The following is a 56,201-nucleotide window of genomic DNA, read 5'->3' as shown; positions in this document are numbered from 1 at the left end:
GGTTGAAGTGCACCGGGAGAAAAATCGGCTCGGGGCAGGTAGAAACCCGGCGGGTGGCTCGTTTCCAGCACGCGGAACGATGACGCCGTGTCGACGAGGACCTGACCGTTGAACCGCACGACGACACGGTCACCGCAGGGTTCTACCCGCGGTGGCCGCGGGTAGTCCCAGACCGATTCCCTCATAGGCCTCACACTATCGGGTCAGTAAGAGAAATCGATTCCGCAGTCAATCGAATCAGTAGTCAATCGAATCAGTAGTCAATCGAATCAGTAGTCGAAATCGTCGAATTGGGCGGATGCCGATTCCTCGCGGGTCCACGAGGCCGGAATCATGGCACCGGTCTGCGCCTTGCGGCGCAGGAAATCCGTGGTCTCGGGCTCGACGAGCTCGGGAGCGAATGACTCGGAGGTTACGCTGACCAGTTGGCTGGCGGAACCGATCAGGAATTGGGCCCGGAGTAGTTCGCCGGAGTCACCTACGACAGGAATGTCGACGACATCGACCTGTCGACGATTGCTGAGCGCCTCTGCGTAGAGAAGCACTGCATCCGCCAGATCACTCCCGGTGACGACCGAACCACCTGGATGAAATATTCGTTTCATGGTCTCCCTCGGAAGGGTCTCCCCTCGAAGCTCACGTCTACTTGTGCGCTACCAGGGTCCGGGGCGGCACGGGCCAGTCTACGCCGCTGCCCGGAATCGCGCGACGCCTCGAAGTGAGTTTTCGTCGGCATCAGCGCCAGCCGGTTGTCCGAGCTAAATCTTGAGCGCGCGATTGACGATCTGCTCGGCGACTTCGGCCAACGGGATGCCGTTTCTTCGAGCGTAATCACGAATCAGCGAGAAGGCATCGCCCATATGAACGTCGTTGACGTAGGCGACGACGCCCTTGGCCTGCTCGATCATGACGCGACTGTTGAGAGCATGCTGCAACTGCTGGCGTACCACGTCGCTCTCGCGAATGGCCCGTTCCTGCAGGATTCCAATCGTCGCAACGTCGGCCAGGGCCTGCACGGCGAGGGTATCGACGTCGCTCAGGCCGCCGACTCGGTCCCAAAACAGGTTCAGAGACCCGATCGTGGTGTCTCGCAGCCGAAGGGGCACGGCGTGCATTGAGGAGAAACCCTGCTCGAGGGCGCCGCTCTGAAAACGCGGCCATTTGTCGCCGAGCACGGCGATGTCGGGTATCGACACGGCATGGCCGGTGGTGAAGCTTTCCACGCAAGGGCCGCTTCCGGCGTGCAATTGGAGGATCTCGACGAGTCGGCTGCGCTCATTGGTCGACGCGACGACCTCGAGCTCGCCGTCGCCCGCGGACAGGATGATTCCCGCGGCGGACGCCTCCAGGAGCGCGGCACATTTCTCCACGAGCGTGTGGAGCAGGTCAACTATGTCGTAGTCCGCGACGAGCGTGTCGGCAAGGGTCACGAAGGTCTCGACAAGCTGACCCTCCCGAGTTTTGGTCACCATGTCTGCAATCCTACGACGGGACCACTCAGGACTCGTCCAGCGTGGAAAAATCCAATCGGCGCGCCACCACATCGGCTGCGATCTCACGCACGGATCGTCCGCTCGAGAAGGCATGGCCGTGGATCATCAACAGGGCGTCAGCGGCGCTGGAATTCATCTGCGCCAGGACCATGCCGGTCGCCTGGTGTACGGCGCGGCGCGAGAAGCCCGAGGCGTCGTCTGCCGCAACATCAAGCTTGCGTGCGTCCAAGGCCCGGCGAAGCACATGCCGCGCTGCAAGGCCGGCAAGGATCTGGGCGTCGACGATCTGCACATCGTCGAGGCGACCGGGCACCCGGGTGTGCAGGTCGACCGCGCCGACGGTGAGCGCACCCACCATGAGGGGAAAAGCGTAGACAGCCGCGACGTCGAGCGTGGTGACGGCTTCGCGCAGGGTCGGCCACTGAAGTTCTCGGCCCGGGCTCGGTTCGCTGCGAACAGGCCCCGCGTGGATGCCGCCGCCCTGACCGTCCCCACCCTGACCGTCCCCACCCAAGATGTCCCACACCAGCACCGGACGACGGGTCCTCACCGCACACCAGCACGGGCCCTCCCCCAGGTCGAGTTGGATTTCATCGAAGCGAGCCGCCGTGGCATCCGTCGCGAACAGGGTTTCCCGGGCGAAGGGCGGGCCCAGCGTCGAAATGGCCGCCCGGTCGATGGGGAGGGCCGAGAGAAAAGGCTCGCAGAGGCTCGTTCCCCGTTCGGGTGCCAGAGACAGCGCGTGAACGGCCGTTTCAAAGGCGACGCGATCAGACACAGCCGCCCCCACCTCGATCCGCGAGCGAAGGACAGACAGCCGTGAAGCCGAAAACCCCGGTGCGGGTACGAATAGCGTAGCGGGCCAGGCTGAGGCGTGCGCCCAACTGCCTGAGGAGGTGCTCGTCGTGTGCTGCTACAGGGTGATGTCGCGGTTGATCACACTGCGCGCGGTGTCGTGCATGGCCTCATTGTTGGAGCGGGCATACGCACGCAGTCGGCTGAAGGCCTCATCCATGTCTACGCTGCTGCGCTGCGCGATGACTCCCTTGGCCTGCTCGATCAGGATGCGGCTGGTGAGAGCCCGCTGGAGCTGCTCGTTCACCATTGTGTTCTCACGAAAAGTGCGTTCCTGCAGGATGCTGATGGTTGCGACGTCGGCCAGCGCCTGCCCGATCGAGGCATCGTCGGCCGTCATCTCGCCCTTCTCCATGCGGAAGAGATTCAGCGCCCCGATGGTGCGCGGGCGCACCCGCATCGGGATCGCGTGCACGGACTGGAATCCCTGGGAGAGGGCGGCGGCCTGAAAGTCAGGGTACCGGTCACCGTCGGCTTGGATGTCCGCGAGCGTGACGACCTTGCCGGTCTTGTAGGAATCGACGCACGGGCCTACCCCGGCCTGGCTCTGCAACACCTCGACAAGCTGGCTCGCCTCGCTCGTGGATGCCAGCACCTGCAGGTGCCCGCTCGGATCGGCGAGCAGGAGCCCGGCGGCGGTGGCATCGAGGAGTTCGACGGACTGTTCCACCAGGGTGTGCAGCACGTCGAGGACGTCGAATTGGCCCACCAACGCATCGGTGAGCTTGACGAAGGCCTCGCTGACGCGTGAGGCCCGAGAGAGGATGACCACGCCTCCAGTGTACGACCAATACTGAGGTTGACTCAAGAAAATCAGGCCGCGAACACCGGTCAGGCAGCGAAGACGAGTCGGCGTTCGACGATGTCAGAGGCCACGTCTCGCAGCGAGCGGTCGTGCGAGAAGGCGTGGGCCCGCATGACGAGCAGGGCCTCGGTGGCGTTGGATTCCAGCTGCACGAGGACCATCCCGGTGGCCTGGTGGATCTCACGCCGCGAGAGCGGTGCATTGTCGCGGGGTTCGGTGGTGCGAGCTGCCTCCTGCATGCTGAGGAGGTGGTCGAGCAGCGTCCAGGCCGTCTCAGACGCCAGGGCGCGGGCGATCGCGTGGTCTTGGGCGCTCAGTGGTCCCGGCGTCAGGCTGTACAGCTCGACGACCCCGACATCGAGGGCCGCGACGGACAGCGGGTAGACAAAAAGCGACTCGACGCCGGTGCGCTTCAACGCGGCACCGAACATCGGCCAGTTTTCGTGCGCGGACTGCTGGACGTAGGCCTCGTGAACGGGAAGACGCGACCGGACCGATTCCCAGCGAGGCCCCTCGCCCAGATCGAACTGGATTTCATCGAGCCGGGCGGCCAACGGGTCACTCGCACAGATCGACGTTTCCGGAACCATCCCGCCAAAAACGGACACGGCGGCGCCAGTCACGGGCAAAGCCTCGACAAACCGGACGCACAGCCGCGAATTCTCAGGGCGGATGACGCTGTCACTCTCGGCAAAGTCCGAGGATGCCATGGTGGATCGGCCTCCTGCCCTCGCACCGACGTGGTGATGACCACACTACGACGTGGGGGCGGCCCGAGGCCAGAGACAACTCCGAGATGGGCGACAGAAAAGCTCTGAAAATACGGTGGTGGGCCCTACCGGGCTCGAACCGATGACATCCACGGTGTAAACGTGGCGCTCTACCAACTGAGCTAAAGGCCCCCGCGGCCGCATTGCAGCCCGGGGTGAACCTTTACTATAGCCGTTTCTGGAGTCGGGTCTGACGACGTTGTGAGCTCAGCCGGGCAACACCGGCTGCAGCATGTCGAGCGCCGCGCGATAGTCGCTGATCGAGCGGGCTTCCCCCGGCGCCGTGATGAAACTCGCACGGATGATGCCGCTCCGGTCGATCACGAAGGTTGCCCGGTTCGCGAACCCCTTCTCGTCCAGGAAAACGCCGTACTCCTTGGCGACCCCGCCGTGCGGCCAGAAGTCGGCGAGCAGGCTGAAACCGTACTTCTCCTGCTCTCCGAACGCGCGCAGAGCATGACGGGAATCGACGGAGATCCCGAGGAGTTCCACTCCGCTGTCGGCGAACAGGGCGATGTTGTCCCGCAGCGCGCACAGCTCACCGCTGCAAATCCCGGAGAATGCCAGCGGAAAGAAAACGAGGGCGACGGCCTTCTCGCCCCGAAACTGGCTGAGCTGGATCCGTTCCCCGAACTGGTTGAGCAGTTCGAAATCGGGTGCTTGGGTATCGTTTTCCAAAGCCATGGTGCACGTCTCTCCCCCGACCGCCATAGGCGCGGCTGAGCCGGTGCCACAGCTTAACCCGCGCGCGGCACCGCGCGCGAACGGGATGCGGAATCGGTAGGCTGGCGTGGTGCCTACGGTCCTCACCGACCCGCTATCTGCTGGCACGACACTTCGACACGACCCACCCACCGCGCCCTGCCGCCGGCGACCTGCCGGCAACGACGTGCTGGGCGGAGACTGCCCCAGAGAGAGGTCAACTGTGACTGTCAACGACCAGGACCCGTACTCCGTCACCAAATTGGATGCCGACCCGGCCGAGACCGCAGAGTGGAATGAGTCGCTCGATTCCCTCGTGGCCACGCACGGCCACCAGCGCGCTCGCGAGATCATGCTGAGCCTGCTGAAGCGCTCCAAGGAACTCCACCTCGGCGTGCCGATGGTGCCCACCACGGACTACATCAACACGATCGCGCCCGAGAACGAGCCCGAATTTCCCGGCGACGAGGACATCGAACGTCGCTACCGCGCCTGGATTCGCTGGAACGCTGCCGTTCTGGTGCACCGCGCCCAGCGCCCCGGCATCGCCGTGGGCGGGCACATCTCCACCTACGCGTCATCCGCCGCCCTCTACGAGGTCGGCTTCAACCACTTCTTCCGCGGCCAGGACCACCCGGGCGGCGGCGACCAGATCTTCATCCAGGGCCACGCCTCCCCCGGCACCTACGCCCGCGCGTTCCTCGAAGGCCGCTTGACCGAGAACCAGCTCGACGGCTTCCGCCAGGAGAAGTCCCACGCCGGCGGCGGGGTCTCCTCGTACCCGCACCCGCGCTTGATGCCGGAGTTCTGGCAGTTTCCGACCGTCTCGATGGGGCTCGGCCCGATCAACGCGATCTACCAGGCGCAGCTCAACCGGTACCTGACCAACCGTGGCATCAAGGACGCCAGCGACCAGCAGGTGTGGGCGTTCCTCGGCGACGGCGAAATGGACGAGGTTGAAAGCCGCGGCCAGCTGCAGGTCGCGGCCAACGAAGGCCTCGACAACCTGAACTTCGTGATCAACTGCAACCTGCAGCGCCTCGACGGCCCGGTTCGCGGCAACGGCAAGATCATCCAGGAGCTCGAAAGCTTTTTCCGCGGTGCCGGCTGGAACGTCATCAAGGTCGTCTGGGGCCGCGAGTGGGACGACCTGCTGAAGCGCGACACCGACGGCGCCCTGCTCAACCTGATGAACGTCACTCCTGACGGTGACTACCAGACCTACAAGGCCGAGAGCGGCGCCTACGTGCGCGAGAACTTCTTCGGCCGCGACCCCCGGGCCCTCAAGCTCATCGAGGGGTACAGCGACGACGACGTCTGGAACCTCAAGCGCGGCGGCCACGACTACCGCAAGGTCTACGCGGCGTTCAAGGCCGCATCCGAGCACACCGGCCAGCCGACCGTCATTCTCGCGAAGACCGTCAAGGGCTACGGCCTCGGCCCGAGCTTCGAGGGTCGCAACGCGACCCACCAGATGAAGAAGATGACCCTCGACAACCTCAAGACCTTCCGCGACAGCATGCACGTGCCGATCACGGATGCACAGCTCGAGGAAAACCCGTACCTGCCGCCCTACTACACCCCCGGCGACAAGGACGAGGCCATCGAGTATATGCACGAACGCCGTCGCGCGCTCGGCGGGTACCTGCCCGAGCGTCGCACGAAGCACACGGCGCTGAACCTGCCCGGAGACTCGACCTACGCGATCACCAAGAAGGGTTCGGGCACCCAGGAGATCGCCACCACGATGGCCTTCGTGCGCCTGCTCAAGGAACTCGTGCGCGCCAAGGACTTCGGCAACCGCATCGTGCCGATCATCCCCGACGAGGCCCGCACCTTCGGAATCGATGCATTCTTCCCGAATGCGAAGATCTACAACCCCAACGGCCAGCACTACACCTCGGTGGACCACGCCCAGCTGCTCGCCTACAAGGAGAGCGCCCAGGGCCAGATCCTGCACGTGGGAATCAACGAGGCCGGCGCTGCCGCGGCCTTCACCAACGTGGGCACCTCCTATGCGACACAGGGCGAGCCGCTCATCCCGGTCTACGTCTTCTACTCGATGTTCGGCTTCCAGCGCACGGGCGACGCCCTTTGGGCCGCCGGCGACCAGATGGCCCGTGGTTTCATGATCGGCGCCACCGCCGGCCGCACCACTCTCACGGGCGAGGGCCTGCAGCACGCCGACGGACACTCGCCGCTGCTCGCGTCGACGAACCCGGCCGTCGTGTCGTATGACCCGGCCTACGGCTACGAGATCGGCCACATCGTGCGCGCCGGACTCGACCGCATGTATGGCGGATCGCACACCGACCCGAACGTCATGTACTACATCACGGTCTACAACGAGCCGCAGGTTCAGCCGGTCGAACCGGCCGATGTCGACGTTGACGGCATCCTGCGCGGCCTGCACCGGGTCAGTGCATCCGCGACGGCCGGGCCCAAGGCCCAGTTGCTGGCCTCGGGCGTCTCGGTGCCGTGGGCCCTGGAGGCGCAGAAACTGCTCGCCGACGACTGGGGAGTCTCGGCCGATGTCTGGTCGGTCACGTCCTGGGCTGAACTGCGCCGCGACGGCCTCGCCGCCGAGGAATACAATTTCCTGAACCCGGATGCCGCCCCGAAGACGCCGTACGTGACCAGCAAGCTTGCCGACGCGGCCGGACCCTTCGTGGCCGTGACCGACTTCATGCACGCCGTGCCGGACCAGATCCGACAGTTCGTTCCCGGCGACTTTGCCACCCTCGGCGCCGACGGTTTCGGCTTCTCCGACACGCGCCCCGCCGCCCGCCGGTTCTTCAAAATCGACGGTCCCTCGATGGTCGTGCGTACCCTGCAGCTGCTCGCCCGCCGGGGCGAGATCGACCCGGGCTTCGCCGGTCAGGCGATTGAACGCTACCGGCTGCACGACGTCAGCGCTGGAACCACGGGATCGGCCGGGGGCGAGAGCTAAAACACGTGGCATCGGCGCCCCGAACGAAAGAGCAGACCCTCAACTGGCTGCGCACGATTTCCGGCGAGCTGTGCACGACGACCCTGAAACGTCTCGAGGACACGCTGCCCTGGTACGGCGATATGCCGCCGGGGCGGCGGTCGGCGGTCGGTCTCGTCGCGCAGGCCGGCATCACCTCCTTCATCTCCTGGTTCGACGACCCGAAGTCCACCCCGTGGATCGCGGCCGACGTGTTCGGAGCGGCTCCCCGGGAACTGCTGCGCTCGGTCAGCCTGCAGCAGACCCTGCAGCTGATTCGGGTGACCGTGGAGGTTGTCGAGGAGCGCGTGAAGGACGGCAGCGAATCCCTGCGTGAGGCGATCCTGCTCTACTCCCGCGAGATCGCATTCGGGGCCGCGGATGTCTATGCCCGAGCCGCCGAGGCACGCGGGCTCTGGGACGCGCGGCTGGAGGCCCTCGTCGTCGACTCGATCCTGAGCGGCGAATACGACGACGACCTGCCGAGCCGCATCGCCGCACTCGGCTGGCACGGACACGGCGAGGTGTGCGTGCTCGTGGGCACGACGCCCAGCATGCTCGATGTCGACCAGCTGCGGCGCTCGGCCCGCCACATGGCCGCGGATGTGCTGATCGGGGTGCAGGGCAATCGCCTCGTCCTGGTCATCGGTCGTGCCCGCCCCGCCTCCCCCGAGCCGACGGCAGATGCCGCTACACCGGCCACCGGCACGGCCACCGGCACGCTCGCCACGGCCGCTGCGGCCGGTTCCGGGGCTGCGGCCGCGGGAAACGGGCACGGCACGGGAACCGAGCCCACGCTCAGCTTCATGGACATCGCCGTGCAGCTGGAACCCATTTTCGGCCCCGGGCACCTCGTGCTCGGCCACGAGGTGCCGAATCTGGTGGATGCGTCCAAGAGCGCCAAGGCGGCCCTCGCTGGTTTTGCCGTCGCCCGGTCCTGGCGCAACGCCCCGCGCCCGGTGCAGGCCGACGACCTGTTGCCCGAACGTGCCCTGGCCGGCGACCCGCTCGCCCGCGCGACGCTCATCCATCGCATCTACCGCCCCCTGCAGGCCCACTCGACGGAGTTGCTCACCACCCTCTGGTGCTACCTGGACAACGGCCGGTCCCTCGAGGCCACCGCCCGGGAACTGTTCGTGCACCCCAATACCGTGCGGTACCGCCTGAAGCGGGTCTCCGAGGTCATTGGCTATGACGCCACCGGGGCCCGCGAAGCGCTCATCCTGCAGGCCGCGCTGATTCTCGGCTCCATCAGTGATCACGACGGTTCGACCCGGCGGCGGTAGCTCTGAGTGCGGCCGGTGGGGCAGCATCCGCCCTGATTTGCGGATTCACACAAACCTTCTTCGAATACTTAGGCGTTCTCTCACACTCGCGGCCGAAATCAGATTGGGAAACTAGATAAGTGATCGTCGTCGTATGCCCCGGACAGGGCTCCCAAACTCCTGGATTTCTCGAACCGTGGCTGCCGTACCTGGGTGATGAACTGAGCGAACTCAGCGAAGCAGCCGGATTCGATCTCGTCGAAGCCGGAACCGTGAGTGATGCCGACACCATTCGGGACACCGCCATCGCGCAGCCGCTGCTGGTTGCCGCCGGAATCCTGACCCTGGACCTGCTGCTCGCTGACGGCCGACGCGAGAAGGTCGCCGGTATCGCCGGCCACTCCGTCGGCGAGATCACGGCGGCCGCCGGTGCGGGCATCCTGCCAACTCACGAGGCGATCCGTTTCGTGCGTGAGCGCGGCCTTGCCATGCAGGCCGCTGCGGCCCTCGAACCGACCGGCATGAGCGCCGTACTCGGCGGCGATGAGGCCGAACTGCTCGCGCTGCTGCAGCAACTGGGACTCGAGCCGGCCAACTTCAACGGCGGCGGTCAGATCGTCGTCGCCGGCGCCATGGATGCCCTTGCTTCTCTCGCGGCGAATCCGCCGGCGAAGTCGCGCATCATTCCGCTGTCGGTCGCCGGCGCCTTCCACACCCGATATATGCGTCCCGCCCTCGACCGCCTCAGCGCCGTGGCATCGACCCTGACCGCGGCGGATCCGACCCTTCCGATCTGGACCAACAACGACGGCAGCGTGGTGTCGGACGGCAACCGATTCGTCGAGCTACTCGTCGGTCAGGTCTCATCCTCGGTACGGTGGGACAGGTGCATGCAGTCCTTCAGCGCTGCGGACGTGACCGGAATCATTGAGGTCGCACCCGCCGGAGCCCTCACCGGCCTCGCGAAACGTGCCCTCAGGGGCATTCCGAGCGTGGCCATCAAGACTCCGGACGACCTGCCCGCGGCCTTCGCCATGCTCGACCAGCAGGCCTGAGCTCGGCAGCACTGAATTCCGCAGCACGGCACGATACAGCACGACCCCGATCGAGAGAGACGTATGACCAAGCCCACACTTCAGCAGTCGCACGGTCCGCAGTACACCCGAATCCTGTCGGTCGGCGCCGCGCGCGGCGACCTCGTCGTTCCCAACTCGGAACTGGTCGGCCCGATCGATTCCTCCGACGAGTGGATCCAGCAGCGCACGGGAATCATCACCCGCACCCGCGCCAGCCAGGACATCGACGCCGTGGACCTGGCGACGGATGCCGCCCGCGAAGCGATCGAACGCAGCGGCATCGATCCCGCGCTCATCGATGCGGTCATCGTCGCGACCATCAGCAACTCCCGGCAGACGCCGTCCATCGCGGCCGTCGTCGCCGACCGGGTGGGCACCAACCCCGCCGCGGCCTACGACATCAATGCCGCGTGCGCGGGTTATGCCTACGCCGTGGCCCAGGCGGATGCGCTCATCCGCACCGGCGCCGCCCACTACGCCCTCGTCATCGGCGCCGAAAAGCTCTCCGAGCTCGTCGATCCCGCGGATCGCAGCATTTCCTTCCTGCTCGGCGACGGCGCCGGAGCGGTCGTCATCGGCCCGAGCGAGTATCCGGGCATCGCGACCACGGTCTGGGGATCCGACGGCTCCAAGGCCGGAACGATCCAGATGAACAGCACGCTGCAGGAATACCGCCGCGGCGAAGCCGAGTGGCCCACCCTGCGCCAGGAAGGTCCCGCCGTTTTCCGCTGGGCCGTCTGGGACATGGCGAAGGTGGCCAAGAAGGCTCTCGAAGTCGCTGGAATCGAAAGCGCCGACCTGGCCGCGTTCATCCCGCACCAGGCCAACATGCGCATCATCGACGAGTTCGCCAAGCAGCTGAAGCTGCCGGAATCCGTCGTCATCGCTCGGGATGTGGCCACGACCGGCAACACGTCGTCGGCGTCCATCCCGCTCGCCACCCACCGTCTTCTCGAGGAACACCCCGAGCTCAGCGGCGGCCTCGCACTGCAGATCGGCTTCGGCGCCGGTCTTGTTTTCGGCGCGCAGGTCGTTGTACTGCCCTAACCACCCCACCCCGTAAACTAAATCTCGGTTAAACGAGAAATTCACAAGGAGAAAACACCATGGCATTGTCCACCGAAGAAGTTCTTGCCGGCCTCGCCGAGCTCATCAACGACGAGACGGGCATCGCGACCGACACGGTTGAGCTGGACAAGTCGTTCACCGACGACCTGGACATCGATTCCATCTCGATGATGACCATCGTCGTCAACGCAGAAGAGAAGTTCGATGTGAAGATCCCCGACGAAGAGGTCAAAAACCTCAAGTCCGTCGGCGACGCGGTCTCGTTCATCGTCAAGGCTCAGGTCTAGACCTCAGCACTGAGCGGGCCGGTCGGCTTTCGAGCTGACCGGCCTGTTTTGTGGGCCTGATTTCAGGTCTTACCTCCCGTTTCCACGTCTCACGGCGTTTTCACGCCCCACGGAGAGTTCGTTATGACCAAAAAGATCGCCAAAAAGATCGTTATTACCGGGATCGGGGCGACGTCGCCCCTCGGCGGCACCGCCACAGACACCTGGACCAACCTGCTCGCCGGCCAGTCCGGCACGAGCACCCTCAATCACCCCTGGGTCGCCGAAACCCAGATCCCCGTAACGTTCGCCGCTCAGGCACGCGTGCTGTCCGCCGATGTCCTCGAGCGCTTCGAAGTCAAACGCCTCGATCCCTCGAGCCAGTTCGCCCTCATCGCCGGCCGGGAGGCCTGGGCGGATGCCGGCTCCCCCGACGTCGAGCCCGAACGTGTCGCCGTCGACTGGGCCACCGGAATCGGTGGAGTCTGGACCCTGCTCGACGCGTGGGACACCCTGCGTGAGCGCGGACCGCGCCGTGTGCTGCCGATGACGGTTCCGATGCTCATGCCCAACGGGCCGGGAGCGGCCCTCGGCATGGACCTGCACGCTCGTGCCGGCATCCGCACCGTCGTGTCGGCCTGCGCGTCGAGCACCGAAGCCCTGGTCAACGCCTACGACCGCCTGCAGGCGGGACTGGCCGATATCGTGATCGCCGGCGGCTCCGAGGCGGCCATCCACCCGCTGCCGATCGCCGCTTTCGCCGCGATGCACGCCCTCTCCACGCGCAACGACGACCCGGCGACGGCCAGCCGCCCCTATGACATCAAGCGGGACGGCTTCGTGCTGGGCGAGGGCGCGGCTGCCCTGGTCGTGGAGACCGAGGAGCACGCCAAGGCGCGCGGCGCACGCATCTACGCCGAACTGCTCGGCGGCGTCGTGAACAGCGACGCGTACCACATCACCGCTCCCGACCCGGAAGGCTCCGCCGCCGCCCGGGCCATGATCGGCACGATCCAGAACGCGGGCCTCGAGCTCAAGGACGTGTCCCACATCAACGCGCACGCCACGAGCACGCCGGTCGGCGACATCGCCGAGTACAACGCCCTGCGCCGCGTCTTCGGAGACCTGCTCGAGGGCATCCCGGTTTCGGCCACGAAGGCATCCACCGGGCACCTGCTCGGAGGCGCCGGGGCGATCGAAGCCGTCTTCACCGTGAAGGCACTCGCTGAGCGGATGGCTCCGCCGACGATCAACCTGACCGAGCAGGACCCGGCCATCCCGCTCGACGTGGTCACCTCGCCGCGCGTGCTGCCCGCCGGCGACCTGCTCGCGATCAGCAACTCGTTCGGCTTCGGCGGCCACAACGCGGTCATCGCGTTCAGGTCCGTCTAGCACCGCACTACCTGCACCTGCACCTGCACCTGCACCGGATCCGCGAGAGCGGGTGAATCGTCGTTCTGGCCTGGCCAGCTCGACGATTCACCCGCTCTCGCGGTTGTTTAACCCTGTTCAGCCGACCGCGTGCAGCCAGACCACGGCGTTGAAGTCGCTCGCGTGCCGGAACGGCTCCAGCTCGTCGTCCCAGGCCTGGCCGAGGGCCAGCCGCAGCTCACGATGCAGTTCGAGCGCATTAGCGCCGGCCACCTCCATGGCGTAGCGCAGGCGGTCTTCGGGAATGACGACGTTTCCGACGGTGTCGGTCTGGGCATAGAAGATGCCGAGGTCGGGCGTGTGCAGCCAGCGGCCGCCGTCGGTGCCGAGGCCGGCATCTTCGGTGACCTCGAAGCGGAGGTGTTCCCAGCCACGCAGGGCGGAGGCGAGGGCGGCCCCGGTGCCGGGGGGGCCTTGCCAGTAGAATTCGGCGCGTTGGGACCCTCGGAGCACGGGCTGGTCGGCCCACGCGAAGTTCACGGCCTCGCCGAGGGTGCGGCCAGCGGCCCACTCGACGTGGGGGCACAGTGCCCGCGGCGACGAGTGCACGTAGAGAACGCCTCGCGCGAGGGCGCGGCTTTCTTCAACGGCACGCTGATCTGCAACGGCACGGTCATGTAAGGCAGCCATCGTTTCTCCTTCCGTTTCATGTAGGCGCGTCTTCCCCAACGACCTGCAACGGAAATACCTCACGATATCTGCGGTGATGCTCTTCACTTGTCTCTGCAGTATGGCCCATCCACCCGGGAATTGACAACCTGTTTCGGTATACTGGGTATAGTTTTGCGATCAAACGCTTTTCGCTCGTGTACCTGTTTTCGCTCGTGTACTTGGAGGAACCGTGTCCGTGCGCACCAGCCTGCTCGCCATTTTGACCATCGGCCCGGCCTACGGATTCCAACTCCATGGTGAGCTCACCGCACGAACCGCCGGTCGACGTCGCGTCAACGTGGGCCAGATCTACGGCACCCTCGAACGCCTCGTCGTGCAGGCCGCCATCGAATCCGCCGGCACGACGGATGATGGTCTGCCGCTGTACCGCCTGACCCCCGGCGGGCGGGCCGAAGCCGTCGAGTGGCTGCACGGGACCGACAGTTCCGCGGGTGACGAATGGGACGATCTCGTCGACCGGGTCTTGATCGCCTCGTCGCTCCCGGGTGCGCGCCGTGCCGGCGTCGTGCGGTCGGTCATCGCGGCGAACCGTGCGCGGTGGATCATGCGCCGGGACAATGCCCCCAACGGCTCAGTCGTGACGGCGCAGGACCGGCTCGCGGCGGTCGCGGCATCCGCTCTCGCCGATGCAGCCCTGCTCTGGCTCGACGCGGCGGAACGGCAGCTGCACGCGACACCGTCCTCTGACGTCGAACGTGGGCTCAGCGAGGAGCGGCCGCGTCGTGGCCGACGACCAAGCGCCGCCATAGAACATTCATCCAGCCAGTAGAACTGTGTTCTAACGGGTCACTTGGCGTCGGCATAGTTCGCCACGGTGGCTACGGTGAGGGGAAAGTCCACCGGGAAATCGCCGAACAGCAGTTTTCCGGCCGAGGTCGCAGCTCGGCCGACCAGGGTGGTGACCTGCTCGGCGAGGGCGATCGGGGTGTGCACGATGATCTCGTCGTGCAGAAAGAAGACGAGGTGGGGAGCGCTCGCAAAGATGCCGGGGCCGAGCCCCGCGGCCGGGGCCGTGTTGTCGAGCAGCCAGAGTTGCTGGCGGATCTCCGCCATCCAGCACAGCGCCCACTCCGCAGCGCTTCCCTGCACGACGAAGTTGCGGGTGAACCTGCCCCAGTCCCGAGCCTGGCTTCGTGCCCGCCGCTCGTCGGCACCGCTCGCCGACGCGGCATAGGCCTGAGCCTGGCCCGCAAGCCACGCGTCGGGTGGACGCGGTGAGGACCGGCCCAGACGGGTCGTGACGATGTCGCCGCGTTCGCCGGTGCGGGCCGCGGCTTCGGTGAGGGCGAGCGCACGCGGATAGGCGCGGGCCAGGCGCGGCAGCAGCCGACCGCTCTCCCCCGTCGTGGCGCCGTACATTGCACCCAGCATGGCCACCTTGGCGTGTGCCCGGGTTTCAACGACCCCGCTCGCGACGATTCCCGCATAGAGATCGGTGTCGTGCCCGGCACGAGCCATCGCCAGGTCTGCCGACAGGGCCGCGAGGATGCGCGGTTCGAGCTGGGCGGCATCCGCCACCACGAAGGTCCAGCCGGGGTCGGCGATCACCGCTCCGCGCACCTGCTTGGGCAGCTGCAGCGCCCCACCGCCACGCGCCGCCCACCGCCCGGTGACCACGCCGCCGGGCAGGTATTCCGCGTGGAACCGACCGTCGACGATCCAGGCGTCCAGCCAGGACCAGCCGTTGGCCGTCAGCAGCCGGGACAGCTTGCGATAGTGCAGGAGCGGTTCGATGACCGGGTGGTCGACCTCTTTCAGGTGCCACTGCTGGGTCGAGGTGACGGGCAGGCCCGCGTTCTGCAGGGCCTTCAGCAGGTCCTGTTGCGAATCGGGGTTCAGGGTGCGGTCGCCGAGCAGCGCGCGAATGGTGCCGGCGAGTTCTTCTAAACGCTCGGGACGGACCCCGTACGGCACTCTCGGGCCGAGCTCACGGGTCAGGAGGCTCTCGTGCCGGGCGATGTCCCAGGGCAGGCCCGCGAAACGCATTTCGGCCGCGACGAGCGCGCCGGCCGATTCGGCAGCGAGCAGCAGACGGATGCGCCGGGGCTCGGCCGACGCCGCCACCGCGGCGAGTTGGCGGTGAAATTCGGGCGCCGTGTCCACCGGCGGGTCTGCCTCGACCTGCAACTCGAAGAGGGCCGTGCCCTGGTGCCGGATGGTGGGTTCGAGGGCGGGTGCGGCGTCCCAGAACCCGGGCGCAGCCGCGGCCAGGTCGCTCGACTGGGTCAGGCTGGAGTTGCGCAGGATCGTGTGGCAGAGCCGCAGGTCGTGGCACCGTTGCACGCGCACGTCGGCCGCGAGCAGCAGCGGGTAGAAGCTCGCGGTGTCCTCCCACACCCAGCGGGGTGCACGCTGGTCGCGGCGGGCTGCCTCCTCAGCGCGGACGAAAGCCAGGAAAGCGTGAACCGTGAAGGTGCGTTGCGGCTCGACGGTGACTCCGGCGTCGTCGACGAACGCGACGACGATGTCGCTGGCCCCCGGGGCCGAGTCTCCTGCGCTGGTCACTAAGAAGTAGCTCGCGGGAGGGTGCACCCTTCCATTCTCCCTGCCCGCCGCGGCACGCCGCAGACGACGTGATGGAAAGCGATCAAAACGGCTCAACGTGCTCACCGTGCTCAACGTGCTCAACGTGCTCAACGTGCTCAACCGCACATCAGTTGCGCGTTTCCGAGGGCGGCGCCGACTGGAGAGGGCCAACGCTCTACGGGCTCAATTGATGGCGTGGTTGGCGCGGTGGGTTTGGGCGGGGCGCCAGGTTTGGCTGGGGTCCATCCACGCGGGTCCGCGGACTTCGGGACGCCCGCGAACCATGCGGATCTTCCAGCCCGAGGTCTCGATGGCATGGTGGTGCCGCCAGCAGAGGCAGACTCCGTTGGCGACTTCGGTTTTTCCGCCGAGGGCCCACGGGATGACGTGGTGCAGTTCGGTGCGGTACGCCGGAATGTCACAGCCGGGGATGATGCAGCCGCCGTCTCGGGCGGCGATGNCAGCCGGGGATGATGCAGCCGCCGTCTCGGGCGGCGATCGCCTGGCGCATGGGGGCGGGGAAGCTGCGTTGCTTGTCGCCGACGCGGAGGACGTCGTTGTTCGCTCCGAGTACCACTGGCATGAATCCGCCGCTGCAGAGGGCTTGGTGCACGGTTTTCAGTGAGACGGGGGCGTCGACGCCGTCGATCCAGCCGACGCCGCGGCCTTCGTTGAGGTCGACGGCGTTGACGTGCACGACGACGGTCGGGGCGGCGCCGCCGATGACGCCGGCTGTGGGGTTGCGGGCCGCCTCGCGGAACACCTCCCGAAAGATGTCGGCCTGCTTCTCCCCGGTCGGGCGCCGGTCAACGTCAACGACAGCCTCATCGGAAACGGCCTCATCGGGAACGGTGTCGTCGGCGACCGGCTCGGAGCCCTCCAGCATCGGCTCCCCGGCGGCGGCGGGCTCGAATGCCACCTTCGCCCGCGGGGACAGCCGCGACGCGATGAAGGTTTCCATTTCGCCGCGGAAGTCCGGTGTCACGCCACCATAGATGCGGTACAGGCCGCGTTCGAACTGGCCGAAGCTGATGGTGCTTTTGGCTTCGAGGGCGTCTTCGTTGGGGGCGATGCCGTTGGGGTCGAGGCGGGCCTGCCACTCGTGCACCAGCCGGCGCAGGCCATCCGCCGGCAAGGCGATGCCGGCCCCGGGCAGTCCGGCGGTGTCCTCGTTGAGGGTGCCGGTGGCGTTGGCGACCAGGACCCGTTCGGCCAGCAGCAGATCGGCGGGGTCGGCGCGGCGGATGACCTCGTTCAGGCCTTGCACGATCACTTCGGCGGCGTCGAGGCCGATCTCCCCGGCGGCCAGCGCCGCGCCGACGGCGGGATAGATCGGCGGCAGTGCCCGGCCCATGCCGACGCGTTCACCGGTGTCGGCGCCGAGACGGATGCGCCGCATCACTTCGCGGCGGGAAGCGTGGGTGACGCTGGTGATCAGGTCGAGCCGCCCGGTGCAGCCCATCCGCTTGCTCAGGCTGGACGGGCCGCCGTAGAGCTCGATGTCCGCCCGGCGGGCGACCTCCGCGGTGACGGCGACCCGGGCGGCGTCGAGGCGACGGCCGAGGTGCTCGAGGCCGTCGAGCAGCGCGAGGGACTCGTCATCACTCTGCTGCAGGAGGACCAACCCGTCGAGGGTGTCGGCGAGGTGCTCGGTGAGGGAGGCGAGCTCGTCTACCGGATCGTGGTCGGCTCCTGTGTCCGACGGAAGTGTCTGTGACATATGCTCAGTTTAGCCGGAGGTGAACACAAATACAAGACTGACGCTGACGTTTTCTCATGAGTTTAGTAATTGTGTACAGCACAGGTTTCGCCTCAGGCCGGCGTTTGTCTGACACCTGAGCCTCTCACCCACCACCGACACTCCGCAGAGCCCTCGAGATCTTGCGTCCGAGGGGCGGCTCGCGGTGGTTTCGACACGGGCGCGCCAAGGGCGCGCGCGCCCTGCTCAACCAGCGAAACGGGGGGGGTCTCGCTGGTTGAGCCTGCGCGCGCAGCGCGCTCGTCGAAACCCCGAGAGCCGATCCTCAGACCGTAGGCCGGCTCGCCGTGGTTTCGACACGGGCGCGCCAAAGGCGCGCGCGCCCTGCTCAACCAGCGGATGCGCGCAACGCCCTGGTCGAAACCAGGTAAGACGATCTGCAGTCTCGAAGGTCGACTCGCGGTGGTTTCGACCACCGGTTGTTGAGCCTGCCGAAACACGTCGCGGCTCAACCAGCGGATCTCACTGGTTGGGCCTGCGCGCGCGTCCGCACTGTCGTGCCGCGTGCATCACCAGCCGGCGGTAGCTACTCGGCGCGCTGCAGCAGGGTGATGAACATGGCGTCGGTGCCGTGGCGGTGCGGCCAGAGCTGCACACTGCCGGTGTCGCCGGGCAGGTCGAGGTTCGCCGCGCTGAAGGACTGCACGATCGCCGCGGTATCGAGGTGGGTCACCGTTCCGGCGGACTTCTTCACGGCCAGGGCCACGATCGCCCGGGTTTCGGCCGTGTGCGGCGAGCAGGTGACGTAGGCGAGGATTCCGCCGGGCTTCAGGGCCACGAGCGCCGCGTCGATGAGGCCGGACTGGAGGCCCGCGAGGTCGGCGACGTCCTTCGGCTTCTTGCGCCAGCGCGCTTCGGGTCGGCGACGCAGCGCTCCGAGGCCGGTGCAGGGGGCGTCGAGCAGAATACGATCGAAGGTCGCCGGGTGGGTCGCGCCGATCAGCGTGCCGTCGACCTCCCAGACCGGGATCGGTTCGGGCAGCGCCGCAAGGGCGTTGCGCACGAGCGCGGCGCGGGCGGGAACGAGTTCATTGGCCACGAGCACCGCTCCCCCGGCGCGTGCCTCGGCGGCGAGCAGCGCGGCCTTGCCGCCGGGGCCGGCGCACAGGTCGAGCCAGCGTTCTCCGGCCAGGATCGGCCGCGCCCGGCTGAGCGCGAGGGCGGCAATCTGCGAGCCTTCATCCTGCACCCGCACGCGTCCGCCGGACTCGCTCATCAGGTGGTACGGGTCGCCCCCGTCGAGCACGAACCCGGTCGGGGCGAACTCGTCGGGCTGGCCGAGCAGGGCGAGGTCATCGTTCGTTGCGAGGCCCGGCAGCGCGACCATGTTGACCTTCGCGGCCATGTTGTCGGCGGCGAGCAGGTCTTCGAGCTCGGTCTCCCGGCCCTCGGCCCTCAGGGCCTGGCGAAACGCCCGCACCACCCATGACGGATGCGAGAACTCGGCCGCCAGACGCTCGTCGACCGAGTCGATCCCGGCGAGAACCTGCACGGTCCACTCTTCGAGGCTCGTGCGCGAGATCGTGCGCAGCACGCCGTTACAGAAACCGGTCGCCGACTGCGATCCCACCTGCTTGGCGAGGGAGACCGATTCGTTCACGGCCGCGTGGGTGGCCACGCGGGTGCCGAGCAGTTGGTGGGTGCCGAGCCGTAGCACGTCGAGGATCGCGGGATCGATCTTGTCGACCGGGCGGTTCGCGGCGAGGGCGATGACCCGGTCGTAGAAGCCCTGCATGCGCAGGGTGCCGTAGGTGAGCTCGGTGGCGAAAGCCGCGTCGGCAGTGTTCAGCGCGGCACGCTGGATGCGGGTCGGCAGCAGCAGGTTCGCGTAGGCATCCGATTCGCGCACGGCGGCGATCACGTCGTAGGNGACGTTTTCTCATGAGTTTAGTAATTGTGTACAGCACAGGTTTCGCCTCAGGCCGGCGTTTGTCTGACACCTGAGCCTCTCACCCACCACCGACACTCCGGGCCCAGAGCCCGCCGACCACCGACGAACGGTTTCCGTAAGGGTTCACGGTGCAGCCGTCAGGGAATCGTTAGGACCCGGCCGGGGCATCCCGGCCCGGTGTTTACTCGGGTGTTGTCCCCACGCAGATGTTGCGTGGGGGTTGCAGCATCCGCCGGGTGCTGGCTGTCACTGGAGGGAGTCCCGCTGTGCTGGACCTTGTGTATGTCGTGGGCGTCGTAGCCCTGTTCGCCCTCGTCGGCCTCGTGGCCTGGGGGGTCGAGAAACTGTGATCGTCTTCAATCTGCTCGCCGTGGCCCTCGCCGTCGCCGCGATCGTCTATCTGGTGTTCGCGCTCGTGAAGCCGGAACGGTTCTGATGGACGGTTGGCTTGCGTTGCTCCAGGTTCTGACCCTCGTTCTCGTGCTGGCGGTCCTCTACCGCCCGCTGGGCGACTACATGGCCCATATCTACACCTCCCGTCACGACCTCGCAATCGAGCGGGGCTTCTACCGCCTCATCGGCGTCAGCTCCCGGTCGGAACAGACCTGGCCGGCGTATCTGCGCGGCGTGCTCGCCTTCTCGGCGGTCGGTGTGCTGCTGGTCTACGCCATCCAGCGCGCCCAGGCCGTGCTGCCCTATTCGTTGGGCTTTCCGGCGATTCCCGAGGGGCTCTCGTTCAACACAGCAGTGTCGTTCGTCACCAACACCAACTGGCAGTCCTACTCCCCCGATGTGACGATGGGGTACGCGGTTCAGCTGATCGGGCTGACCGTGCAGAACTTCGTCTCGTCGGCGGTCGGCATCGCCGTGGCCGTGGCCCTGGTCCGGGCGTTCGCGCTGCGCAAGTCGGGCACCATCGGCAACTTCTGGATCGACCTGACCCGCGGCATCCTGCGCCTGCTGCTGCCCGTCTCGGTGATTGCGGCGATCGTGCTGCTGGCCGGCGGCGTCATCCAAAACGTCAACGGCTTCACCGACGTGACCACCCTGAGCGGTGCCACCCAGTCGATCCCGGGCGGTCCCGTTGCCTCCCAGGAGGCGATCAAGATCTTCGGCACCAACGGCGGCGGCTTCTTCAATGCCAACTCGGCGCATCCGTTCGAAAACCCAAGCGCCTGGACCAGCCTCTTCCAGATCGTGCTCATGCTCGCCATCCCCTTCAGCCTGCCGCGCACCTTCGGCCGCGTGGTCGGCGACAACAGGCAGGGCTACGCGATCCTCGCCACCATGGCCACCCTCTTCGTGGTGTCCCTGACCGCGATCACCATGTTCGAACTGGGCGGCGCCGGCACGGCCCCGCAGGCCGCGGGCGGCGCGATGGAGGGCAAGGAGACGCGCTTCGGCATCGCGGCGTCTACGCTCTATGCGACGGCCACGACGCTCACCTCCACGGGCGCCGTCAACTCCATGCACGACTCGTACACCGCCCTCGGCGGCATGATGCCGATGCTCAACATGATGCTCGGCGAGGTCGCCCCCGGGGGCACCGGCTCGGGCCTCTACGGCATGCTGATCCTCGCCGTGATCGCCGTGTTCGTCGCGGGCCTGCTCGTCGGCCGCACCCCGGAATACCTGGGCAAGAAGATCGGCCCGCGCGAGATCAAACTCGCCAGCCTCTACATTCTCGTCACCCCAACCCTCGTTCTGGCCGGCACCGCGCTGAGTTTTGCGATCCCCGCGGTGCGAGCGGATGTCGAGGGCACGTCGATCTGGAACCCCGGCCTGCACGGGCTCTCCGAGGTGCTCTACGCGTTCACCTCCGCCGCCAACAACAACGGGTCGGCCTTCGCCGGCCTCACGGCAAACACGCCGTGGTTCAACACGGCGCTCGGCGTGGCGATGCTGCTCGGCAGGTTCCTGCCGATCGTGCTCGTGCTCGCGCTGGCCAGCTCGCTCGCCGCGCAGGACAGAGTGCCGGCCACCGTCGGAACCCTGCCCACCAACAGGCCACAGTTCGTCGGCCTGCTCATCGGCGTCACGGTGATCATCACCGCGCTCACCTACTTTCCCGTACTCGCGCTGGGTCCCCTGGCGGAAGGGCTGCAATAACCATGTCCACCCCTCACCTGACCTCCACCCAGGCATCGTCAGAGTCCGAAACCTCCACCAGAGCCCCCGGCAGCTCGGCGAGCAAGCGCCGCACCGCGACGCTCAGCACCGCGCAGTTGCTCGCGGCGTTTCCCGGGGCCGTGCGCAAACTCGACCCGCGCCAGATGTGGCGCAACCCCGTCATGTTCATCGTCGAGGTGGGGGCAGCCCTCACGACGGTGCTCGGTATCGCCGAACCGTTCCTCGGCGGCCCGGAAACCTCGGGCGGAACGGATGTTCCCCCCACTTTCACCCTCGGAATCGCGTTCTGGCTGTGGCTGACCGTGATCTTCGCCAACCTCGCCGAGTCCGTCGCCGAGGGTCGCGGCAAGGCCCAAGCCGACAGCCTGCGCAAGACCCGCAGCGACACCGAGACCCACCGGCTCACGGCCTACGATCCGAGCGGCGACCCGGCCGCTGAGAATGCCGCGGTGGAGGCACTCTCGTCGGCGGACCTGCGGCTGGGAGACGTCGTGGTCGTCGTGGCCGGGGAGCTGATTCCGGGAGACGGCGATATCGTCTGGGGCATCGCATCCGTCGACGAATCGGCGATCACCGGTGAATCCGCGCCGGTCGTGCGGGAATCCGGCGGCGAACGCAGCGCCGTCACCGGCGGCACCCGGGTGCTCTCGGACCGTATCGTGGTGCAGATCACCAGCAAGCCGGGCGAAACCTTCGTCGACCGCATGATCGCCCTCGTGGAGGGCGCCACCCGGCAGAAGACGCCGAACGAGATGGCCCTGAACATTCTGCTGGCCAGCCTCTCGATCGTCTTTCTCGTGGTCACCCTGACCATCAACCCCATCGCCGACTATTCGGCCGCCGCGGTGAGCGTGCCGGTGCTCGTGGCCCTGCTGGTCTGTCTCATCCCGACGACGATCGGCGCGCTGCTCTCGGCCATCGGCATCGCCGGAATGGACCGCCTCGTGCAGCGCAACGTGCTCGCCATGTCGGGCCGAGCCGTCGAGGCGGCCGGCGACGTGACCACCCTGCTGCTCGACAAGACCGGCACCATCACCTACGGCAACCGCCGCGCGACCGAGTTCACCCCGCTCAGCAGCGGTGTCTCGCAGGCCGACCTGGTGCGGGCTGCCGCGCTCGCCTCGCTCAGCGACCCCACCCCCGAAGGCAAGTCGATCGTCGACCTCGCCGGCGAGAATGGGTTCGTGCACACCGGCACCCTCGCTGGCGACGTCGTGCCGTTCACCGCGCAGACGCGGATGAGCGGCGTCGACCTGACGGACATCACAACGGATGGCGCCCCGCTCATTCGCAAGGGCGCCGGCTCAGCGGTGACCGCCTGGGTCGAAGAGACCACGTCCGTGCCCGACCCGGTGCGCGCCGCCCTGGCAACGCAGGTGGAACGCATTTCCACCCTCGGTGGAACCCCGCTCGTGGTAGCCGCCGGTTCGGCCGGCGGCCCGCGCACCATTCTCGGGGTGATCTACCTCAAGGACATCGTCAAGGAGGGCATCGCCGAGCGCTTCGCCGAGCTGCGCGCCATGGGCATCCGCACCATCATGGTCACGGGCGACAATCCCCTGACCGCGAAGACCATCGCCGCCGAGGCGGGCGTCGACGATTTTCTTGCCGAGGCCACCCCCGAGGAGAAGCTCACCCTGATTCGCAAGGAGCAGGAGGGCGGAAACCTCGTTGCCATGACCGGGGACGGCACCAACGATGCCCCGGCGCTCGCCCAGGCGGATGTGGGCGTGGCGATGAACACGGGAACGTCGGCGGCCAAAGAGGCCGGCAACATGGTCGACCTCGACTCGGACCCGACCAAGCTCATCGATATCGTGCGCATCGGCAAGCAACTGCTGATCACCCGCGGGGCGCTCACGACGTTCTCGATTGCCAACGACATCGCCAAGTACTTTGCGATCATTCCGGCGATGTTCGCCGGGGTGTTCCCGGGGCTCGCGGCACTCAACGTGATGCAGCTGCACTCCCCCGCGTCGGCGATCCTCTCGGCGATCATCTTCAACGCGATCATCATCGTCGTGCTGATTCCGCTCGCCCTGCGCGGCGTCAACTACCGGCCCGTATCGGCGTCCCAGATCCTGGGGCGCAACCTGCTCATCTACGGGCTGGGCGGTGTGATCGCGCCCTTCATGGGGATCAAGATCGTCGACCTCGTCGTCTCCCTCATCCCCGGCTTCTAGCCCTTCTCCCCGAACAGGATCACTCATGCGTTCAACCTCACGCCGAGACTTTCGGCAGTACGGGGTCGCCCTGCGGGCGATGCTCATCTTCACCGTCGTTCTCGGAATGCTGTACCCGCTCTCGGTCACCGTCGTCGGACAGGTCGCCCTGCCCGCCCAGGCCAACGGCTCGCTGGTCGGGGCCGACGGCAACCCGGCCACGGCAGCGGATGCCGTGGGCTCCTCCCTGATCGGACAGTCCGTCGTCGACTCCGACGGCGCTCCGCTGCCGCAGTGGTTTCAACCGCGACCCTCGGCGGCCGGCGACGGCTATGACGCGGCAGCGTCCAGTGGCAGCAACTGGGGGCCCGAGAACGCCGACCTGATCGCGGCCATCGGCGAGCGCCGCGCCCAGATTGCCGAGTTCGAGGGCGTGACCGAGGCGGAGATTCCCGCCGACGCGCTGACGGCATCCGCTTCGGGGCTGGACCCGGCGATCAGCCCCGCGTATGCGCTGTTGCAGGTACCGCGGATCGCCGAGGCCCGGGGACTCGCCGAGTCCGACGTGCGGGCGCTCGTGGAGTCTAGGATTACGGGGCGGGACCTGGGCTATCTGGGTGCGGAATCCGTCAACGTTCTGGAATTGAATCTCGCTGTCGCGGCGCTGTGATCGGCGCCCTGGCGGTTCTGGCGGAGGGGACTGACTGGTGAAACGCGGTCGGCTGCGCGTGTTACTCGGAGCGGCGCCCGGCGTCGGCAAGACCTACACGATGCTGGAAGAAGGCCGCCGACTGCTCGGCGAGGGCAAGGACGTGGTCGTCGCCGTCGTCGAGACCCACGACCGGGCGGCCACCGCCGCGATGCTCGTCGGTCTGCCGGTCATCGCCCGGATGCAGGTCGAACACCGCGGCGTCGAGCTGTCAGAGATGGACGTGGTCGCAGTGCGGGACCGTCATCCGCAGCTCGCGCTCGTGGACGAACTCGCCCACACCAACGCGCCGGGCTCCGCGAACGAGAAGCGCTGGCAGGACGTGCAGCTGCTGCTGGAAGCTGGGATCGACGTGATCTCAACGGTGAACATCCAGCACATCGAGTCCCTCAACGACGTGGTGCAGCAGATCACGGGAGTGCCGCAGCGGGAGACCGTGCCGGATGCGGTCTTACGGGCGGCCGACCAGATCGAGGTCGTCGACCTCGCGCCGCAGGCCCTGCGGGACCGGCTTGCCGAGGGGCTCGTCTACCCGAGCGCCCGCGTCGACGCCGCGCTGTCAAACTACTTTCGGCTCGGCAACCTGACCGCCCTGCGTGAGCTCGCCCTGCTCTGGCTCGCCGACGAGGTCGACAACGCCCTGCAGTCCTACCGGGCCGAACACGGCATCAGCGACAAATGGGAGGCCAGGGAACGCGTCGTGGTGGCGCTCACGGGCGGCCGTGAAGGCGAGACGCTGCTGCGGCGCGGTGCCCGCATCGCGGCCCGCTCGGCCGGCGGCGAACTGCTCGCCGTGCACGTGACCGGCCAGGACGGCCTGCGCGACTCGCATCCCGGCGCCCTCTCGGCCCAACGCGCCCTGGTCGAAGAACTGGGCGGTACCTATCATCAGGTGGTCGGCGACGACACGTCGAAGGCCTTGGTCGAATTCGCCCAGGCCGCCAATGCAACCCAACTGGTGATCGGCGTCAGCCGGCGAACCCGGCTGATGGCGGCGCTGACCGGCCCGGGCATCGGCGCCACCGTCATTCGGGAGTCCGGCGACATCGACGTGCACATCGTCACGCACTCCGCGGCCGGCGGCAAGCTGAGGCTGCCCCGCCTGGGTGGCGCCCTCTCGGTCAAGCGGCGCATGGCCGGTTTTGTTCTCGCACTGCTCGGCGGACCGCTCGTGACCTGGCTGCTCGTGACGTTTCGGTCAGATGAGTCGATCACCAGCGATGTGCTGAGCTACCAGTTCTTGGTCGTGATCGTCGCCCTCGTCGGCGGGCTGTACCCCGCCCTGTTCGCCGCCTTGTTGTCGGGGCTGACGCTCGACTTCTATTTTGTCGAGCCGATCTACACGATCACCATTGACGAGCCCCTGCACGTGCTCGCCCTCGTGCTCTACGTCGTGAACGCCGGGCTGGTCAGCTACGTCGTCGACCAGGCGGCCCGGCGTTCCCGCACGGCGATGCGCGCCGCGGCCGAATCGGAACTGCTCGCCACCGTCGCGGGCAGCGTGCTGCGGGGCCAGGACGCCCTGCAGGCGCTCGTCACGCGCACCCGCGAGGCGTTCGGCCTCACCGGCGTGCAGCTGCGCACCAACGGCACCGTGCTCTACTCCGACGGGGAACCGGCCGGGATCGCCACGGGCGCCGATGCCGGGCCAGCGGTGACCACCCTGCCGGTCGGACCGGCAGCCGAGCTCGAACTGCACGGAGCCGACCTCGACGCGTCGGAGCGTCGCCTGCTGGCGGTCATCACCACGCAGATGAGCGCGGCCCTTGAACACACCGACCTGGAACGCACGGCCGGAGAGATGGGCCCGCTCGCGGCCGCCGACCGGATGCGCAGCGCCCTGCTGGCCGCCGTCGGTCACGACCTCCGCCGCCCGCTCAGCGCGGCGACCGCGGCGGTCAGCGGCCTGCTGTCCACCGATGTCACCCTGTCGGCCGCGGACCGCCGCGAGCTGCTGACGACCGCAGACGAGAGCCTGGGCGCCCTGGCCGCGCTTGTGACGAACCTGCTGGATGTCAGCCGGTTGCAGGCCGGCGCCCTCGCCGTGTCGCTCGAGCCCGTTGATGCGGCCGACGTGGTGCTGCCGGCACTCGACGAGCTCGGGCTCGGGCCGGCGACCGTCGACCTGGACCTGCCCGCCGGGCTCAGCGCAATGTCGGCGGATGCGGGACTGCTGCAGCGGGTGATCGTGAACATCCTGGCCAATGCCGTGCGATTCTCGCCGGCCGACCAGCGGGTGCGGGTCGCGGCGAGCGAATTCGCCGACACCGTCGAGATTCGCATCATGGACCGGGGCCCGGGAATCCCCGCCGACCGCCGCAGCGACGTGTTCGTGCCGTTCCAGCGGCTCGGCGACACCGACAACCTCACCGGCCTCGGCCTCGGGCTCGCGGTCTCCAAGGGTTTCGTCGAGGGCATGAGCGGTACCCTCGACGCCGAAGACACTCCCGGCGGCGGCGTCACCATGGTGATCGCGCTGAAGGCACAGCCGCTGACGGAAGGCCGGGCATGAAGATCCTGATCGCCGACGACGACCCGCAGATTCTGCGAGCCCTGCGCATCACTCTCGGGGCGCGCGGCTATGACATCGTCACCGCCGAAGACGGCGCCGCGGCGATCAATGCGATGATCGAGCACCACCCCGACCTGGTCATGCTCGACCTCGGCATGCCCCGGCTCGACGGCCAGGCCGTGATCGAAGGCCTGCGCGGCTGGAGCCAGGTACCGATCCTCGTGGTGTCGGGCCGCACGGGGGCTGCCGACAAGGTGCAGGCACTCGACGCCGGCGCCGACGACTACGTGACCAAGCCGTTCTCGATCGATGAACTGCTCGCCCGCATCCGCGCCCTGACCCGCCGGCTTGCCACAACCGACGACGAACCCGTCGTGCTGCTCGGCGCCGTGACCGTCGACCTCAGCGCTAAGCAGGTGACCCGCAACGCGGCGGGCGTTGCTGAGACGGTTCGGCTGACGCCGACGGAGTGGCTGATCCTCGGGGTGCTGCTGCGCAACCCCGGCAAGCTCGTCACCCGGCAGTCGCTGCTCACCGAGGTCTGGGGCCCGCACCACGTGGGCGACACCGGCTATCTGCGCCTGTACGTGGGGCAGTTGCGCAAGAAGCTCGAAGCGGATGCCGCCCATCCCCGCTACCTGCTCACGGAAGCCGGCATGGGCTACCGGTTCAGCCCCTGAACCTTCGGCAGAGGCTGAACCGGAACCAACCGGCGCGTCAGGCGACCGGCGCGGCGGCCTCCTCGGTCTGGAGGTCGCGCAGCACGACCTTCATGATCTTGCCCGTAGCGGTGCGGGGCAGCTCGTCGACGAAGGTGATGTAGTCCGGCACCTTGAAGCTCGCGATGAGGTACTTCGTATGGGTGAGCAGGTCGACCTCGGTCACGATGTGGTCGGGCCGCAAGACGACATAGGCCTTCGGTCGCTCGCCCCACTTCTCGTGAGGCACGCCCACGACCGCGACGTCGAGCACGGTCGGGTGCGCGAGGATCGCGTTCTCGACCTCGATCGTGGAGATGTTCTCGCCGCCCGAGATGATGATGTCCTTGGCACGGTCCTTGATCTCGATGTAGCCGTCGGGGTGCATGACGCCGAGGTCGCCGGTGTGGAACCAGCCGCCGCGGAAGGCATCCTTCGTCGCCGCCGGATTCTTGAAATAGCCGAGCATGACGTTGTTGCCGCGCAGCACGATCTCGCCGATCGTGTGGGCGTCCTTCGGAACGTCCTGCATGGCGCCGTCGACGATGCGGGCCGATTCGGCCTGCAGCATGCCGACCCCCTGCCGGGAGATCTTCTGGGCGCGTTCCGCTTCGGGCAGGTCGTCCCAGTCGTGCTGGTATTCGCAGATCGTGTACGGGCCATAGACCTCGGTGAGGCCATAGACGTGCACGACGGTGATGCGCAGGTGCTCGAGCTGCTGAATCACGCTCGGCGACGGCGGGGCGCCGGCGGTCGTGATGCTCAAGGGCCGCTCCACCGGGTGCGCCTGGGGCGCGTTGGCGATGATGCTGCAGACGGTCGGCGCGCCACACAGGTTCGTGACGCCGAGGGCGTCGATCGCGCCCCAGACGGCATCCGCTCGAACGGCGCGCAGGCAGACGTGCGTCGCGCCGGCGGCGGTGACCGCCCACGGTGTGCACCAGCCGTTGCAGTGGAACATCGGCAGGGTCCACAGGTAGACGGAATCGCTCGTGAACTTGTTGTGGAAGACCTCCCCGAAGGAGTTCAGGTAGGCGCCGCGGTGCGAGTACATGACGCCCTTGGGCTTGCCGGTGGTGCCCGAGGTGTAGTTGATCGCGATGACGCCGCGTTCGTCGGTGACCTCCCACGCCAGCGGAGACTCATCGGTGTCGTTCGACTGGGCGACGAAGCTCTCCAGGCTCTGCTGGCCCAGGGCCAGGCCGCTCTCGACGAGGCCGAATTCGGGGTCGGCGATCTCGATCACGGCCTTCAGGCTGGCGGATGCCTCGAACGCGTTGCCGACGGTGGCCATGATCTCCGCGTCCACGAACAGCAGCGTCGCCTCGGAGTGGGTCAGCACGTAGTCGATCTCGGGCTTGGCCAGGCGCGAGTTAAGGGCGACGAGCACCCCGCCGGCCAGCGGCACCGCGTAGTGGGCGATGAGCATCTCGGGGATGTTCGGTGCCAGGAAGACGACCCGGTCACCGGGCTCGATGCGGGCTCGGATGGCGTGGGCGAGCTTCTCGGCGGTCTCGCGGAATTCGGTGTAGGTGTAGCGGCGGCCTCCGTAGATGATCGCGCTCTTGTTCGGGAAGACCTCGGCCGAGCGCTGCAGGAAGCGCATCGGCGTCAGCGGTGAATCATTCGGTGACAGTGAATCGTCAGGTGACAGTGAATCGTTCGGTGAAGCGGCCATCTGTTCCAGCAAGGGGACTCCTTTGTCCGAATATCGGTGAGGTGGTGCGAGGTGGTGGTGTCTACGTTTCTCGGACTGGTCTACTTGAAGGCGCTGACTCCGGTCAGGTCGCGGCCGATGAGCAGGGATTGGATGCTCTCGGTGCCCTCGTAGGTGTGGATGGATTCGATGTCGGCGAGGTGCCGGATGACGTGGTTTTCCAGAAGGATACCGTTGCCGCCGAGCATGTCCCGCGCGAGCGAGGCGAGTTCCCGGGCAGCGCGGGTGTTGTGGAACTTGGCGAGGCTGGCCTGGATCGGGCGCAGCGTGCCGGCGGCATCCAGTTCTGCCAGGCGCAGGCAGTGCAACTGCATGGACGTGAGCTGGGACAGCATGATGGTGAGGCGTTCCTGAACGATCTGGAACGAGGCCAGCGGCTTCCCGAACTGGGTACGCAGGGTCGAGTAGTTCAGGGCCGCTTCGAACACCGCGGTGGCGTGGCCGAGGGCCGACCAGGCCACGCCGAGGCGGGTGGCGAAGAGCACCGCGGCGGTGTCCTTGAAGGTGTGGGTTCCCGGCAGCACGTTGTCGAGCGGGATGCGCACGTCGGTGAGGGTGATGCGGGCCTGGTGGATGGCGCGGAGGGACCCCTTGCCGGTCATCGTGACGCCGTCGTACCCGGGGGTGTCCTGGTCGACGAGGAAGCCGCGCACGTCACCGGCATCATCCCGTGCCCAGACGACGGTCATGTCACCGACCGAGCCGTTGCCGATCCACATCTTCTCGCCGTTCAGCACCCACTCGTCGCCGTCGCGGTGCGCGGTGGTTTCGAGGCCGACCGAGTCGGAGCCGTGGTCGGGTTCGGTGAGCGCGAAGGCGCCCAGCTTCTCGGCGCGGGCGAGCGGCACGAGCCACTTCGCCTTCTGCGCGTCGCTGCCGTACATCGCGATGCTGCGCAGGGCGAGCCCGCCCTGCACGGCGATGACGGTGCCCATCGAGCCGTCGCCACGGGAGATCTCCATGTTGACGAGGCCGGCCGCGAGCGGGGACATGGCGGTGAGCCCGGGGCCTTCGACACCGTCGGTCAGCAGGTCGAGGTCGCCGAGGCGGCGGGCGAGGTGCACCGGGTATTCGGCCTTGTCCCAGGCGGCGTTCATCTCGTCGAGGGTATCGACCGCGAACGTGCGAGCGCGGTCCCAGAAGGCCCGGTCGGCAGCGGGGACGTTGGCGAAGACGCCGTAGTAGTCGGTGTCGAGCGGAACCGAGACGTCATAGTCCGGGGCGGTGCGGGCATCCGCTGACTGCGTGTTGCCGGGTGTGCTGGTGCCGGGTCTGGTGGGTGTTGTCGTGCTCATCGTGCGACCGCCTGTTCGGGGATTCGTGGTGCGCTTGCGACACCGGGTGAGTGGAAAGTGGAGCCGGTTCGGGCGAGGGAGGCCCCGGACCGGTCGAGAAGGGGGGTCAGCCCGCCGGTGTGGTGGGGGTAGTTGGCGCCGAGGATCATGCAGGCGTCGATGTCGGCCGGGGTGGCAACAGTGCCCTCGGCGAGCATCCGAGCCGCTTCGTCGGCCAGGCCACCGAGCAACAGGTCACGCACGCCGGCGTTCGAGAGCACCGGCCGTGTCGCAGCGGATGCCGCGGCCACCTCGTCGACGATGGCACAGGCCTCCGGAGTGAGGCAGCCCGTTGCCGTGAGGTAGCCGGGAAGCTTCTCGTCGACGACGCGGCGGAGGCTCGGGCTCACGATGAACCGGTCGGGATAGGCGGCGTGCATGGTCTCGAAGATGTGCAGCTGCACGGCCGGGCCGATGTAGTCCAGCAGCGTGAGCGCGGTCATCGGGAGCCCGTCACCGACGAGGGCGGTGTCGACGAGTCGGGCATCCGCTCCGGAGTCGATCAGGGCGAGGGTGTCGCTGAACAGACGGGTCAGCAGTCGGTTGACGACGAAGCCCGGGGTGTCCCCCACCAACACGGCGGTCTTGCCGAGCGATCCGGCGAGGTGGAACGCGGCGTCGATCACGTCGGGGCTGGTCTGCCCGCTGCGCACGATCTCGATGAGCGGCAGCACGGCGACCGGGTTGAAGAAGTGCAGGCCGATCAGGCGTTCCGGGCGCAGCAGCTCCGCACCCTGGTCGGCGATGGACAGCGAGGAGGTGTTGGTGAGCAGGATCGTGTCGAGGGGCACGACGCTTTCGACCGACGCCCAGACCTGCTGCTTGACCGCGAGATCTTCGAAGACCGCCTCGATGACGAGGGTGCTGCCGGTCTGGTCGATCGGGTCTGCGCTCGCCGTGATATGGGCCTGGATGCGTTCCCGACGCTCCGGGGAGAGCCCGCCGCGGGTGACGGCCTTGTCGAGCTGGGCGCTGACCCGGTCGAGGGCGAGATCGGCGCGTTCGGGAGTGACCTCGGTGAGGTGGGTGGGGGCATCCAGCCGGGTGGCAAAGAGTACGGCGAGCTGGGTGGCCATGAGTCCGCCGCCGATGACGCCGACGCGGGTTGCCGGTGCCGGGGTGCCCGCGGCGGCCGTGCCGACGGGACGGCTGTCCGGGCGGCTGCGCTTGCGGGCGGCCTGCAGGGTGAAGAAGGCGTAGATGCTGGCCCGGCACTCATCGCTGTGCATGAGCGCGCCGAAGGCGGTCACGGTGTCGGCTTCGATCGGGTCGCCGCCGGAGGCCAGGCGTGCGAGGGTGCGGTCGCTGAAGTCGCTCCGCCCGGCGGCCGAGCGGGCCTGCCAGGCGGCGAGGAGGGTGAGGATCGCGTCGACCGCCGGCAGGGATCCGGGGATGCGCCTGGCAACGGAGGCCCGCACCGCGTCGGCGTTCCAGGCGCCGGTCGCTCTGGCGGGGGCGGCTGCGACGGTGACGCCGCCGCCCAGAACCTCGGCGGCCCAGGCGAGGGATTCGGTGAGAAAGTCTTCGTCGGTGATCACGGCATCCGTCACGCCGCGCTGCAACGATTCGGCGGCGGACAGGTGACGGCCGGCGAGGGAGCGCACGACGGCGATGTCGGCGGCGCCGTCGACGCCGATCAGGTCGCTCAGGGAGGCGATGCCGCCCCAGCCGGGAAGCAGGCCCAGGCGGGCTTCAGGCAGGCCGATGGCGCGCGTTGCCGCGGCGACGGTGCGGTAGTCGGCGCGGAGGGCCAGCTCGAGGGCTCCCCCGACGGCCGTGCCGTTCAGAAAGGCGAAGGTGGGAACCGGGATGCGGCTGATGCTCGTGAAGGCGGTGTAGCCCTCGCGGGCGATGCGCTCGCCGTCTGCGGGGCTCTGCGCGTTCTGGAAGCCGGCGAGGTCGGCACCGGCGCCGAAGGCCGAGCCGCTGCCGATGAAGGCCACCGCCGAAACTCCGGCCGTGTCGATGGACCGCACGACGGCGTCGAGTTCAGCGAGCGCCGCGGCGGTCCACGTCACCAGGGTTCCGGGGTCGGCCTCGAAGGTCACCAGTGCGATGCGGTGGGGGCCCAGGGTGCGGATGCTGAGGCTGACCCGAGTGGGTGTGCCCTGAGAATGGACAGCAGACTTCACGGTGCTCCTTTGCGCCAGGTGAGAGGGTGTGTGAGTACTGTCTAACTGACACTGAGTGTCATGTCAAGTGACACTCAGTCTCTTCTCAGGCTGGAGCGGGAGGTTACGAGGCGGTGGTGGCGAGTCGCTCGGCGATCAGGCGGGCCAGATCGGCGGGTGGGGTCGATGCCGGGAACACCGCCACCACGATGTCCGACGGGACGGCCAGGGAAAGCGCGCTGGCGGGCGCGCCGGGCGATGCCGAGGCTCCCGCGGCATCGGCATGGGCATCCGCTTCGACGTCGGCGGGACGCAGCAGGTGGCGCACGTCGGCGAGCGCGGCGGCCAATTCCTGGGGCCCGAATGGCTCCGCAGCCCGAATGAGGCGGCGCAACTCAAAGTTGTGGGTCGCTGTGACAGCCGCAGCGAAGCGGATGGCGGAGAGCGCGCTGATTCCGGGCTGGCGGCGCAGGTAGGCGGAGAAGGTCTTCTCGTACCGGGACACCATCACGGTTTCGCGGTCGCGCAGAATTTCGCTCTCGCGCACGACCTGGTCGCGCAGTCGCACGATGTCCAGTCGAGCGTGGAACTGCTCGAAAACCATGATCGCCGCGTCGCAGACAGCGGTCCAGGGGTCGGCGTGGTCCTGCCCGAAGTACGCCGCGATGTGGTCGAGCAGTTCGTCGTGGTCGGCGAAGATCACGTCGTCCTTGGAGCGGAACTGCCGAAAGAAGGTGCTGCGCGACAGGCCGGCCGCTTCCGCTATCTCCGTCGCGCTGGTGGCCTCGTAGCCGCGTTCGTGGAACAGCCGCACCGCGATGTCCCCCACTTGGATGCGGGACAGGCCCTGGTGGCGCGCGGGGGCATCGGTGGGCGTGGTCGGAGAGTGGGCTTCAGGCATGGTCTGGCGAAGCTATCACAATCGCGAGCCCGGTCAGCTGACGGCTTTCTTCAACAGGGCCACCAGCCGATCCTGATCGGCGGCGCTCAGTTTGGTGACGGCATAGGAGGTCGGCCAGAATTCTCCGTCGTCGAGGTGCGCATCGGGCTGAAAGCCGATGGTGGCGTAGCGCACCGAGAACTTCGCGGCACTCTGAAAGAACACCACGACCTTGCCGTCGGCGTTGGCGTAGGCCGGCATGCCGTACCAGGTCTTGGGCCTCAACTCGGTGTTCTCGCCGACCAGCCGGTGCAGGGTTTCGGCCAGTTCCCGGTCGGTGCCGGTCAGGTCGGCAATCGCCGCCAGGCAGGCGGCTTCCAGGTCGGCACCGGCCCGGGCGGCCTTGGCCTCGGCCGCCGCCGCCCGCATTGCGGACTTTTCCTCTGTGCTGAAGGTGGAGCTCATGGTCTGTCCTTTCGCTCGGCTTTCTACGGCATCTACTGTAGGCGGGACGAGGCGAAGGGGGCAGTCCCCCACGGGGTCGGGCAGAGTGCCCGACCCCGTGAACCGCTAGCGGATGTCGAAGCGGTCCAGGTTCATGACCTTGGTCCAGGCGGCGGCGAAGTCGTCGACGAACTTCTGCTGGGCGTCGTCACTGGCGTAGACCTCCGCGACGGCGCGCAGCTCGGAGTTCGAGCCGAACACGAGGTCTGCCCGGGTGCCGACCCACCGGGGTTCGCCGGTGGCGAGGTCGGTGCCGCTGTAGGCGTGCTCGCCCTTGTCGAGCGCCGTCCACTTGGTGCCGATGTCGAGCAGGTTCGCGAAGAAGTCGTTCGTGAGCACGCCCGGAGTCCGCGTGAACGCGCCATACGACGAGTCGTCGTAGTTGGCGCCGAGCACCCGCAGGCCACCGATCAGAACGGTCATCTGCGGCGCACTCAGTGTGAGCAGGTTGGCGCGGTCGATGAGGTGGTACTCGGCCGGGAGTCCGGCGCGCGGGCCGCTGTAGTTGCGGAAGCCGTCGGCGACCGGCTCCAGGTAGGTGAAGGCCTCGGCATCCGTCTGGGCCTCGAGCGCGTCGACCCGACCGGGCGTGAACGGCACCGTGACCGGGAATCCGGCGGCGGTCGCGGACTGCTCGACTCCCACGTTTCCGGCGAGCACGATCAGGTCAGCGAGCGAGACCTGGCGTGCCGAAGATGCGTTGAAGTCGGCCTGGATGGCCTCGAGGGTACTGAGCACGGTGGCGAGCTGGGCCGGGTTGTTGACGGTCCAGCTGCGCTGCGGCTCAAAGCGGATACGCGCACCGTTCGCGCCGCCGCGCTTGTCGCTGCCGCGGAAGGTGGATGCCGACGCCCACGCGGTGGAGACCAGCTGTTGCACGGTCAGTCCCGACGCGAGCACGCGCTCGGTCAGGGCGGCGATCTCGGCGTCCCCGATGGTTTCGCCGTCGGCGTCGGGGAGCGGGTCCTGCCAGATCAGTTCCTCGGCCGGAACCTCGGCGCCGAGGTAGCGGGCCTTGGGGCCCATGTCTCGGTGGGTGAGCTTGAACCAGGCGCGGGCGAAGGCATCCGCCAGTGCGTCCTGGTCCTCGGCGAAGTGACGGCTGATCTTCTCGTAGGCGGGGTCGACGCGCAGTGCGATGTCGCTCGTGAGCATGCGCGGTTCGCGGTGCTGCGAGGCGTCGTGGGCCAGCGGCACCAGGTCGGAGCCGGCACCGTTCTTGGGGCGCCACTGCTTGGCGCCGGCCGGGGACTCCATGAGCTCCCACTCATAGGCGAAGAGGATGTGGAAGTACTCGTTGTCCCAGCGGGCGGGGTGGTAGGTCCAGGTGACCTCGAGGCCGGAGGTGATGGTGTCGTCACCCTTGCCGGTGCCGAAGGAGTTCTCGTAGCCCAGGCCCTGCGCTTCGAGGGGCGAGCCCTCGGGGTTGGGGGCGAGATGGCTGTCGGGAGCGGCGCCGTGGGTCTTGCCGAAGGTGTGGCCGCCGGCGATCAGTGCCACGGTCTCTTCGTCGTTCATGGCCATGCGCTTGAACGTCTCGCGGATGTCGCGGGCCGAGCCCATCGGGTCGGGCTCGCCGTTGGGGCCTTCGGGGTTGACGTAGATCAGGCCCATCTGCACGGCGGCGAGCGGCTTTTCGAGGTCGCGGTCGCCGGTGTAGCGCTCGTCGCCGAGCCAGGTGGTCTCGGGGCCCCAGTAGACGTCGTCGTCGGGCTCCCACGCGTCGATGCGGCCGCCGGCGAAGCCGAACGTCTTAAAGCCCATCGATTCGAGGGCGACGTTTCCGGAGAGCACCATCAGGTCGGCCCAGGAGATGTTCTGGCCGTACTTCTTCTTGATCGGCCAGAGCAGGCGACGGGCCTTGTCGAGGTTGACGTTGTCGGGCCAGCTGTTCACCGGGGCGAACCGCTGCTGGCCGGTGCCGGCGCCGCCGCGGCCGTCGAAGACGCGGTAGGTGCCGGCGCTGTGCCACGCCATGCGAATTACCAGGGGGCCGTAGTGGCCGAAGTCGGCGGGCCACCAGTCCTGCGAGGTGGTCAGGACCTTTTCGATGTCGGCCTTGACGACGGCCAGGTCGAGGGTGGTGAACGCTGCCGCGTAGTCGAAGTCCCCGCCGAGCGGGTTGGTCACGCCGGTCTCCTTGGCGAGGATCTTCACGTTCAGCTTCTCGGGAAACCAGCCGCGGTTCGCGCCGCCCTCGCTGGGGGACGTGCGCTGTCCGTGGGGAACGGGGCATCCGTCGGCAATGGGTTGTGTCGTGTCATCGTCGGTGGTGACGACGCCGTGGTTCTCAGGCATAAGGACCTTCCGTGCTGGATCGATTGTTGTCTGGTGCGGTGAAATCGGCAAAAGTGGGGCGGCGGCCGGGTCGGGCGATGATCCTGCGCGTGGGTCGAGTATGCGCCTTTTTCTTGAATGAATCAATACAAGCCCGGATGCCCGCCCCCAAGTAGTCTGGGACTACCGCGCCGCGCACTGGGGAGAGGAGGCGCATCGTGACCATGAGGGACGTTTCCGTCTCGAGCAGCGCGCGCTCTCGCATCCGCTCCTTCTCGGTCTGGGTCTGGATCGCGGGCGCCGCGGCGCTGGCCGTCGGCGCCCTGAACACGTTCGCCGACGTCGGCCTCGGCGAAGACGGATTCGCGATGATCGCCGACAACGAGAACCCGTGGGAGGTGGCGAACCCGCCCGTCTTCGAGCCCGACGGCGTCAGCTATGCCGGCGAGGGGAGCGGACTGATCCGCATCCCCCGCCTAGACCACGACCAGGCTCCCTACGCCGTGCAGCTGATCGCGGGCGACTATCTCGACCTGTATATGACCGAGGCCGCCGATCTCGACCGTCCCGCCGACGACCGCGGCTACCCGACCAGTCTCGGCTACCTCTACGACTCCGACGACGATGTGCTCGTGCTGCCGCCCGACGCCGACCTCGAGCTGTGGGTGCGCACCGACGCCCCGTGGAGCTTCACCCTGCAGAAGGCGGAGGTCGTCGAGATGACCGACGGCTTCGCCAGCGGCACCGGCAACGATTTTCTGGTCTACCGGGGGGATGCGGTCAGCGCCCGCTTCGTGCACAAGGGCGAAGGCATCTTCTACGTGACCGTGCAAACCCGCGGCGAGCGCCGAGACCAGCCCATCATCGAATCCGGCGAGGTCGATCAGCGCCTGTCGTGGGATCCGACCGACGCCGTCTACATCTCCATCGAGGCCGACGACGACCGGGGTGCCTGGTCCGTCGACATCGACGAGCTGGCCCCGGAGAACCCGGACGCCGCCGCATCTCCGAGAGGAACGCCATGAGTTTCGCCCAGACGCTCGACCAGGCCTTCAAGGCCCGCCTGCCGCTGTTGTACCTCGAGACGAGCGAAGAAGTTCGAGCCCTCGAGCAGGTCGCCCGCGCCGCGCAGGCGCTGCGGCGCCCGCGCGAGGTGTGGACGTGGACGAGTGCGACCGGTCTCATCGGCCCCGACGGCAAGGGAATCACCGGCACGAACACACCCACCCGGGCCCTCGACCACATCGTGGGCATCGCCGACAACGCCGTCTTCGTGTTCTGCGACCTGCACGCTTACTTCGGAACCGAGCAGCGCCCCGGCGACCCCGTCATCATCCGCAAGGTGCGGGAGACCGTGCTGGAATTGCGCCACGCGGATGCCGCCCGCGTGCTCGTCGTGACGGCTCCCGTGCGGTGTATCCCGCCGGAGCTCGACAAGCTCGCGCACCTGCTCGAGTTTCCGTTACCGAACACCGTCGAACTGCGCGCGATGCTCACCACGATGATCCAGAACAACGCCTCGGGCGCCGGCCGGATCACGGTTCAGGCCGACGAGAAAACCCTCGAAGCCCTCGTGCAGGCCGCGCGCGGACTGACGATGTCCGAGGCCGAGAACGCGTTCGCCCGCGCCATGGTCGACGACGGCCGGCTCACCGCGCAGGACATCACCGTCGTACTCGACGAGAAGCGCCAGATCGTGAGCAAGTCCGGCCTGCTCGACTTCGTCACCAAGGCCCTCGACCTCGACTCCGTCGGCGGCCTGAACAACCTCAAACGCTGGCTGTCCCGGCGTGACGGCTCGTGGCTGGCCGAAGCCGAGGAGTTCGGGTTGCCGGCCCCGAAGGGGGTGCTCATCACCGGCGTGCCCGGCTGTGGAAAGTCGCTCACGGCCAAGGCGATGGCCGCGTCGTGGGGGTTGCCGCTGCTGCGGCTCGACATCGGCCGTATTTTCTCCGGGCTGGTCGGCTCCTCGGAGCAGAACCTGCGCACCGCGCTCGCCACCGCCGAGGCCGTGGCCCCGTGCATCCTCTGGGTCGATGAGATCGAAAAGGGCTTCTCCAACACCACGGGCACCGGCGACTCCGGCACCACCGCTCGGGTCTTCGGCTACTTCCTCACCTGGATGCAGGAGAAGCAGCACCCGGTGTTCGTCGTCGCCACCGCGAACAACATCGACTCCCTGCCGCCGGAATTCATGCGCAAGGGCCGGTTTGACGAGATCTTCTTCGTCGACCTGCCGACCACGGTGGAGCGGCGCGCGATCTGGACCATCCAGCTCGCCTCGAAGGCCACCACCGGCAACGGGCTCGCGGCCATCGGTGTCGCCGACGTCGACCGGCTGGTCGGCGACAGCGAGAACTACTCGGGCGCGGAGATCGAACAGGCCGTCATCGTGGCGCTCTACGAGGCCTTCGCCGAACGCCGTCCGGCGACCCTGCACGATCTCACCGAGGCGATCACGAACATGATCCCGCTCGCCGTCACCCAGTCGGAGGAGGTGCAGGGCATCCGCGCCTGGGCCGAGGTGCGGGCCGTGCGGGCGACCGGCAGCGAAGACATCGACCCCGACGAGGAGGCCCTGGTCGGCGCGGCCGAGGGCGCCGGACTCTCCACCCGCCGTGGCGGCCGCACCGTGGATTTCTAAGGACACCCCATGACCGACAAACAGCTCATCGTTCAGGTGCGGCCCGACGGTACTGTGCACGCCGAGACTCTCGGCCTCTACGGCGCCGAGTGCCTCGACTACATCGCCGTGCTCGAGGACATGCTCGATGCGGAGACGACCGAGTCGTCCTTCACGGATGCCTACGGGCAGGTGGCCACGGAGCAGCAGACAGCCCAGGAGACGACCGCGCAGAACTGGGACGGCACCCGGTGACCCCGCTCGCATCCGCCCTGCCCGCATCCGCCCTGGGCACGGTCGAGCCGGTGGCCCGGCCGGGTGACTCGCTGCGCTGGTCACGGTTCCTGGCCGCGACGACCGCCGAGGGTCCGGGCCTACGCGCGGCGCTCTGGGTGCAGGGCTGCAGCGTGCACTGCCCCGGCTGTTTCAACCCGCAGCTCTGGGCGGAGGTCGGCGGCCGGGTCGAGAATGCGGCAGATCTTGCCGGGCGGTTCGTGGCGGATGCGTGGAGTGCCGGCTCCCAGGGAATCACCCTTCTCGGCGGCGAACCGTTCGACCAGGCCGCGGCCCTCGCGGTGGTCGCCGAGCAGTTCCGCGCCGCCGGACTCACCGTGATGACGTTCACCGGCTACCCCCTCGACCGGCTCACCGAGTGGGCGGTTCACCGTGCCGATTTCGCCCGACTGCTCGACGCCACCGACCTGCTGATCGACGGACCGTACCTGCGCGAGCAGCCCGATGCCGGCCGGCCGTGGCTCGGGTCGACCAACCAGGGCATCCGCGCGCTGACCCCCGCGTACGCCACCGAGGTCGACCGCATTGAAGCGTCAGGCGGGGTGGACCGGCTCGAGGTGCGCATTCGCCCCGACGGCCAGGTCGACGTGAACGGCTGGGCCGACGACGCGGCCCTCGACGACCTGTTGCACGATCTCGGTTGCCGCCAGGACCGGCCCGGAACGAAAGCGAGACGCGCATGAGTGTCACCCTGATTCTTCTCCCCCTGGCCTTCGCCGCGGCCGCTGCGGCCGGCGGTGTCGGCGCACTCGGCGCCGCCGTGACGGCACGAACGGGCCACGGCACGAACGGAGCCGACGCTGCGCCCGAGATTCGGGTGCGCACACGAATGAAGGACAGCACGTTGCTCGCCGACGCCCTGGCGAACCTCGGTGCGACCGCGATCAACGTCGCACGCTCGCGTGTCACCGCCGAGGTCGGCGGCAGGCTTCTGACCATGACCCTCACCGAGGATGCGGTCTGGGAGGCTCATCTGGAAGGCACCGGCGTCACCGTTGCCGGTGCCACCGAGCTCCTGCAGCAGCTCGACACGCAGTATGCGGCGCTGGTGCAGCAGGCCGTCGCGGCGAAGATTCGTGAGCGGGCCGGCGGTGCCGGCTTCGAACTGGTCTCGGAGACCCGAGAGTCGGACAACACCGTGACCATGGTGTTGGCCGTGCGCGCGTGAGCCTCACGAAATGATGACGAAACGATGACGAATACCCCCACGCCCACACGTGGTGTGTCGGCGAGCGCCACGGGACCCTCGCTGCGTTGGCGGTGCGGCGCGAGTGCGTGGCTGCTTCTGCTGCTCTTCGGCGGCGGAGCGCTGGCCTGGCTGGCCTTCGGGATCCTCGCGGCCGTGGCCCGGCGTCGGTCGTGGGGAATCATCGCCGGAGTCTATGCGGTGGCCGCGATCGGCGTTCAGGTGCCCGAGGACCCGGCCGGGCACATCGCTCAGGGCTCGCTGTACCTCGTGGCCCTGGTGCATGGCCTCATCATCAACCAGGGCTGGCTGCTGCTGCTCTGGGGCCGACGCGAGAATGGGCTCACCGTCCTCGGCAACGCCCGCGGGGCCGGGCAGCCCCGGCCGACGCGGCGCGCCGCGGTGATACCGACGGAGGCGGAGCAACTCCTCGGCGGCCGCGGCACGTCACGGTCTGACTATGTCGACGATTCCGCTCCCGCTCCCCAGCGTCGGCCTCCTCGTGCCCGGCGCCGTACGCAAAAAGATGAACCGGCCGCCCCGGCCGCCCCTGCCGCGCTCATCGACGTGAACACGGCGAACCAGCGCACCCTCGCCCGTCTCACCGGCATGGATCGTGGGCTCGCCAAGGACGCGATCGCCGAACGCACCAAGCGCGGCGGATTCGCCTCCCTCGAGGCCTTCGCGGCCCTGTCCGGGCTACAGCCGCACGAGATGGTCCGCTTGGGCAGCGAGGCATTCTGCTCGCCCCGCCCCCGAGGCAAACGCAGCTTTGGCCGCCGAGTCGACTTCTGACCCGGCGTGACCTGTCGGGGTCACTGCGGGTGACGGTGGCCGGGCAGGTGGGCGCGCTCGCCGTCGTGGTCGAAGATCGTCAACAGCTCCACGGGGCCCTCGTACGCCTCGATGGCGTGGGGGGTCATCGTGGAGAACTCCGCCGCCTGACCCTCACGCACGAGGATCGTGCGCTCCCCCAATCGCAGCTGAACGGTGCCGCTGAGCACGGTGAACCACTCATACCCCGGGTGCACCTGGGATTCCCCGACGAGTCGGTCGGGAGTGAAGCGCATCTTGGCGATCGTCACGCCGCGCCGGTCGCGTTCGCGGGAGAGCAGCCACACCGTTGATCCGACGCTCGTCTCGGGTTCGGGGCGAATGACGACGTCCCCGTCATCCTCCGGCTCGACGAGATGGTCGAGAGTCGTTCCCAACGCCTGGGCGATGGGCACGAGCTGGTCCAGGGCAATTCGGCGATGGCCTGTCTCGATGCGACTCAGGGTCGACGGGGACAGATAGCAGCGGGCGCCGAGCGTGGCGAGCGTCCAGCCGCGTGCCAGGCGCAGGCTGCGGATGCGTTGCCGCACCAGATCATCGATCACGTCTTGCGTCATACGCAAGAGCCTATGCCATAGCAGCAGGAGGCGCCTAGGCTGGTGGCTATGACGCATACCCACACCGCCCGACAGCCTGTGCACCACGACCGGCCAGGCCACGGCCCCGCCCCGGAGGACGATTCCGCACTGCCGGAGATGCTCGACCTCGACGCCGCGCTGGGCGCACCCGTGCTCGCCGCGGCGCTCGACGCTGCCCAGCGCGCGCTCACGACCGTTCCGCGCACCGTCGTTGAGCCGCGCACGATCGTAGATCTGGGCGCCGGCACGGGAACCGGGTCCCTGGCGCTGGCGGCTCGCTTTCCCGATGCGCGAATCCACAGCCTGGATGCCGCACCTCAGATGCTGCACCGCCTCGCATCCGCGGCGGCGGAGGCCGGCGTCGCGGATCGCGTGAGCACGCATCTCGTCGACCTCGACGGCGATTGGCCCGCCGCGGTGCCCCTCGGCGTGGATCTCGCCTGGGCCGCGCTGTCACTTCACCACGTGACCGATCCCGAACGGTTGCTGCGGCAGGTCTTCGATGTACTGCGCCCCGGCGGCGTGCTCGTGGTCACCGAGTTCGCCGACGTGACGACCTACGAACCCGCCGATCTGGGAACGGGCCGCGAGGGCCTCGGCGACCGTGTCGTCAGCGCGCTCGCCGCCCACGGCTATCCGATCACGGCCGAGTGGACGTCGGCCCTCACCGCGGCCGGCTTCTCCCCGGTCGACCGCACCGCCACATCCCTCATCGCCTCGGCCGACACCACGGATGGCGCCCGCTACCTGGAACTGAACCTCACCCGCAACCGCGACTTTCTGCGCGACGACCTCAACGACTCGGACCTCACGGCACTCGACGCCGCCATCGCAACGCTGAAAGAAGGGACCTCCGGCATCCGTTGCACATCTGGTCGAGCCTTCTGGGCGGCAGTCCGGCCGGGCACGACCGACACCGAGGCGCGGCGATGACCGCCCCGGGCGGCGAGCCACTCCCGGCCGGTTGACGGGCGGCGCACGACACCGGACCCGCGCGCTGGCATCATGAGGCTATGACTTGGTATTCCGACTTCGGCCCCCGCAGAACCCGCCAAATTATCGGCGACGTGATCGCACTCGGTTTGATCGCCGGGTGGGTCTGGCTCGGCCTGGCCGTCTACACGCTCATTGCGGGTCTTGCCACGTTCGGCAGGCAGATGGAGGAAGCCGGTAGGGGGTTTTCGGCGACCATGACCGAGGCGGGCACCACTCTCGGTCGTGTCCCACTCATCGGCGGCGGCATCAAAGCACCCTTCGCATCCGCGAGCAGTGCCGGAGTCAGCCTCGAGGCGGCGGGGCAGAGTCAGCAGGTCGCCGTCAACCAGTTCGCGCTCGGTCTGGGCATCGGGATCGCCGCCCTGCCGATCATCATGATCCTTTTGCTGTGGCTGCTCCCCCGCATCCGTTTCGCGCGAAAGTCCGGGCAGCTCAAAGCGGCCGTCCGGGCCGGTGTGGGCGTCGACCTGCTCGCCCTGCGAGCGCTCGCCACCCAAAAAGTCTCGACCCTCTCCACGATCGATCCCGACGCGATGGCCGCCTGGCGACGCGGTGACCCTGGCGTCATGCGCGCGCTCGCCCAGCTCGAGTTGAAGAGCTCGGGGGTGCGCCTTCGCGAACGGTGACCGATAGGGCGCAACGCCTACCCCGAGGCTTCGGGCACGTTCACCTCGACCGCGCGGGTGTCAGGCCAGCGTCGGCTGCAGCAGACTCTCAAGGCGCGCGTAGCTCGTCTCCATGCCGTCGGTCATACCGGTCGCCAGTACAGCGTCGCGCTGCTCGGCGTTCGCGTAGGTGACGACGAGACAGAGCAGTGTTCCGCCCTCCACCTCTGTGAGGGTGAGCTCGTTGAGCGTCGCCGGAAAGTCCATGCCGATCATCGCCTCGGTGGTGACCGCGCGGGACGGCTCCTGCGACTCGAGCAGCTCGCCGGTGAAACCGAACCGCTCCTCGCCGCCATCCCGCTGCCACTCATAGCGGTAGCTGTCGCCGACGGCGGTCGCGATCTCGCAGACGGGCATCGACCAGCCGTCAGGTCCGAGCAGCCAGCGCTTCATCAGGGCCGCATCGGTGTGCGCGCGCCACACTTGCGGAGCGGTGCCGCGGATGACCCGCGCCACCCGCACCTGGGTGTCGCTCAGGATCTGCGCCTCCGTCGCGCGCTCGGTGGCGAACGACGCCAGATCGGCCAGAACCTGGTCGATCTGGGACATGGCCTCGCGGGTGCCCTCGAGCATGCCCATCTCAATGAGCTGCTGCATCTGCTCGAGCGACTCGAAGTACGACGTCGTCCGGAGGCGGCTGCCGTCGCGCGTCTCCTCGAAGGCAAATTCCACGCGGGTGGTCGGAAGGTCGGGGATCGGCCTGCCCGCCGCATCCGAGAACCGATCGAGCACTTCGAACGTGTGCGGGGCCTCGGCCGACGTCCAGTCCCAGCAGCCGAAGTGAACGTCGCCCTCCGGCCCGGTCATGGAATACAGGCTGCGACCGCCGGCCAGCGCGTCGTGCCGCAGGAACCTGGCCGGATAGGTCGGCGGGCCCCAGAATCGTTCGATCTGGCGCGGATCGGTGTACGCGTCCCAGAGCCGCCGGAGGGGCGCCGCGAAGTCGGCGATGATCGTGATCGTGAGCTGGTCGAGGTCTTTCTCGACGGAGGTGACGGGCATGATGTTCCTTTCGGTTAGGTGGCGGCTTTCAGTGAGCTGGGAGGTGGAGCGGGTTCGTCTGGAGTCGATTGGTCCTGTGCGAGCAGGATGTCGAGGCGGTCGATGCGGGAACGCCAGAGTTCTTCGAAGTGGTCGAGCAGGCGCTGCGCCTGCCGGATGCGATCGAGGTTCGCCCGCACCATCCGCTCACGGCCACGTGATTCCTTGGTCACGAGCCTGGCCTCCTCCAACACGGCGACATGTTTCTGCACGGCCGCGAACGACATCTCGTAGGCGTCTGCCAGCTGTGACACCGAGACGTCGGTGACCAGTGTGCGGCGCACGATATCCCGCCGTGTCGAGTCCGCGAGGGCTCGGAAGAGGCGGTTGACGTCATGCTCGGAAATCTCTAATACAACCATTTGATTGTATGATAATAGTGCTGAATGAGGAGCGCAAGCCCTCTTCGAGCATCACTCGGTCGGGCTTGGTCGTGTGCAGCGCGCGTTGGACGGGCCGAGCGGATGTCTACTCCGGCTCAGCGCTACTCTCGGGCGTCACCGCTGCCCAAGGGATGGCGTTGTCGATGAGAATGACTGCGATGGCGGCGGCGGTCGCGAACGTGTCGGCGTCGAGAACTCGGCTGCGGGTGGAGGCGCCGTCCAGGAGCAGCGCCAGTTGCTCGCCGAGCTGCTGAGGGTCGCTGGCTCCGGCCTCGCGGGCCGCTTCGGCCAGCCGTGCCGCAAATGCCGTCGTGTTGTCGCGGGCGAAGATGCGTGCCGAATGGCCCGGGTCCCGGATTTCGACGGCCGCCCCGATGAACGGGCGGGCCACTGTCGGCACGTTCGGAGCACGGCAGGCGGGTGACATCGTCTTCGTGGCCGTGCTCTACGCCGGAGCGGTTGACGTCGTCGCACACTACGGCGATACGCTGGCCGGCAAGATCCTCGTCGACATCACCAACCCGTTCAACGCCGACGCCAGCGGGCTCATGACCACCCCGGGCAACGCAGTGGCCCAGCAGATCGCCGCCGCGGCCCCGAGGGCACCGAGGTCGTGACGGCATTCAACACGATCTATGGTGGAGTCATTGCTGACGGCGACCCCGTGGACGTGTTCTGCGCCAGCGATAGCGCCGAGGCCAAGGCACGCGTCGCCGAGTTTCTCGTGAGCCTCGACATGCGCCCCCTCGACGCCGGAAAGCTGGAGATGGCCCACGCCCTCGAACGGGCCGGCATCCTTCTGGTCGGCCTCTCGAGCAACGGCGCCGGCTTCGACATCGCCCTGGGCGCCGGGGCGCGCTGAAGCCAGGTTTCAGGAGTGAACCGTCGCGGACATCCGCCACGGGTTCACGCAGTGCTGCGCCGTGCGCCCCCCCGCGGCGTGAACCTCGGTCGAGGCCTACGGGGCGGCAGGCTCGATCCCGCCTCCTGTTGCCGACAACTTAATTGTACCTGCAAGTTTGGCTAGAATCAAGCCATGAGCGAGACGAAATGGCTATCGGCCGACGAGCGCAACGCATGGGTCAAACTCACGGCCGTCCTCGAACTCCTCCCGGCCGCACTCGACCTGCAGCTGAGCCGAGACGAGGGCTTGACTCACTTCGAGTACTTCACCCTTGCCATGTTGTCGGAGGCACCGAAGCGCATGCTTCGAACCAGCGCCCTCGCAGCCAGGACCAATGCCACACTCCCGCGCCTGTCCCGGGTTGTAACCCGTCTCGAGGGCGCTGGTCTGGTTGAACGATCCCCCTGCGCGGAGGACCGTCGAGCCACGAATGTGGCCCTCACCGAGGGCGGTTGGCAGAAAGTCGTCGCGGCCGCCCCCGGCCACGTTGCCGCGGTCCGGAGACTCGTCATCGATTCACTCACCCCGGCGCAGGTCGAGAACCTTTCGGAAATTCTCACCGTCGTCGTGAAGCAGCTTGATCCAGACGGTCGCATGCTCGCCAGCGACTCCTAGCCTTGCCCGCCCGTACTACCAGCTCGGGCCCATCCGCTGAGAAAATGATGACGGGCTTGCTCGTTTTGCCGGATTTCGAGTCTGCAAAGCCGTCGTTGATCTCGTCAAGCCGGTAATCGGTGATCAGCTTCTCGAACGGGAATCGGCCATCGCGCCAGAGCTGAATGAGCTGCGGAATGAAGACCTGCGGAACCGAACTGCCCTGCACGACGGTCTTGAAAGTCCACCCCTTGACCAGCGACGAGCCGATCTCGAAGGTGACCTCGGTGCCTGGTTTCGCGGCTCCGACGAGTGCGACCGTACCTCGAACCCCGAGCGACTCTGCTGCGGTGCGAAGCAGCTCCGGACGTCCGGTGGTGTCGATGACGTAATTGACGCCCCGGCCCTGAGTGATTTCGTCCAGGCGCTTCGCGACATCCTCCGTCTTCGAGTTGATGCTGTGCGTAGCCCCGAGCTCTTTGGCCAGGCTGAGGCGCTCATCGAAGATATCGATGGCGACCACGATCGCGCACTGAGCGACGACCGCCGCCATCACGGCAGCGCTGCCGACGGCGCCGACGCCGAACACGACCAGGGTTGAACCGATTTCCGGCTTGAGCTCGTTGAGCACAGTGCCGGCACCAGTATTGAAACCGCAGCCGAGCGGCCCCAGGTGCTCGAGGGGCACATCTTTGTCGACGCGCAGGACAGACTCCTCCACCACATTTGCATCGGTGGCGAACGAGGACTGTCCGAAGAAGTGCGAGGAGATGACTTCGTCGCCCTTGCTGAGCGCTGTGGTGCCGTCGAGACGGTGGCCGCCGAAGTCTGCTGCCAGAAGGTTCTCGCAATACGCCATCTGGACCGCCCGGCAACGCCGGCAGTGACCGCAATACGCCGCCGCGAGCACGACGTGATCACCGACGATGACGGACGTCACGGAATCGCCGATCGCATCGACGACTCCGGCACCTTCGTGCCCGAGGACCGCCGGGTGGGGCGTGGGGTAGACACCGTCACGCACGAGCGCGTCGGTGTGGCAGATCCCCGTCGCAACGAGTCGCACACGAACTTCATTGTGGCGTAGCTCATCGAGCTCGAGTTCCTCCACGGTGAAGGGTCCGCCGTTTTCGCGTGTGACAGCTGCTGTGATTTTCATGTCTTCTCCATCTGTCAGGCCCCGCCCAATGGCGCGTGCCTCGGATTGATTAGCGGCGAAAAGATGTCGCCTGGGCCGTTCTGATGACGCTGTGAAGCATCAGGAGGCGCGGAACCGCGAAATACACGGCCGCGGGCACGACGAAAACCGTGAGCACCAAGGCTTTGAGGACTGGCGGCCAGGACGGAACCACGACGCTGAGAACGGTCATCCCGATCGCGGCCATGGGAAATATGGCAAGCCAGGTGACGACTGCGCGAGTGTGAACCGATGCCACGGCTGGATTTCGATGATGCCTATCGTCGAATTCATCGGCTGCAAGTGCCTTGCCTTCATGCTCCACGAAATCTCCAAATAAACAGTTGGATTTCATCATAGGGCTAGAGCGAGCAACTCCAACCATTCAGTTGGAGATAAGCTGATCCGGTGGCTTGGGACACTGAACAAACGAGGCATCGACTGCTAGAGGCTGCGGCAGATGAGTTCGCCGAGCACGGTTTCGCCGGCGCACGCATTGATCGCATCGGCGTGGGCTCCGGAGTAAACAAGCAGCGAATCTATTCCTATTTCGGCAACAAAGTGGGTCTCTTCGATGCCGTGATCACCCGCCAACTCACGACCGGCCTCGACGAGATCCCCCTGACCGGAACCGGACCAGAAAGCGTTGCGACATTCGCTGGCGACTACTTCGACGCCTCCGTCGCGAACCCACGGCTGGCCCGGCTGACCGCGTGGGAAGGCCTCGAACGGAACGCCCCGGTCGGAGTCGACAAGCGTTCGCTTCGAGCCTCAGGCAAGGTAGCGGCCATTCAGCTCGCTCTGCCGCACCTTGAAACCGACGCAGCTCAAGACCTGTTGCTGACCATCGTCGCTCTGGTGCACGCCTGGACCGCGAGTGCGAATCTCGGCCTCATCATCACCGGGAGCCCGGACGACAACACCCGCCGTCGGCGACACGTTGTCGCCGCTGTGCGCGCGATCAGCAAGACTCTGGAGTAGGCCCTTCGGGCTGTGGCTGAAATCGCGGGGTACGGTTCGAGTTCAGGCGCGTTCCCAGATGGCGGCGAGCCCCTGGCCGTCACTCGCCCACTCAGCAGGATTCCAGGAGACAGCATGCCATTGATTGAGATCACGGTCGCCGAAGGGCGAACAGAAGAGCAGCTGCGCGAACTCATGCGTGGCGTCCACAACGCGGTTGAAGCATGGGGCGCGCCGGCAACAAGCATCCGAGTGCTGGTGCGCGAGGTCCCTCCGGCACTCTGGATGGCAGGCGGGGTCACGCTGGCCGAAAAGCGGGGCCTTCACTAGGGGCCTTTCCTACAATGGTTGTATCTACAAGTAGATGCTGTTAGTTTTAGATACAACTAATCCACGGACGTGACGACGAAAACTGGGAACCAGTCAGATCATGATGAGCTCGCCGAGAACGCCTTGGCTGCGGCCGTCACCGCCCGATCTTTCGCTTGAGGAGCTGTCTGCCCGATGAACGCCCTGTTGAATGATGTTCGCTCCCCGGCCTGGTCGACGGAGATGGTTGCCGCACCGGCCGTCATCATATTCCTGCACGGTTACGGCTCGAATGAAGACGACCTCACCGGGCTGGCCTCGCCGCTGAAGCTCACGCTGCCGTGGGTATCACTGCGTGCACCACTGGATCTGGGCAACGGCGCAGCCGCCTGGTTCTCGATCGTGACCCCCGGAAACCCGGATGCCGCGCCCGTCGCCGCGGCCACCGAGGCCATCTGGGCCTGGGTCGATGAACACCTGGACCCGAGCACCCGGGTGGTCCCCCTCGGGTTCTCGCAGGGTGGGCTCATGGCCAGCCAGCTTCTGCGCACCCGACCGGAGCGGGTACTCGCACCGGTCGTCCTGGGCGGATTTGTTCAAGTCGCCCCGCAGCCGGGAGATGACCTGCTCGCCCACTCACGCCCCGCTCTGTTCTGGGGCCGAGGCGCAGAGGATCGTGTCATCGGCGAGCCGGCGATCGAGCGCACCCGTGCCTACCTGCTCCCGCACACCACCCTCGTGGAAAAGGTGTATCCCGGATTGGCACACGGCATCAGCGCTCAGGAGATCGACGATGTCCATGACTTCCTCGCCCGTGAAGTGGGCGCTGGTGCCGTGAGCAACGAGTGACCATCCCCACACCCTTCGAGCTCGGGATCTTCACCTTCGGCGAGCTCACGCGAAGCGGCGACGGCAGCCCCATCGCTCCCGAGCAGCGGCTGCGCGACCTCCTGGAGTGGGCACGAGTCGCGGACGATGCCGGCCTCGACGTCTTCGGTGTCGGGGAGCACCACCGGCCGGACTTCGCGGTGTCATCGCCCGCCGTCGTGCTCGTAGCCGCAGCCGCACAAACGCGCCGGATCCGACTGACGAGCACCGTGACCGTGCTCTCCAGTGCCGACCCGGTGCGCGTGTTCGAAGACTTCGCCACCCTGGACCTGCTCAGCGCCGGACGGGCCGAACTGACCGCGGGCCGTGGGGCCCATCTCGAGTCCTTCCCGCTGTTTGGCCAGGATCTGAACCGGTATGACGAGTATTTCGAGGATCGCCTCGATCTGCTGCTGCGACTCCGCGACGAAAATCCCGTCACTTGGTCGGGAACGACCCGTGCACCGCTCACCAATGCGGGGGTGTGGCCGCGACCGACCGCAGACGGGCTGCCGATCTGGCTGGCCGTCGGCGGTACCCGCGGAGCTGCGCATCGGCCTGATGACGTGCTTCGACCACCGCTTTCCCGAGCTGGGTCTGAGCTCGCGGATGCCGGCGCCGAGCTCGTGCTGGTCTGCTCGTCCTGGGTTCCGGGTGCTGACAATGCCGAACAGTGGCGCATCTTGGCCCAGGCGCGAGCCATTGAAAACTCCTACTTCGTCGGTGCGGTCTCGGAGTGCCCACCGATCTCGATCAGGCGCAGCCTCCTTGCCGATCCCGCGGGCCGCCTGTTCGCCGAGCTGGGGCTCGACGCCGATCTCGTGATCCGAGAGATCGACGGACGCTCGTGCACCAGGCACGCGAACGCAATCCCGCCCTCGAGCACCGGCGCCATACCATTCGCTCCCGAACGAGTGAGTGACCGGTCCCTGTACGGGTGAGCTTGAGAACAACCTTTCGAGGCGTTTACGCGGACTGTCGAAGGTCGGACGTCGCGGGATCGGTGGGGACGGTGGGGGTTCGGGGCCAGCTCCAGGCGGAACGCAGGATGAAGGCCAGGATCATCACCTCGAGTGCGATGGAGAGGCCGTAGAACCAGGACCAGTCCCAGGACTCCCCGACCGCGTTGAACATCGAGACGAGCACGTAGAGCGAGGCGACGACGAGGTTGCTGGCGCGGTTCACCCGGGCGGGCAGCGTCATGGAGAGCCACACCATGAGGGCCGGAATCGCGATGAGCGCGACGAAAATGGTCAACAAGGTCGGGCTGATGTCGAACTCGAAGGTGACGCCGGCGCGGAGGTCGTCGATGATGCCGGGCTTATAGAGGTGGAAGTAGTCGATATAGAGGTAGAGGAACATGAAGCTGGTCCAGGCCGCGGCGAGCTTGGCCTGCACGGGGATCGGCGGGCTGTAGAGCTGGTTCGCAGGTGTGGGTCGGATGGTCATCGGTTCGCCTTTCGCGAGGAGCGGTCCGTCGCCGGGCGGCGGCAGGTCTGGGCATGCAGGTGGGTCGTTCTCGCCTGTCGGTCGTCAGATGGTGATCACGACCTTTCCTCGGGTGTGACCCGCACCGACATAGCGGAGGGCATCCGCTGCTTCGTCAAGGGGGTAGGTGCGGTCGATGACGGACCTGACCTGCCCGCTCGTGAGCAGGTCGGCCAGGGTGAGCAGGTCCTGGCGCTTCTCGACCGATACAAAGGGCTTCAGGTGCTGACGTGTCACCCCGGACAGCACGCGTGCTGTGACGATCCGACCGAGGGGGCCGAGCCAGCGGCCACCGCGTCCGCTGTTGGGGATCAGGACGCCGGTGGGCGTCAGCGCTCGGCGGACAGCCGCCAGGGGCTGGGCCTCCACGTTGTCGAGGATCACGTCGTAGCGCTTCTCGGTGCGGGTGAAGTCGGTGGTGGTGTAATCAACAACGTGGTCGGCACCGAGCGACCGGACCAGGTCGACGTTGCGGGTGCTGCACACCCCCGTCACCTCGGCGCCGAACGCCTGGGCGATCTGCACGGCGAAGGAGCCCACGCCGCCCGACGCGCCCGTGACCAGCACCGCCTGGCCCGGTTGAACATTCGCGATCCTGCGCAATGCCTGCAACGCCGCCAGGGCCGACGTGGGCACCGCCGCCGCGTCGACGACCGACAGATTGGCCGGCACGGACACGAGGGTGTCTGCCGGGACACAGGCGTATTCCGCGAGCGATCCCGCAGTGCTCCAGCCGAACACCTGGTCGCCGACGCGGAAGGCGGTGACGTCTTTCCCGACCGCTGCCACCACCCCGGCCAGGTCCCGGCCGGGGATGCCGTGGCGCGGCCGGCGGAGGCCGAATGCCAGGCGCAGCAGGAACGGCTCGCCGGTCATGACAAAGTAGTCGCCGGGATGCACCGCGGCCGCGCCCACCCGGACGAGCACATCGCCGGGGCCGGGCTCTGGTCGCCCGACCTGGGACACCGCAAGCACTGAGGGCGGGCCGTAGCGGTGCTGCACGGCCGCCCGCATCGTCGCCGCCCCGGCCGCACCCTCCCCCGGCACCAGGCGTGCTCCGGCATTCGTTCGCTGTTCGATTTCCACAAAAGCCTCCTCACGTTCAAGCCGCGACTCTCGCCGGCTCGTACACCGTACGTCGTACACCGTACTGGGAGCGTACACTGTACTATGCAAAAGCGCTAGAGCATTGTCAGACCGTTCGAGTGAGCGAGGAGAACCGTGTCCGCGAAGGAATACCAGGTCGCGTCAGACGCGGGACTGAGCAAGCAACGGGTGGTGGAGGAGGCGGTTCGGCTCGCCGACCGTGAGGGGGTCGACGGGCTGAGCATGCGCCGGCTGGCTGGCGCGCTCGGCGCCGGCGCGATGTCGCTGTACCACTACGTGGCGAGCAAGGAAAAGTTGCTGGACGCCATGATCGATACCGTGTTCGAGGAGATCGAGCTCGCGCCCGAGGAACCCGACTGGCAGTCGGCGATGCGACGACGGTCGCTATCCGCCCGACAGGTTCTCGCTCGCCACCCGTGGGCGATCGGCCTGATGGAGTCGCGGACATCACCGGGACCCGCGAACCTCCGCCACCGCGAAGCGGTCACCGCTTGCCTGCGGCGGGCTGGCTTCTCGGTCGTGATGGCGACGCACGCCAACTGGTTGCTCGACAGCTATGTCTACGGGTTCGCCCTGCAGGAGACCAGCCTGCCGTTCGACACCACGGATGAGTTCGCACAGATGGCCGAGGGCGTCTACCTGCCCCAGCTTCCTCCTGGCGAATTCCCCTACCTCAACGAGTCCGCTGCGGTGCTCGTCACTTCCGGCTATGACCCCGCAGAGGAGTTCAGCTTCGGCCTCGACCTCGTCCTGGCCGCCCTCGAACCCCTGAGAGCCTCCGCTTAAGCGAACGCCTTCGAACGGCGACGTGTGATCTGGTGATTTCCGCAGTATGCCGCCTCCGAGGCGTCCTCGGTTAGCGGAGCGCCAACGCATCCGTCGCGTCGGTGCGAGGCAGCAGCCGCGGGAGCACGTCGGACAGAGTCACGATCCCGCGGAACGAGTGGTCACCGTCGACCACGACGACGAGCTGCTGGCTCGTTGCGCGCATCTGGGCGAGGACCTCGTAGACCGGGGTCTCCCCCGCCAGCACCAGCGCAGATCGCACGAAGGGAGCGGCCGGGGCGTCGAGCGCGTCGACCAGGGTGTCCCGAACATGGACGACACCGGGAATACCCGTGTCGAGGTCGCCGATCAGGATGCGCATATGGCCGGATTGGGCAGCAGCACGCTGCACGTCGGCGACAGTTGCCTCGCTGGGAACGACCGTGGGGGTGACAGTGACGTCGACGAGTTCATCCAGGCGCAGGGTTTCCAATTCGATCGCTCCTTCCAACTGGTTCTGGAACGAGCTGTCGAGCATTCCCGTGCGGGCCGACAATTCGACGAGATGCCGAATCGTCTCGGCGTTCTGTCCGCCGACGGCGGCGCTCTCCACCGGGACGACTCCGGATGCGGCCACGAGCTTATTGGCGATGCTGTTGATCCACATCAGGAGGGGGCGGAAGGGCCAGATGAAGATGCGGGACGGGATGCCGATCACCTTCGCGGCAGTCTCGGGGTGGGCGATGGCCCAGGACTTCGGCGCCATCTCTCCGACCACAAGGTGCAGGAAGGTGACGATCAGGAGCGAGAGGGAGAAAGCGAGCACGCCAGCGGCCCACTCCGGCATTCCCCAGGCTGAGAAGATGGGCCCGAGCCAATAGTCCAGTGCAGGCTTGGTGACAGCGCCGAGCGCGAAGGTGCAGGCCGTGATGCCCAACTGCGCACCGGCGAGCATCAACGTCAGTTCGTTGACGCCCTTGAGGGCCGCTCGGGCAGAGCGGTCCGTCGCCGCGGTCGCCTCGAGGCGGTGGCGCCGCGCACCCAGGAGGGCGAACTCGATGATCACGAAGAACGCGCTCAGCGCGATCAGGATGACGGTGGCGATCGCCACAACCAGGCCATCATTCATCGGTCAACCGCCTTAGTATCGTCGGGCGCCGGTTCGAAGTCTGGGCGGACGTCGTCGTCGCCGAGGGTCTCGATCAGGGTCACGCGCACGGCGTGTGGAACGTGGCGTTCGATGGTCAGGATCTCGATGTCCAGCGCCCGGTGTACTTCGTCGTCTCGAACGAGATCGGCGGGGTCATCGGGCAATGCGACGTGGAGGGTTTCACCGGCGAGGGGCAGACCGCCGCGCTCGGCGATGATGAGACCGGCGACGGTTTCGAAGTCTCCGGCGGGCAACTCGTACCCGATGGCGCGGTGCATCTCGTCGACGTGCACGTCGCCACTCATCAGCCAGACCGCGTCGCCATCAGCGTCGACGGACGGAGCGGACGTCTCGTCGTGCTCATCGGTGATCTCGCCGACGATTTCTTCCGCGAGGTCTTCGAGGGTGACGACCCCGGCGAATCCGCCGTACTCGTCGATCACGCACGCGAATTCATTGCGGGCCCGGGTGATCTCAGCGAGGGCGTGCGGCAGTTTCGTCAGAGTAGACAGCACTACCGCCGGTCGCATGAGTTGTGTCACGGGGGCGCCTTCAGCGAGTGTGGTGCCGAGCACGTCGGCGAGCTGAACCACGCCGAGCGGTTGGCTCTCATCGTCGACCACCGGGTAGCGAGTGTGAGCTCGTGCCATGAGCTGGCGCACGTCACCGATCGTGGTGTCGGGGCGAACCGTGGCGACCAGGGATCGGGGAATCATCGCGTGCTCGACGTCCTGCTCGGGAAACTCGAGGATGCGATCGAGCATGAGGGACAGCTCGGCGGGCAGGTCGCCGCTGTCACGGGAGTCCGAGACGATGCGTTCGAGGTCTTGGGCCGTGGCGCTGGAGTCGACGTCGTGCACGGGCTCGATGCGCAGAAGGCGAAGCAGGGCATTGGCTGCGAAATCGAAGATGGCGATGAGCCATCCGAAGACCGCGAGATAGATCGTCGTCGAACGAGCCAAACCGCGCGCGAGGGGTTCAGGGTTCGCTATGGCAAGGTTCTTGGGGTAGAGCTCCCCAAAGATCATCTGCACCACTGTCGCGAGAACCAGGGCGAGCACCGTTCCCAGGGTGACGCTGACCGCCATGGACACGCCGGCCCCGCCCAGCAGAACACCCAGAGATTCACCGATCAGCGGCTGCGCAACGAAGCCGACGAGCAGCCCGGTGACCGTGATACCCAGTTGCGCGCCGGAGAGCATGAACGACGTGCGCTTGGTGACGGCGAGGGCGCGGACCGCTGAGGCGTCCCCCGCCGCCGCGCTGGCGCCGAGACGGTTGCGGTCCACGGACATGTAGGCGAACTCTTGGGCAACGAAGTAGCCGTTGGCCGCGATGATCACCAGGATGATCACGATGCCCAGCAGCAAAAGGAGCAGTGTTTCGATCACGAGTACGTCACCTCATCAGGGGGTGAGAGAAACCCTCGTGTTCGATGTGAAGTCGTGCATGGCCGGTCAATGGCCCAGAGGGCCATGGCTGGTGAGCCCACAGTTGCGGTCAACGCCTTTCGAGGTGTGAGATAAAAGTAATTTCTTATTTTACTCAGCGTTTGCTGTGTATGCGCAGGACATTAGTGAACTACTCGGTGACACCCTCGAGGAGGATCGCGAGCTCATCGAGTTCGACGTCCCAGCCCTCTCGGTTCTGCTCCAGACGGTCGCGACGGTAGCGGGTGCCGCCGGGAAGCGAATCGAAA

58 protein-coding genes and 1 tRNA gene (2 of these 59 cut by a window edge) are annotated in these 56,201 nt (G+C 67.3%); 29 read left to right on the top strand and 30 right to left on the bottom strand.

Features of this window, described 5'->3' with window-relative positions; genetic code table 11:
- From D6T64_RS13965 to D6T64_RS13930, 8 genes are all read right to left on the bottom strand, one after another.
- Window positions 1-185, bottom strand: the 5' end (the start) of a protein-coding gene (locus D6T64_RS13965) for a DUF427 domain-containing protein (protein WP_119975288.1). Its footprint begins 280 nt before the window's first position; the window shows 185 of its 465 coding nt (coding positions 1-185); it begins with the start codon at window positions 183-185; the stop codon falls past the left edge of the window.
- A gap of 84 nt (window positions 186-269) precedes the next feature.
- Complete coding sequence (locus D6T64_RS13960; protein ID WP_147364573.1) at window positions 270-605, bottom strand: hypothetical protein; 336 nt, start codon at window positions 603-605, stop codon at window positions 270-272.
- 153 nt (window positions 606-758) lie between these two features.
- Window positions 759-1,472 carry a GAF and ANTAR domain-containing protein gene (locus D6T64_RS13955; protein WP_119975286.1) on the bottom strand — a complete coding sequence of 238 codons (714 nt, stop codon included), beginning with the start codon at window positions 1,470-1,472 and terminating at the stop codon, window positions 759-761.
- A 25-nt stretch (window positions 1,473-1,497) separates the two neighbouring features.
- The gene (locus tag D6T64_RS13950; RefSeq protein ID WP_233551175.1) at window positions 1,498-2,271 is read right to left on the bottom strand and encodes a GAF and ANTAR domain-containing protein; all 774 of its coding nucleotides are present in this window, start codon (window positions 2,269-2,271) and stop codon (window positions 1,498-1,500) included.
- A 135-nt stretch (window positions 2,272-2,406) separates the two neighbouring features.
- Window positions 2,407-3,120, bottom strand: a complete 714-nt coding sequence (locus D6T64_RS13945) for a GAF and ANTAR domain-containing protein (protein ID WP_119975285.1) — start codon at window positions 3,118-3,120, stop codon at window positions 2,407-2,409.
- Between the two features lie 59 nt (window positions 3,121-3,179).
- On the bottom strand, window positions 3,180-3,776 hold the full coding sequence (locus D6T64_RS13940) for a GAF and ANTAR domain-containing protein (protein WP_233551174.1): 597 nt from the start codon (window positions 3,774-3,776) through the stop codon (window positions 3,180-3,182).
- A 203-nt stretch (window positions 3,777-3,979) separates the two neighbouring features.
- Window positions 3,980-4,055 (bottom strand) — tRNA-Val (locus D6T64_RS13935).
- A gap of 75 nt (window positions 4,056-4,130) precedes the next feature.
- The gene (locus tag D6T64_RS13930; RefSeq protein ID WP_119975283.1) at window positions 4,131-4,607 is read right to left on the bottom strand and encodes a peroxiredoxin; all 477 of its coding nucleotides are present in this window, start codon (window positions 4,605-4,607) and stop codon (window positions 4,131-4,133) included.
- A 241-nt stretch (window positions 4,608-4,848) separates the two neighbouring features.
- Between D6T64_RS13930 and aceE the strand changes: the two genes are divergently transcribed.
- From aceE to D6T64_RS13900, 6 genes are all read left to right on the top strand, one after another.
- Complete coding sequence (aceE, locus tag D6T64_RS13925) at window positions 4,849-7,575, top strand: pyruvate dehydrogenase (acetyl-transferring), homodimeric type (RefSeq protein ID WP_119975282.1); 2,727 nt, start codon at window positions 4,849-4,851, stop codon at window positions 7,573-7,575.
- Window positions 7,576-7,580: 5 nt separating this feature from the next.
- Window positions 7,581-8,879 (top strand): PucR family transcriptional regulator, encoded by a 1,299-nt coding sequence (locus D6T64_RS13920; RefSeq protein ID WP_199719169.1) that lies wholly within the window; start codon window positions 7,581-7,583, stop codon window positions 8,877-8,879.
- 119 nt (window positions 8,880-8,998) lie between these two features.
- Window positions 8,999-9,913 (top strand): ACP S-malonyltransferase, encoded by a 915-nt coding sequence (locus D6T64_RS13915; protein ID WP_119975280.1) that lies wholly within the window; start codon window positions 8,999-9,001, stop codon window positions 9,911-9,913.
- 63 nt (window positions 9,914-9,976) lie between these two features.
- The gene (locus D6T64_RS13910; protein WP_119975279.1) at window positions 9,977-10,981 is read left to right on the top strand and encodes a beta-ketoacyl-ACP synthase III; all 1,005 of its coding nucleotides are present in this window, start codon (window positions 9,977-9,979) and stop codon (window positions 10,979-10,981) included.
- Between the two features lie 59 nt (window positions 10,982-11,040).
- Entirely contained in the window at window positions 11,041-11,289 is a 249-nt protein-coding gene (locus D6T64_RS13905) for an acyl carrier protein (protein ID WP_119975278.1), read from the top strand.
- 123 nt (window positions 11,290-11,412) lie between these two features.
- Window positions 11,413-12,660: a beta-ketoacyl-[acyl-carrier-protein] synthase family protein gene (locus D6T64_RS13900; RefSeq protein ID WP_199719168.1), complete on the top strand. Its 1,248-nt coding sequence runs from the start codon at window positions 11,413-11,415 to the stop codon at window positions 12,658-12,660.
- A 117-nt stretch (window positions 12,661-12,777) separates the two neighbouring features.
- On the opposite strand, the gene D6T64_RS13895 is transcribed toward D6T64_RS13900, so the two are convergent.
- On the bottom strand, window positions 12,778-13,329 hold the full coding sequence (locus tag D6T64_RS13895; RefSeq protein ID WP_119975277.1) for a DUF3145 domain-containing protein: 552 nt from the start codon (window positions 13,327-13,329) through the stop codon (window positions 12,778-12,780).
- Window positions 13,330-13,540: 211 nt separating this feature from the next.
- On the opposite strand from D6T64_RS13895, the gene D6T64_RS13890 reads away from it, so the two are divergent.
- The gene (locus tag D6T64_RS13890; protein ID WP_119975276.1) at window positions 13,541-14,140 is read left to right on the top strand and encodes a PadR family transcriptional regulator; all 600 of its coding nucleotides are present in this window, start codon (window positions 13,541-13,543) and stop codon (window positions 14,138-14,140) included.
- 17 nt (window positions 14,141-14,157) lie between these two features.
- On the opposite strand, the gene D6T64_RS13885 is transcribed toward D6T64_RS13890, so the two are convergent.
- The 4 genes from D6T64_RS13885 to D6T64_RS13870 form a co-directional block, all read right to left on the bottom strand.
- The gene (locus D6T64_RS13885) at window positions 14,158-15,876 is read right to left on the bottom strand and encodes a bifunctional 3'-5' exonuclease/DNA polymerase (protein WP_267900490.1); all 1,719 of its coding nucleotides are present in this window, start codon (window positions 15,874-15,876) and stop codon (window positions 14,158-14,160) included.
- A 204-nt stretch (window positions 15,877-16,080) separates the two neighbouring features.
- Complete coding sequence (locus D6T64_RS23670; RefSeq protein WP_407643266.1) at window positions 16,081-16,281, bottom strand: hypothetical protein; 201 nt, start codon at window positions 16,279-16,281, stop codon at window positions 16,081-16,083.
- A 34-nt stretch (window positions 16,282-16,315) separates the two neighbouring features.
- Window positions 16,316-17,617 (bottom strand): DUF222 domain-containing protein, encoded by a 1,302-nt coding sequence (locus D6T64_RS13875; RefSeq protein WP_119975275.1) that lies wholly within the window; start codon window positions 17,615-17,617, stop codon window positions 16,316-16,318.
- 565 nt (window positions 17,618-18,182) lie between these two features.
- Window positions 18,183-19,517, bottom strand: coding sequence for an RsmB/NOP family class I SAM-dependent RNA methyltransferase (locus tag D6T64_RS13870; protein ID WP_119975274.1), 1,335 nt, complete (start codon window positions 19,515-19,517; stop codon window positions 18,183-18,185).
- Window positions 19,518-19,893: 376 nt separating this feature from the next.
- Here D6T64_RS13870 and D6T64_RS13865 point away from each other — a divergent pair, with 376 nt between their 5' ends.
- The 6 genes from D6T64_RS13865 to D6T64_RS13840 are packed head-to-tail and all read left to right on the top strand — an operon-like array spanning window position 19,894 to window position 27,740.
- On the top strand, window positions 19,894-19,983 hold the full coding sequence (locus D6T64_RS13865) for a potassium-transporting ATPase subunit F (protein ID WP_119975273.1): 90 nt from the start codon (window positions 19,894-19,896) through the stop codon (window positions 19,981-19,983).
- A complete protein-coding gene (gene kdpA / locus D6T64_RS13860) occupies window positions 19,983-21,656 on the top strand; it encodes a potassium-transporting ATPase subunit KdpA (protein WP_119975272.1) in 1,674 nt (557 codons plus the stop codon). The genes D6T64_RS13865 and kdpA overlap by 1 nt, the downstream gene beginning before the upstream one ends.
- A 2-nt stretch (window positions 21,657-21,658) precedes the next feature.
- A complete protein-coding gene (gene kdpB / locus D6T64_RS13855) occupies window positions 21,659-23,860 on the top strand; it encodes a potassium-transporting ATPase subunit KdpB (RefSeq protein ID WP_119975271.1) in 2,202 nt (733 codons plus the stop codon).
- A gap of 25 nt (window positions 23,861-23,885) precedes the next feature.
- Entirely contained in the window at window positions 23,886-24,509 is a 624-nt protein-coding gene (gene kdpC, locus D6T64_RS13850; RefSeq protein ID WP_119975270.1) for a potassium-transporting ATPase subunit KdpC, read from the top strand.
- A 37-nt stretch (window positions 24,510-24,546) separates the two neighbouring features.
- On the top strand, window positions 24,547-27,060 hold the full coding sequence (locus D6T64_RS13845; RefSeq protein WP_119975269.1) for an ATP-binding protein: 2,514 nt from the start codon (window positions 24,547-24,549) through the stop codon (window positions 27,058-27,060).
- Complete coding sequence (locus tag D6T64_RS13840; protein WP_119975268.1) at window positions 27,057-27,740, top strand: response regulator; 684 nt, start codon at window positions 27,057-27,059, stop codon at window positions 27,738-27,740. Before D6T64_RS13845 ends, D6T64_RS13840 begins: the two co-directional genes overlap by 4 nt.
- A gap of 37 nt (window positions 27,741-27,777) precedes the next feature.
- Here the strand turns inward: D6T64_RS13840 and D6T64_RS13835 are convergent, their stop codons facing one another.
- From D6T64_RS13835 to katG, 6 genes are all read right to left on the bottom strand, one after another.
- Window positions 27,778-29,448, bottom strand: a complete 1,671-nt coding sequence (locus D6T64_RS13835; protein WP_325049801.1) for an AMP-binding protein — start codon at window positions 29,446-29,448, stop codon at window positions 27,778-27,780.
- A gap of 68 nt (window positions 29,449-29,516) precedes the next feature.
- Window positions 29,517-30,770 carry an acyl-CoA dehydrogenase family protein gene (locus tag D6T64_RS13830; RefSeq protein WP_119975266.1) on the bottom strand — a complete coding sequence of 418 codons (1,254 nt, stop codon included), beginning with the start codon at window positions 30,768-30,770 and terminating at the stop codon, window positions 29,517-29,519.
- Window positions 30,767-32,941 (bottom strand): 3-hydroxyacyl-CoA dehydrogenase NAD-binding domain-containing protein, encoded by a 2,175-nt coding sequence (locus D6T64_RS13825; RefSeq protein WP_119975265.1) that lies wholly within the window; start codon window positions 32,939-32,941, stop codon window positions 30,767-30,769. Before D6T64_RS13825 ends, D6T64_RS13830 begins: the two co-directional genes overlap by 4 nt.
- Window positions 32,942-33,044: 103 nt before the next feature.
- Window positions 33,045-33,821, bottom strand: coding sequence for a TetR/AcrR family transcriptional regulator (locus D6T64_RS13820; protein ID WP_119975264.1), 777 nt, complete (start codon window positions 33,819-33,821; stop codon window positions 33,045-33,047).
- Between the two features lie 33 nt (window positions 33,822-33,854).
- Window positions 33,855-34,265, bottom strand: a complete 411-nt coding sequence (locus tag D6T64_RS13815) for a DUF1801 domain-containing protein (RefSeq protein ID WP_119975263.1) — start codon at window positions 34,263-34,265, stop codon at window positions 33,855-33,857.
- Window positions 34,266-34,370: 105 nt separating this feature from the next.
- On the bottom strand, window positions 34,371-36,602 hold the full coding sequence (gene katG, locus D6T64_RS13810; protein WP_119975262.1) for a catalase/peroxidase HPI: 2,232 nt from the start codon (window positions 36,600-36,602) through the stop codon (window positions 34,371-34,373).
- A gap of 197 nt (window positions 36,603-36,799) precedes the next feature.
- Here katG and D6T64_RS13805 point away from each other — a divergent pair, with 197 nt between their 5' ends.
- The 6 genes from D6T64_RS13805 to D6T64_RS13780 are packed head-to-tail and all read left to right on the top strand — an operon-like array spanning window position 36,800 to window position 41,479.
- The gene (locus D6T64_RS13805) at window positions 36,800-37,606 is read left to right on the top strand and encodes a hypothetical protein (RefSeq protein ID WP_119975261.1); all 807 of its coding nucleotides are present in this window, start codon (window positions 36,800-36,802) and stop codon (window positions 37,604-37,606) included.
- Window positions 37,603-39,225, top strand: coding sequence for an AAA family ATPase (locus tag D6T64_RS13800; protein WP_119975260.1), 1,623 nt, complete (start codon window positions 37,603-37,605; stop codon window positions 39,223-39,225). The genes D6T64_RS13805 and D6T64_RS13800 overlap by 4 nt, the downstream gene beginning before the upstream one ends.
- A gap of 9 nt (window positions 39,226-39,234) precedes the next feature.
- Complete coding sequence (locus D6T64_RS13795) at window positions 39,235-39,459, top strand: DUF2997 domain-containing protein (RefSeq protein WP_119975259.1); 225 nt, start codon at window positions 39,235-39,237, stop codon at window positions 39,457-39,459.
- Window positions 39,456-40,181, top strand: coding sequence for a 4Fe-4S single cluster domain-containing protein (locus D6T64_RS13790; protein WP_119975258.1), 726 nt, complete (start codon window positions 39,456-39,458; stop codon window positions 40,179-40,181). The genes D6T64_RS13795 and D6T64_RS13790 overlap by 4 nt, the downstream gene beginning before the upstream one ends.
- The gene (locus tag D6T64_RS13785; RefSeq protein ID WP_119975257.1) at window positions 40,178-40,666 is read left to right on the top strand and encodes a hypothetical protein; all 489 of its coding nucleotides are present in this window, start codon (window positions 40,178-40,180) and stop codon (window positions 40,664-40,666) included. Before D6T64_RS13790 ends, D6T64_RS13785 begins: the two co-directional genes overlap by 4 nt.
- Before the next feature lie 24 nt (window positions 40,667-40,690).
- Window positions 40,691-41,479: a ComEA family DNA-binding protein gene (locus D6T64_RS13780; RefSeq protein WP_119975256.1), complete on the top strand. Its 789-nt coding sequence runs from the start codon at window positions 40,691-40,693 to the stop codon at window positions 41,477-41,479.
- Window positions 41,480-41,499: 20 nt separating this feature from the next.
- Here D6T64_RS13780 and D6T64_RS13775 read toward each other — a convergent pair whose 3' ends face one another.
- Window positions 41,500-42,075: a helix-turn-helix domain-containing protein gene (locus tag D6T64_RS13775; protein ID WP_119975255.1), complete on the bottom strand. Its 576-nt coding sequence runs from the start codon at window positions 42,073-42,075 to the stop codon at window positions 41,500-41,502.
- Between the two features lie 48 nt (window positions 42,076-42,123).
- On the opposite strand from D6T64_RS13775, the gene D6T64_RS13770 reads away from it, so the two are divergent.
- Window positions 42,124-43,029 carry a class I SAM-dependent methyltransferase gene (locus tag D6T64_RS13770; RefSeq protein ID WP_119975254.1) on the top strand — a complete coding sequence of 302 codons (906 nt, stop codon included), beginning with the start codon at window positions 42,124-42,126 and terminating at the stop codon, window positions 43,027-43,029.
- Window positions 43,030-43,109: 80 nt separating this feature from the next.
- Window positions 43,110-43,718 carry a hypothetical protein gene (locus D6T64_RS13765; protein ID WP_119975253.1) on the top strand — a complete coding sequence of 203 codons (609 nt, stop codon included), beginning with the start codon at window positions 43,110-43,112 and terminating at the stop codon, window positions 43,716-43,718.
- Between the two features lie 60 nt (window positions 43,719-43,778).
- Here the strand turns inward: D6T64_RS13765 and D6T64_RS13760 are convergent, their stop codons facing one another.
- The 3 genes from D6T64_RS13760 to D6T64_RS13750 form a co-directional block, all read right to left on the bottom strand.
- Window positions 43,779-44,759: an SRPBCC family protein gene (locus tag D6T64_RS13760; protein WP_119975252.1), complete on the bottom strand. Its 981-nt coding sequence runs from the start codon at window positions 44,757-44,759 to the stop codon at window positions 43,779-43,781.
- A gap of 14 nt (window positions 44,760-44,773) precedes the next feature.
- Window positions 44,774-45,160, bottom strand: coding sequence for an ArsR/SmtB family transcription factor (locus D6T64_RS13755; protein ID WP_119975251.1), 387 nt, complete (start codon window positions 45,158-45,160; stop codon window positions 44,774-44,776).
- Between the two features lie 106 nt (window positions 45,161-45,266).
- Entirely contained in the window at window positions 45,267-45,572 is a 306-nt protein-coding gene (locus D6T64_RS13750; protein ID WP_199719167.1) for a hypothetical protein, read from the bottom strand.
- Here D6T64_RS13750 and D6T64_RS22920 point away from each other — a divergent pair.
- From D6T64_RS22920 to D6T64_RS13740, 3 genes are all read left to right on the top strand, one after another.
- The gene (locus tag D6T64_RS22920) at window positions 45,556-45,798 is read left to right on the top strand and encodes an NAD(P)-binding domain-containing protein (RefSeq protein ID WP_199719166.1); all 243 of its coding nucleotides are present in this window, start codon (window positions 45,556-45,558) and stop codon (window positions 45,796-45,798) included. The two genes, D6T64_RS13750 and D6T64_RS22920, sit on opposite strands and share 17 nt — an antisense overlap.
- Entirely contained in the window at window positions 45,795-46,043 is a 249-nt protein-coding gene (locus tag D6T64_RS22915) for an NAD(P)-binding domain-containing protein (protein WP_199719165.1), read from the top strand. The genes D6T64_RS22920 and D6T64_RS22915 overlap by 4 nt, the downstream gene beginning before the upstream one ends.
- A 174-nt stretch (window positions 46,044-46,217) precedes the next feature.
- The gene (locus tag D6T64_RS13740; protein WP_119975250.1) at window positions 46,218-46,700 is read left to right on the top strand and encodes a MarR family winged helix-turn-helix transcriptional regulator; all 483 of its coding nucleotides are present in this window, start codon (window positions 46,218-46,220) and stop codon (window positions 46,698-46,700) included.
- Here the strand turns inward: D6T64_RS13740 and D6T64_RS13735 are convergent.
- Both D6T64_RS13735 and D6T64_RS13730 read right to left on the bottom strand, forming a co-directional pair.
- Window positions 46,642-47,790: an NAD(P)-dependent alcohol dehydrogenase gene (locus tag D6T64_RS13735; protein WP_233551172.1), complete on the bottom strand. Its 1,149-nt coding sequence runs from the start codon at window positions 47,788-47,790 to the stop codon at window positions 46,642-46,644. The two genes, D6T64_RS13740 and D6T64_RS13735, sit on opposite strands and share 59 nt — an antisense overlap.
- Before the next feature lie 97 nt (window positions 47,791-47,887).
- On the bottom strand, window positions 47,888-48,214 hold the full coding sequence (locus tag D6T64_RS13730; protein WP_199719170.1) for a hypothetical protein: 327 nt from the start codon (window positions 48,212-48,214) through the stop codon (window positions 47,888-47,890).
- Window positions 48,215-48,264: 50 nt separating this feature from the next.
- On the opposite strand from D6T64_RS13730, the gene D6T64_RS13725 reads away from it, so the two are divergent.
- The 4 genes from D6T64_RS13725 to D6T64_RS13710 all read left to right on the top strand — a co-directional run bounded on the left by D6T64_RS13725 (window position 48,265) and on the right by D6T64_RS13710 (window position 50,933).
- Window positions 48,265-48,837: a TetR/AcrR family transcriptional regulator gene (locus D6T64_RS13725; RefSeq protein WP_119975247.1), complete on the top strand. Its 573-nt coding sequence runs from the start codon at window positions 48,265-48,267 to the stop codon at window positions 48,835-48,837.
- Between the two features lie 114 nt (window positions 48,838-48,951).
- Window positions 48,952-49,146, top strand: coding sequence for a tautomerase family protein (locus D6T64_RS13720; RefSeq protein WP_119975246.1), 195 nt, complete (start codon window positions 48,952-48,954; stop codon window positions 49,144-49,146).
- A 174-nt stretch (window positions 49,147-49,320) separates the two neighbouring features.
- Window positions 49,321-49,974 (top strand): alpha/beta hydrolase, encoded by a 654-nt coding sequence (locus tag D6T64_RS13715; protein ID WP_119975245.1) that lies wholly within the window; start codon window positions 49,321-49,323, stop codon window positions 49,972-49,974.
- On the top strand, window positions 49,971-50,933 hold the full coding sequence (locus tag D6T64_RS13710) for an LLM class flavin-dependent oxidoreductase (RefSeq protein ID WP_119975244.1): 963 nt from the start codon (window positions 49,971-49,973) through the stop codon (window positions 50,931-50,933). The genes D6T64_RS13715 and D6T64_RS13710 overlap by 4 nt, the downstream gene beginning before the upstream one ends.
- Window positions 50,934-50,958: 25 nt before the next feature.
- Here the strand turns inward: D6T64_RS13710 and D6T64_RS13705 are convergent, their stop codons facing one another.
- Complete coding sequence (locus tag D6T64_RS13705) at window positions 50,959-51,441, bottom strand: DUF6326 family protein (RefSeq protein WP_119975243.1); 483 nt, start codon at window positions 51,439-51,441, stop codon at window positions 50,959-50,961.
- Window positions 51,442-51,525: 84 nt separating this feature from the next.
- Complete coding sequence (locus D6T64_RS13700; protein WP_119975242.1) at window positions 51,526-52,566, bottom strand: NAD(P)-dependent alcohol dehydrogenase; 1,041 nt, start codon at window positions 52,564-52,566, stop codon at window positions 51,526-51,528.
- A gap of 135 nt (window positions 52,567-52,701) precedes the next feature.
- Between D6T64_RS13700 and D6T64_RS13695 the strand changes: the two genes are divergently transcribed.
- Window positions 52,702-53,373, top strand: a complete 672-nt coding sequence (locus tag D6T64_RS13695) for a TetR/AcrR family transcriptional regulator (RefSeq protein WP_119975241.1) — start codon at window positions 52,702-52,704, stop codon at window positions 53,371-53,373.
- Window positions 53,374-53,443: 70 nt separating this feature from the next.
- Here D6T64_RS13695 and D6T64_RS13690 read toward each other — a convergent pair whose 3' ends face one another.
- From D6T64_RS13690 to D6T64_RS13680, 3 genes are all read right to left on the bottom strand, one after another.
- Complete coding sequence (locus D6T64_RS13690) at window positions 53,444-54,481, bottom strand: CNNM domain-containing protein (protein ID WP_119975240.1); 1,038 nt, start codon at window positions 54,479-54,481, stop codon at window positions 53,444-53,446.
- A complete protein-coding gene (locus D6T64_RS13685; protein WP_119975239.1) occupies window positions 54,478-55,893 on the bottom strand; it encodes a hemolysin family protein in 1,416 nt (471 codons plus the stop codon). The genes D6T64_RS13690 and D6T64_RS13685 overlap by 4 nt, the downstream gene beginning before the upstream one ends.
- Before the next feature lie 190 nt (window positions 55,894-56,083).
- A protein-coding gene (locus D6T64_RS13680) for an SRPBCC domain-containing protein (protein WP_158594893.1) crosses the window boundary here: on the bottom strand, window positions 56,084-56,201 show its 3' portion. Its footprint extends 344 nt past the window's final position; only the last 118 of its 462 coding nucleotides appear in the window; its start codon lies beyond the right edge, outside the window; it ends in the stop codon at window positions 56,084-56,086.

Source organism: Cryobacterium melibiosiphilum (genome assembly GCF_003602235.1).
Lineage (GTDB): Bacteria > Actinomycetota > Actinomycetes > Actinomycetales > Microbacteriaceae > Cryobacterium > Cryobacterium melibiosiphilum.
This window is presented reverse-complemented; position numbering and strand designations above follow the sequence as displayed.

What these genes read in the sequence shown, in the direction of transcription:
- D6T64_RS13960 (WP_147364573.1), bottom strand. Translation starts at nt 605, where the DNA reads ATGAAACGAATATTTCATCCAGGTGGTTCGGTCGTCACCGGGAGTGAT.
- D6T64_RS13955 (WP_119975286.1), bottom strand. Translation starts at nt 1,472, where the DNA reads ATGGTGACCAAAACTCGGGAGGGTCAGCTTGTCGAGACCTTCGTGACC.
- D6T64_RS13930 (WP_119975283.1), bottom strand. Translation starts at nt 4,607, where the DNA reads ATGGCTTTGGAAAACGATACCCAAGCACCCGATTTCGAACTGCTCAAC.
- D6T64_RS13910 (WP_119975279.1), top strand. Translation starts at nt 9,977, where the DNA reads ATGACCAAGCCCACACTTCAGCAGTCGCACGGTCCGCAGTACACCCGA.
- D6T64_RS13905 (WP_119975278.1), top strand. Translation starts at nt 11,041, where the DNA reads ATGGCATTGTCCACCGAAGAAGTTCTTGCCGGCCTCGCCGAGCTCATC.
- D6T64_RS13900 (WP_199719168.1), top strand. Translation starts at nt 11,413, where the DNA reads ATGACCAAAAAGATCGCCAAAAAGATCGTTATTACCGGGATCGGGGCG.
- D6T64_RS13895 (WP_119975277.1), bottom strand. Translation starts at nt 13,329, where the DNA reads ATGGCTGCCTTACATGACCGTGCCGTTGCAGATCAGCGTGCCGTTGAA.
- kdpA (WP_119975272.1), top strand. Translation starts at nt 19,983, where the DNA reads ATGGACGGTTGGCTTGCGTTGCTCCAGGTTCTGACCCTCGTTCTCGTG.
- kdpB (WP_119975271.1), top strand. Translation starts at nt 21,659, where the DNA reads ATGTCCACCCCTCACCTGACCTCCACCCAGGCATCGTCAGAGTCCGAA.
- kdpC (WP_119975270.1), top strand. Translation starts at nt 23,886, where the DNA reads ATGCGTTCAACCTCACGCCGAGACTTTCGGCAGTACGGGGTCGCCCTG.
- D6T64_RS13840 (WP_119975268.1), top strand. Translation starts at nt 27,057, where the DNA reads ATGAAGATCCTGATCGCCGACGACGACCCGCAGATTCTGCGAGCCCTG.
- D6T64_RS13830 (WP_119975266.1), bottom strand. Translation starts at nt 30,770, where the DNA reads ATGAGCACGACAACACCCACCAGACCCGGCACCAGCACACCCGGCAAC.
- D6T64_RS13820 (WP_119975264.1), bottom strand. Translation starts at nt 33,821, where the DNA reads ATGCCTGAAGCCCACTCTCCGACCACGCCCACCGATGCCCCCGCGCGC.
- D6T64_RS13815 (WP_119975263.1), bottom strand. Translation starts at nt 34,265, where the DNA reads ATGAGCTCCACCTTCAGCACAGAGGAAAAGTCCGCAATGCGGGCGGCG.
- katG (WP_119975262.1), bottom strand. Translation starts at nt 36,602, where the DNA reads ATGCCTGAGAACCACGGCGTCGTCACCACCGACGATGACACGACACAA.
- D6T64_RS13800 (WP_119975260.1), top strand. Translation starts at nt 37,603, where the DNA reads ATGAGTTTCGCCCAGACGCTCGACCAGGCCTTCAAGGCCCGCCTGCCG.
- D6T64_RS13795 (WP_119975259.1), top strand. Translation starts at nt 39,235, where the DNA reads ATGACCGACAAACAGCTCATCGTTCAGGTGCGGCCCGACGGTACTGTG.
- D6T64_RS13785 (WP_119975257.1), top strand. Translation starts at nt 40,178, where the DNA reads ATGAGTGTCACCCTGATTCTTCTCCCCCTGGCCTTCGCCGCGGCCGCT.
- D6T64_RS13780 (WP_119975256.1), top strand. Translation starts at nt 40,691, where the DNA reads ATGACGAATACCCCCACGCCCACACGTGGTGTGTCGGCGAGCGCCACG.
- D6T64_RS13775 (WP_119975255.1), bottom strand. Translation starts at nt 42,075, where the DNA reads ATGACGCAAGACGTGATCGATGATCTGGTGCGGCAACGCATCCGCAGC.
- D6T64_RS13770 (WP_119975254.1), top strand. Translation starts at nt 42,124, where the DNA reads ATGACGCATACCCACACCGCCCGACAGCCTGTGCACCACGACCGGCCA.
- D6T64_RS13765 (WP_119975253.1), top strand. Translation starts at nt 43,110, where the DNA reads ATGACTTGGTATTCCGACTTCGGCCCCCGCAGAACCCGCCAAATTATC.
- D6T64_RS13760 (WP_119975252.1), bottom strand. Translation starts at nt 44,759, where the DNA reads ATGCCCGTCACCTCCGTCGAGAAAGACCTCGACCAGCTCACGATCACG.
- D6T64_RS13755 (WP_119975251.1), bottom strand. Translation starts at nt 45,160, where the DNA reads ATGGTTGTATTAGAGATTTCCGAGCATGACGTCAACCGCCTCTTCCGA.
- D6T64_RS22920 (WP_199719166.1), top strand. Translation starts at nt 45,556, where the DNA reads ATGAACGGGCGGGCCACTGTCGGCACGTTCGGAGCACGGCAGGCGGGT.
- D6T64_RS13740 (WP_119975250.1), top strand. Translation starts at nt 46,218, where the DNA reads ATGAGCGAGACGAAATGGCTATCGGCCGACGAGCGCAACGCATGGGTC.
- D6T64_RS13730 (WP_199719170.1), bottom strand. Translation starts at nt 48,214, where the DNA reads ATGATGAAATCCAACTGTTTATTTGGAGATTTCGTGGAGCATGAAGGC.
- D6T64_RS13720 (WP_119975246.1), top strand. Translation starts at nt 48,952, where the DNA reads ATGCCATTGATTGAGATCACGGTCGCCGAAGGGCGAACAGAAGAGCAG.
- D6T64_RS13715 (WP_119975245.1), top strand. Translation starts at nt 49,321, where the DNA reads ATGAACGCCCTGTTGAATGATGTTCGCTCCCCGGCCTGGTCGACGGAG.
- D6T64_RS13705 (WP_119975243.1), bottom strand. Translation starts at nt 51,441, where the DNA reads ATGACCATCCGACCCACACCTGCGAACCAGCTCTACAGCCCGCCGATC.
- D6T64_RS13690 (WP_119975240.1), bottom strand. Translation starts at nt 54,481, where the DNA reads ATGAATGATGGCCTGGTTGTGGCGATCGCCACCGTCATCCTGATCGCG.